This is a genomic window from Nitriliruptor sp. (assembly GCF_040882075.1).
Lineage (GTDB): Bacteria > Actinomycetota > Nitriliruptoria > Nitriliruptorales > Nitriliruptoraceae > Nitriliruptor.
Genome location: NZ_JBBEBZ010000233.1, coordinates 1 through 50,482, shown reverse-complemented (window position 1 = coordinate 50,482; position 50,482 = coordinate 1). Strand labels below are relative to the sequence as shown.

Here is a 50,482-nt window from a genome sequence, read left to right as displayed (position 1 = left end):
GCGTCGACGAAGGCGCGCGCGATCGGGTACTCGCGCATGTAGCCGTAGCCGCCGTGGAGCTGGACGCACTCGTCGACGACCTCGTTGAGCACGTCGGAGGCCCAGTACTTGGCCATCGCCGCTTCCTCGACGGGCAGCGCGCCCTCGTTGTGCAGCTCGGTGCAGCGGTCGACGAACTCCCGGGTGATGAGGGCCTTGGTCTTCATCTCGGCGAGCTTGAAGCGTGTGTTCTGGAACGAGCCGATCGGCCGCCCGAACGCCTCGCGCTCCTTGCAGTACGCGAGGGTCATCTCGAGCGCCGCCATCGCGCCAGCCGACCCGGCGACCGCGATGCCGAGGCGCTCCTGGGGCAGGGCCTGCATGAGGTAGAGGAAGCCCTTGCCGACCTCGCCGAGGACGTTGTCGGCCGGCACCCGGACGTCGTTGAAGAACAGCTCGGCGGTGTCCTGGGCCGCCATCCCGATCTTCTCGAGCTTGCGGCCGCGCTCGAAGCCCTCCATCCCCCGCTCGACGAGCAGCAGCGAGATCCCGCCGTGCTTGGCAGCCGGGTCGGTCTTGGCGACCACGATCACGAGGTCGGCGGTGATGCCGTTGGTGATGAAGGTCTTGGCGCCGTTGATGAGGTAGCTGCCGTCGCTCTGCTCGATCGCCGTGGTCTTGACCGCGGCCAGGTCCGACCCGGTACCCGGCTCGGTCATCGCGATCGCGGTGATCGTCTCGCCCGAGCACATCGGCGGCAGGAAGCGCTGCTTCTGCTCGTCGGTGGCGTACTTGAGGAAGTAGGGCACGACCACATCGTTGTGGAGCGGGAACCCGACACCCGAGGCCCCGATGTTGCACAGCTCCTCGGTGATGACGACGTTGTAACGGAAGTCGGCCACACCACCGCCGCCGTACTCGGCGGGCACGTCGGTGCACAGCAGGCCCTGCGCCCCGGCCTTCTTCCACAGCTCGCGCGGGACGATGCCGTCGCGCTCCCACTGGTCGTGGAACGGCACGACCTCGGTCTGGAGGAAGCTCCGCACCATCTGGCGGAACTGGTGGTGCTCCTCGGTGAAGATGCGGCGCTCCACAGCGGTCTCCCGGACTCGTCGGACGAACGGAACGTTCCGCGCCGGAACGTTCCGGTCCGAACCGTACCGAACGTCGGCTCCCTCAGAGCACGCCGGAGGCGTCGACCACGTAGACGCCGTACGCGGCGACGATGAGCCCGAGCACCACCCGGATCCACATTCGCACGAGCCTGCTGCGCGGCACCACCTCGGCGGTGTCGTGGCCGGGGAAGGCGCCCGTGCGGTGGTAGCGCCACAGCGCCGCCAGCGTGCCCACAGCGAGCGCGGCGCCGATGGCCCCGATGGAGCCGAACAGCAGGAACCCGAAGGAGGTGTCGGACACGGGGTGATCCGTCCGTGAGGTTGACGGGGGGCGGCCGCGCCGGAGGGTACGCGCGCCGGCTCGCCCCCGGACGCCACGCGCGACGACGATCAAGGCAGGTTGGTCTGACCAGTTGACCTGATGCGCCCGTTCGCCTACCGTGACGGACGCCCGGCGCGGGGAGCGTCGGATCCGGATGGAGCCCCCGTGTCCACCACCGATGCCACCACGGACGTGTCGACCGGTCCACGGCGGGAGCCCGGCCGCCCTCCGCTCACGCTGGGGCGGGCACTCCGTACCTTCGTCACCCGCCCCCAACCGTGGCTCCTGGCCGCCGCTGCGGCCACCGCACTGTCCTGGCGGCTGTTGCTGGGCGGGTTCGGGTGGTCGGACCTGTTGGTCGTGGCGGGCTACCTCGCCGCGTTCCCGTTCGTGGAGTGGGTCGCCCACACCTCGCTGCTGCACTGGCGGCCGCGCCAGGTCGGTGGTCGGACCATCGACCCCCTCGTGGCGCGCAAGCACCGCGAGCACCACGCCGACCCGGAGGACCTCGACCTGATCCTGCTCCCCCTGCCCGCGCTGCTGTCCGCGGCAGGCGCGGTGGCGCTGGTGGCCTGGCTGATCCCGTCTGATCGCCTCGGCCTCACCTTCGCCAGCATCGTGACCGCGGTGGGCCTCGCCTACGAGTGGATCCATTACCTCGTCCACACCGAGTACCGGCCCCGGTCCGCGCCGTACCGTGCTATCTGGCGCCACCACCGGCTGCACCACTACAAGAACGAGAACTACTGGTTCACCGTCACCACCGCGTCGACCGCCGACCGGGTGCTCGGTACCCAGCCAGCCCCGAACGAGGTCTCGACCTCCCCCACCGTCCGTGACCTGCTCGGATCGGGTCGCTGACCGCGCAACCACCCTGGCCCGGTCGACGTCCCACCCGTCCCGACCGGGAGACCACGATGCGCACCGCCACCACCATCCGGCTCGCCGTCCTCGCCGTGCTCGCGCTGGCCGTCGGCGCCTGCGGTACGGACGCCGACCCGGAGCCCACGATCGATCCGATCGCCGGCCCCGACGACGGCGCCGAGGAGATCGGCGAGGACGACGGGGTCAGCGAGCTCCCGACCGGGGAGGGGGCAGCGACCGACCTCGACGCGCTGACCGCCGCGGCGGTCGCCGACCTCGCCGCGACGGAGGGGATCGCGGAGAGCGACGTCGAGGTGGTCACCGCGGAGCGGGTGACCTGGAGCGACGGCGCCCTCGGCTGCCCCGAGCCGGGGATGATGTACACGCAGGCGTTGGTCCCGGGCTACCGCATCGTGCTGGCCACCGCCGGCGGCGAGGTCGCCTACCACGGCGCCGAGGGACAGCCCCCCGCACGGTGCGACGATCCCCAGCCGCCGAGCGACTCGGGCGACTGACCGGCACCGTCCCGGCAGCTCCGGCTCCGCCTCCGGCGGGGCGTCAGTTGAGGGACGGGTCCTCGGGGTAGGTCGCGAGGAGACGGAGCTGTCCGGGCTGCCGTCGCAGCACCTCGTGCCAGAGCCCACCCGGTTCGGCGGTGAAGACGTCGCCGGGCTCGGCGTCCACGACGATCCACGCCTCCTGGAGCAGCTCTCCCTCGAGCTGACCGGGCGCCCACCCGGCGTACCCGGCGAAGACCCGCACCGTCTCGAGCTCGAGCTGCTCGAGGACCGGGTCGGCCGACAGGTCCACGAGCCGGACGTGCTCGTCGAGCATCCCACCGTCGGCGGCACCGACCCTGGCACCGGTGCGGCCGAGGGCGACGACCGCCTCCGGCTCGACCGGACCGCCGTCGAAGACGACGGGCGGGTCGCAGGCGAGGTCGCTCCACCCCACCGCTGCCTCGCCCACCGGCAGGATCGACGCGCGGTTGAGCACGACCCCGAGCGCCCCGTCCTCGTCGTGGTCGAGCACGAGGATGACCGTGCGGCGGAAGGTCGGCTCGTCGAGCTGCGGCGAGGCGATCAGCAACCGGCCGGTGCAGTCATCGATCACCATCGGACCCTCCCGGCTTCGGTCGTGCTCGACGGTACCGAAGCCGTCCGGGCTTCCGCTACGGGATCCGGAGCCGCTCCTCGGGTGGCGGGCGCTGCCGGGTGGCGGGCGCTGCCGGGTGGCGGCGACGTTGGCCATCGGTCGACCGGTCGGCATCGCTGACGGCTGGCTACTGGTCCGACCACCAGTTCACCAGCTACCTGGCTTCGGTCGGCTAGCATCGGGGCGGTACCCACCCGTTGGAGCGCACCGTGGCCCTCACCCCCGTCGCCCGTCGCTCGGTCCCGGACGCGGTCTTCGACCAGCTCGCTACCGACATCCTCGGGGGCGAGCTCGCCCCGGGCAGCGAGCTGCCGGCGGAGCGGCGGCTGGCCGAGGTGCTCGGGGTGTCGCGGCCCGCGGTCCGCGAGGCGCTGCAGCGGCTCGCCCAGGCCGGGTTGATCGACGTCCGTCAGGGCGACAGCACCACGGTGCGCGACTTCCGGCGCAGCGCCGGGCCCGAGCTCCTGCCTCGCCTGCTCGTGCGGGACGGGGCGCCGGACCTCGGTGTGGTCCGCGCCATCCTCGAGACCCGGTTCACGCTCGCCCCCGACGTGGCTCGTCGCTGCGCGATCCGGCGCGACGCAGCGGTCCTCGGCCGGCTCGAGGAGCTCGTCGGGCAGCTCGAGGACGCCACGACCGGCGAACGCCAGCTCACCGTCCACACCCTGTGGTCCACGATCGTCGATGGCGGGGGCAACGTCGTCGAGCGGCTGCTGTTCAACGCGCTCGAAGCCGCCTACCTGCCCGCCATCGACGTGCTCGCCAGCGTGATGAGCGCCGAGATCGACGACGTCGACGGGTACCGGGCCCTGGTCGAGGCGATCGCGGACCGGGATGCGGCCCGCGCCGGCGCCCTGGCCCGCCGGATCACCGGCGCCGGAACGCAGGCAGCTCTGACCGCTCTGGACGAGCTCGCGATCGACGCCGGCGACTGACGCGCTCGGGCAGCTCACACGATCCGGTCAGTTGATCGGCAGCACCTCGTCGATCGCCGCGGTCAACGCGTCGGCGAGCAGGTCGACCTCGACCTCGGTGATCGTCAACGGTGGCGCCAACCGGACGGTCGTGGCGTGGGTGTCCTTGGCGAGCACGCCTCGGGCGAGGAGCGCCTCCGAGACCGCACGCGCGACCGGAGCGGTGAGCTCCACACCTGCCCACAGTCCGACGCACCGGACCTCGGCGACCTGGGCCGTCGGGAGCTCGCTCAGCCGTTCGGCGAGCCGCGCCCCGAGCTCGCGCGCCCGAGCCTGGTACCGCCCGGTCTCGAGCAACGCGACGACGGCGCTGCCGACGGCGCACGCCAGCGGGTTGCCCCCGAAGGTGGACCCGTGCGAGCCGGGGGTGAAGACGTCCATCAGCTCGCGCGAGGCGGTGATGCAGGAGACCGGCACCACACCGCCACCGAGCGCCTTTCCGAGCACGTAGACGTCGGGGACGACCCCCTCGCGGTCGCAGGCGAAGGTCGTTCCGGTGCGGCCGAGGCCGGACTGGATCTCGTCGGCGATCATCAGCACCCCCCGCTCGGTGGTGATGCGACGCACCTCACGCAGGTACCCGTCGGGTGGGATGATGATGCCCGCCTCGCCCTGGACCGGCTCGAGCAGCACGGCGACGGTGTGCTCGTCGATCGCCGCATCGAGCGCAGCCGCGTCGCCGAACGGCACGCTGACGAAGCCGGGGGTGAACGGCCCGAACCCCTCGCGGGCGTCCGGGTCGGTCGAGAAGCCGACGATGGTGGTGGTGCGCCCGTGGAAGTTGTCGTCCATGACCACGATCGTGGCCCGTCCTTCGGGGACGCCGCGCGTCTGGTAGCCCCACCGCCGGGCGAGCTTGATCGCCGTCTCCACGGCCTCCGCACCGGTGTTCATCGGCAGGATCGCGTCCATGCCCGTCAGCCTGGCGACGTCGGCGGTGAACCCGGCGAACCGGTCGTGGTGGAAGGCTCGGCTCGTGAGCGTCACCCGGTCGAGCTGCTCGTGAGCAGCGGCGATGAGCTCAGGGTGGCGGTGACCGAAGTTGAGCGCGGAGTACCCGGCGAGACAGTCGAGGTAGCGGCGACCGTCCACGTCGGTGACCCACGACCCCTCGGCCTCGGCGATGACGATCGGCAGCGGGTGGTAGTTGTGTGCGCTGTGGGCGTCGAGCGCCGGATCGACGAGCGTCGCGGCGGCGGGCGTCGCGGCGGCGGGCGTCGCGGCGGCGGGCGTGGCGGCGGCGGGCGTGGCGGCGGCGGGCTCGGTGCCGGCCTGGGCCGCATCGTTGGTCGGTCGCTGGAGCTCGACGGTCACGGGAACCTCCTCGGTCGGCGCGCGCTCGACCGCGTGACGCGGTCGGCGGATCCCCCGGACCGTACGCTGCCGAGCACGCCACGAACAGCGTGCTCCGTTGCGTGTGGGAGGTGGGACGTTGCGTCTCGACGAGCTCGACCGGCGGATCGTTGCGTCCCTGACCGACGATGCTCGCAGGAGCTACCGCACCATCGGGTCGGAGGTCGGCCTGTCGGCTCCCGCGGTGAAGCGCCGCGTAGATCGGCTGGTGGATGCCGGCGTCATCGAGCGGTTCACGACCGTGCTGGACCCACGAGCGCTCGGTTGGACCGTCGAGGTCTTCGTCGAGATGTTCTGCGAGGGCCGGACCCCGCCTGCGGTCATCCGCACCACCCTCGCCCGCTACCCGGAGGTCGTCGGCGCCTACACCATCACCGGTGACCCGGACGCGATGGTCCACGTCCGCGCCAGCGATACCCGGCACCTCGAGGCGACCCTCGAGCGCATCCGCAGCGAGCCGTTCGTGATCCGCACCCGGTCGGTGATGGTCCTCTCCCGGCTCCTGGAACGCCAGGTCCCGCTCGACGTCTCGCTCGGTTGACGTCACGGTCGCTCGCCGGCTCAGACGCTGGCGGCGCCGACCTGGTCGGGCAGGATGCGGTCGAGCAGGTCGGACGGGACGAGGCCGGCGGGTCCGAAGCGTCGCAGGGTCTCGACGAAGGCCGGGTCGGTCGCGCACAGATCGTGCAGGATCTCGCGCGCCTCGGGCTCGCGACCGGCCAGGCCGAGGACGACCGCGCGCCACAGGCGCAGGTCCGGTTCGTCCTCGTAGGTGGCCAGACGGTTGAGGTCGAGCAGCTCGGCCGCCTCGGTCGCCTGCCCGTCGAGGGCCATCTCGAACGCCTCGACCACCCGGTGGTAGCGGATCGAGCGATCCACGAGGTCGCCGAGCCGGGTCAGCGGATCGGGATCGGCATCGACGCGGAGGTTGTAGAGCTGATCCCGCCAGGGCCGGCCGGTGCGCTCGTGACGGACCACGAGCACCGCCGCGGACCGATGCCCGCGGATGTCGCCGCCGGCATCCTCGCCGGCTCGGAGGGCGGCGAGCAGCCGGTAGGTCATCGGTCCGGCCGTCGCCTCGTAGCGTTCGACCATGGCGTGCCACACGTCCGGCCCCGCCACCATGTTGGCGAGCGCCGCACAGCAGTCACCGACGAGGTGACCTGCCGAGTCGACGCAGTCCTCGCCGGTGTAGACCGCGATCTCACCGGCCAGGTCGACCATCGCGACCTGCCGGCGATCTGGGTGCTCATCGATGGTACGGAGCGCCGCCAGCGCTTCGGTCGCGGTGAGCCCGTTACGCAGCAGGTCGAGGCCGAGCTCGCCGTACATCGGCTCGCCCATGGACTGCGTCGCGATCACCCCGTAACCGGGCAGGGCCCAGGGCACGGACGCGCCGACGGCCAGGGCCTGGGTCTGGGTCGCGACACCCATGAGACCGGTCTCGGGGTCGCGGGCGACGATCGAGAAGGTCACGGCGTCCCGCGCGTCCCGCCACCGCCGGCACCACCCTGCAGATCGGCGTCGATGTCGGCCGCGTCGCGACCCCACGCGTCATCCTCGTCCTCGTCGTCGGGGTCCTGCCAGGCCTCCTGCTCGTCCCAGTCGAACGGGCCCTCAGCGAGCCGGGTCGCGTGAGCCCGCGCGGCATCCTCCTCGGCGAACTCGGCCACGGGCCTGCCGGCGTCGTTCCCGTCGTGGACCCGCCAGATCGTGGCGCCACCGTCGACGTGCTTCGGCCGGACCACCCACCGCTCGTTCACCGCATCTCCTCGTCCCGCGGGCCGGAACCGGCCCGCCGTGGGACCGTGCCACCCGGAGCGGGCCGGTGCTCGGTCGGTTGCCGTCGGACGGCCACCCGCGCCGTACCCCCGCGTCGTCGCGTGAACGGGCGGGGGACCGTGCGATCACCGGCCCGGCGTCACATCGGGGTCGGAGCCCCGCCAGCACCAGCGCCGCCGCTGCCGCCGGAGGCGCCGCGGTGCAGGTTCGCGAACTTGGTGAGGTGGTCGAGGAAGGCGAGCTTGATCACGCCCGTCGCACCGTTGCGGTGCTTGGAGATGATGAGCTCGGCGATGCCCTTGTCGGGGCTCTGCTCGTCGTAGACCTCGTCGCGGTAGATGAACGCCACGATGTCGGCATCCTGCTCGATGCTGTTGTGGACAACTATCCCGTCGGCGACGAAGTTGTGCGGGCCGGGCACGGTCGCGTCGAAGACCTCCTCGACACCATCGGACTCGATGGCGACGACGCGGTCCCAGAGCACATCGGACTCGGCGAGTTCGGCCAAGTGGGGGTCGTCGATCAGATCCGCCGTCCGAGCGAGCCGTTCGCGTGCCACGGGCCGCTCGAGGATGGCGACGGGCGCGACGAGCATCGGTTCCAGCATCCGCGCGAACTCGCCCCTGTCGTATCCGTACCCACTGGCGGCCGACAGGACCCCCGACCACACGCCAACTGGCAGTGTGTCGCTCCATACGCGTCCGGGCGCGACGTCCTCGAGAGCCCTCCGCGCGGCATCGGCAGCGTCACCCCGGCGCCCCTGAACCGGCACTGTCGACAAGAAGCGCCGTTGCTGATCACGTCCCTCGATCCACAGCTGGTACGAACAGCCGTAACCGTCCTTCGTGACCGTCCGGATCCGGCACGCGATCCCGAGCCGCAGGAGGGCCGTCCTGACATCATCGACGAGGCGTCGGCTCGACGAGCCGTAGTAGACCGAGATCCGCGGCCTCGGGGCCGAGGTCACCGATACGTGACCGTCGGTTGCCCACAGGTGGCCGAAGAAGGTCGCGAGCTGGTCGTTGGGGAGGCGGAGGACCGCGTCCGGCAGGAACTTCTCACCACTACGGAGACCGAACAGCCCGAGCTCGTCGAGCCACGCGCAGATCCGGTTCCGCTTCCCGTGGGTCAGGTGGTACGGCGCCGGGAGGTAGACGTGCCACCAGCTCTCCTGCGCGACCCGACGCGGGGTGATCCCCCAGAACGCCGCCGCTGCTTCCACCGCTTCGAGGTTGGCCGGATCGTTGCTGGTGTAGTGCAGCGGTTGGCGCCGTACGAAGCAGCCGTCGCCGATCAGGTGCGCCAGCATGACGATCTGCTCGTCGACGAGCCGTTGGACGTCCGGCTGCGGCAGTCGGCGTGGGACGGCGATGCGATCGTCGAGCGCGAGCTCGTCGAGCCTGGTCCACCCGCTCAGGCGGTAGAACGGGTGGTTCGCACTCGCTCGGATCGTGCGCCCTGAGGCGAGCGTGAGCCGGAACACCGGCTTCTGACCGCTCGAGAAGGCGTGGGTCATCGTGCTGCGCACCAGCCGGTAGTCATCACCGAGGGCGTAGACGGGCACGTCACGTTCGCCGGTCGCAGCCAGCTCGCCGATGGAGACGGTGCCGCCGGTGTCCGCACGCATGACGCGGGTGTCCCCGGTGACGCAGCCCGACTCACGCAGGTCGGACATCAGCGGACGCTTGTCGGTGCGGGACTCCGGTTGTCGTGACAGCTGCGACAGCGCGATCACGGGGACGTTGAGCTCCTTGGCCAGCATCTTCATGCCACGGGAGATCTCGGCGACCTCGTTCTGGCGGTTGTCGGAGCGCCCCGAGGAGGTCATCAGCTGGAGGTAGTCGACGATCACCAGGTCGAGACCGTGCTTCTGCTTGAGCCGCCGGCACTTGGCACGGATCTCCATGAGGGTGAGGTCCGGGGTGTCGTCGATGAACAGCGGCGCGTCGGACAGCTTGCCGAGCGCGTCCCCGAGCTTGCGCCAGTCGAGGTCGTCGAGCCGACCGGTCTTGAGCTTGTTGGAGTCGATCCGCGCCTCGGCGGACAGCATGCGGTTGACCACCTCGAGCTTGCTCATCTCCAGGGTGAAGATGATCGCCGGTTTCTTGAGGTCCACCGTCACGTACTGCGCGAGGTTCAGGCTGAGCGAGCTGTTGTGGACCACGAGGTCGTCGGCGACGAAGTTGTGCAGGCCGGGGACGGTGAGGTCGTAGACGCGTTCCTCCCCGGCGGGCTCGATCGACACGATCTCGTCCCACAGCACGTCGGAGGTCGCGACGTCCCGGAGGTGGTCGCTGTCGAGCGCATCCGCCAGCTCGGACACGAGGCGGCGCGACGGTCGACGCTTGCGGACGTGCCAGTTGTGGTTGCGCGGCCGGCCCGTTGCTGCAGATACGTCGGCCCAGGACCGGTCGCCCTTCGCCGCCTGGATGACCTCCCACACCTCCACCGGGAGAAGATCGGTGTTGGTGTGGGTGACCCCGCGGCGGTCGGCGTACGCGAGCACCTTCGCGCACTGCTCCTCCTTGGAGAAGATCCCGATCTCGCTGATGAACTTGCGCACGTTGGCGGCGTCACGGATCTCGAGTTCGAACGCCCGGTTCGTACCGTCGAGGTACTTGACCTGGCGCTCCCGGATGCGGCTGAGGATCCCGAACCGGAGGAGCAGGTGTTGCACGTCTCGGATCAGCCGCTCGGACACCGAGCAGTAGCTGATACCGAAGTAGCTGTGTCCCTCGGCGACCCACGCGCTGCCGTCGGTGGCGAACAACCGCGACAGGAACATCGCGACCTGCTCGCGCGGTAGCGTGAACACCACGTCGGGCACGAACTTGTCGTGGCTGCCGGTGCCGTCGAGGCCGAGTTCGACGATGCGTTCCTGCAGGTAGTTGCGGGGAGATGAGGCGGTGTAGCCCAGCTCCTCCGCGGTCGACCGGATGCGGCGATGGAGCGGTGTGTCCCGCTGTGGACCGTTGAGCGCCTTGCTCACGGTGGTCGCGCTCACGCCGACGAGCGTCGCGATGTGCTCGCGCGTCACACGCTGGTGCGCGAGGCGGAAAGCGATCGTCCACGCCCGGGTCCCGTGCTTCTCGACGACCCGCGCCTCGGTACCGAAGGCGGCGGCGCACGATGCGGCCTCGCTCGCGACAGCGAGCGATGCCGTCGTGAGCTCCGGCGACGCCTTGCGCAGGCAGCCGTCCCCCAGCAGGTAGCCGAGCAGCTTGACCTCCGCATCAGGACGGTGCTGATCACCGAAGTACGGCAGCTCGCGCGGGACCGCGATCAGGTCTCCCAGCGCGAGGTCGCGCAGTTCGCGCCACCCGTGCCAGGTGAGGAACGGATGGTTTGCGGTGGCGCGGATGCTCCGCCCGCTCCGGGTGCGGAGGCGGAGGACAGGCTGGACACCGTTGTCGTGGAAGCTCTCGACATCGACGGCGACGAGCTTGCCCGTCTCATCGAGCGCGGCGACCTGGACCGGTTCCCCCTCAAGCCCACGCGCGACGAGCTCCTCGACCTCGAGCCACTCGCCCGTCTTCGGATAGTTGACTCTGCAACTACCTAGGCACTTCCCCATCGCCGGACGTGCGGCCAGGATGATGAGGTTCTGGGGTTGGAGGCCGCTCGTCAGGCGGTCGAGGTCGTCGAAGCCGGTGGCCAGGCCCGTGACCTCCGAGCCCTGCTCGGCGAGCTTCTCGATGGCGGCGAACGAGTCGTTGAGCAGGTCGCGCAGCTGCGAGTACTCGCTGCGCGCACCGATCTGGCTGACCTCGTAGATGACGCTCTCGGCCCGGTCGACGACCGATTCGGCCTCGTCGGCTGCCTCGTACCCCATGCGGGTGACAGCCGTCCCGGCGTCGATGAGGCGGCGGAGCAACGCCTTCTGCTGCACGATCCTGGCGTAGTACGCCGCGTTCGCCGCGGTCGGCGTCGCGACGGTCAGGTCGTGCAGGGCGGCGGGCCCGCCGACCTCGTCGAGCCGGTCGTTGCGGGCCAGCCAGTCGGTCAGCGTGACCGTGTCGATCGGCTCGCCGGCGTCGAGCAGCGCCCGGATCCCCTCGAACACCACACGGTGGGCGCCGCGGTAGAAGTCGTCGGGGGTGAGGACCTCGGTGGCTTCACCCGCCGCGCTCCGGGAGAGCAGCGACGCGCCGAGCACCGACACCTCGGCTTCCAACGAGTGCGGCGGGACCCGGTCGTAGCCGCGTCCCGCCGTCCCGTTGCCGCTTCGTCGACCGGTGGTGCCGTCGGACGGCGCGAAGCCGTCGTCCAGCGGGGCCTCCGGTGGTGGAGGTGGCAGCGCCCCGGTCACATCGCTCTCCCCAGGCCCCGACCCGGACCGTCACCGGCGCGGTGACGGTCCGAGAGGAGCCGTGTGCATCGTGTCGCTCAGAGCTCGTCGGCGGTGTCGGTCTCGACGGGCTCGTCCGGCTGCACCTCGTCGGCATCGACCGGCTGGTCGACGTCGGTGAGGACCTCGGTGGCCGGACCCTGGGCGGCCGCCGCAGCGTCCCCCTCCGGGTCCTGCGAACCGTCGGTGTCGAACTGCTCCGCGGCTTCGAGCGCGCCGGCGGCCAACGCGTCGGAGGACTCCGAGGTGCCCTCGGCCTCCTCGCCCGGCAGCGGTGCGTGCTCGGGCTCGGGCTGGTCGAGGGTGACCTTGCCCTCCTCGTCCACGACCTCGACCATCACCGTCGCGGTGACCTGCGGGTGGACGCGGACGGGGATCTCGTACTCCCCGATGACCTTGATGGTGCCTTTGAGGTCGATGCGCTTGCGCTCGATGTCGTGGCCCCGCTCCTTGAGGATGCGCTGCACGTCACCGGCGCTCACCGAGCCGTAGAGGTTGCCGCGCTCGTCGACGCGGACGGGGATACGCAGGGTGCGGGACTCGAGGGTCTCCCGGGCCGCTTCCGCGGTCCCGAACGTCTTCGATTCCGCGACCTTGCGGGAACGGGTCAGGGCCTCGGCTTCCTTCATCGCGCCCTTGGTCGCCAGGATGGCGAGCCCACGGGGGATCAGGAAGTTGCGGCCGTAGCCGTCGGCGACGTCAACGACGTCGCCTGCGAGCCCGAGGTTGTCGACCTCACCCTTCAGGATGACCTTCATCGATCAGCTCCTCAGCGGTTCGCGTACGGGATCAGCGCCATCTCGCGGGCGTTCTTGATCGCCGCCGCGAGCTGCTTCTGGTGCTTGGCGCAGACCGAAGAGGTCCGACGAGCCTTGATCTTGGCCCGCTCGTTCAGGAAGGGCTTGAGCAGGCTCAGGTCCTTGTAGTCCACGTACTCGATGCCCTGCGTGCAGACCGGACAGGGCTTCGGCTTGCGGGGCTTCTTGTCCTTGCTGTCCTTGCGTGGGTTCGCCACGGCGTGCTCCTAGCGCGGCTCGGGGTCGGAGGCGAGGTGGGGCCTCCGACCGAGGATGGTCGTGATCAGAAGGGGACGTCGTCGTCCGAGGGGGGCGGCGGCGCGAAGTCGTTGTTCGTGCCACCACCCGAGGAACCGCCGCTCGTGCGGCTGACGCTGGCACGAGCCCAGCGCAGCGACGGGGCGATCTCGTCGGCCTCGATCTCGGTCACCCACACCGTCTGGTTGTCCTTGTTCTCGTAGCTGCGCACCCGCAGCCGACCGATCACCAGGACACGATCCCCCTTGTGGAGGGACTCCGCCGCGTTCTCGGCGAGCTCGCGCCAGCAGTTGACGTTGAGGAAGGTCGTCTCCTCCTGCTGCTGGCCGTCCTTGCCGGTCCAGCGACGGTTGGAGGCGACCCGCAGGGAGGCGACAGCTGCGCCGCCCTGCGTGAAGCGGAGGTCGGGGTCATCGGTGAGGTTGCCGATGAACGTGACGAAGTTGGATTCGAAGGCCACTTCAGGCTCCTGACGGGCGTCTCGAGCTCCCGGCTCTCCGGGGCTCGGCTCGGGATCGAACTCGGTCGCTGCTCCGGGTTCGGCTCGGGCGACCGGTCGCGTGACGGGCACGCAGCCGGTGTGGGAGGACGCGGGGGTCAGGCGACCTTGCGGATCCGGGTGGCCGGCCGCACGGTCTTGAAGCGGACGAAGTCGTCCGAGATCGTGAGCTGACGCTCGAGCTCGGTCACGGCTTCTTCCGTGCCTTCGAAGTCGAGGACGCCGTAGTAACCGAAGTCGCGCTTGTTGATCTCGTACGCGAACTTCCGGCGGCCCCAGAAGGCCTCGTCGAGCACCGTGCCGCCCTGGGCGGCGAGGATGCTCTTGGCCCGATCGAAGGCTGCCGTGGCAGCTTCCTCGTCGAGCAGGTCGGTGACGATCACCATCATCTCGTAGCGGCGCATGTGGCACCTCCTGTGGTCGCGCCGCCCGCACCAGGTCGGTGCGGTCGGTGCCGTTCCTGGAGCGAGCTCCGGGAGCGGCGGGCCCCCTCCGGTCATCGACGACGCGCACGCGCGCCATCAGACCTTCGGGGGAGGGGTGCGGCCTGCTGGTTCGGGGTCCGGTTCGGACACCGCGATCCGGGCGTGTTGCCCGATCCGTGGAGCACGCACAGGTGCGAGCGCCACGCGCAGGACCGCGGGACCGTACCGGACGTCCGGACCTCCCACAATCGGAGGCGAACTCGTGCCCCGCGTGGCGCGCCCACCTCGAGCACGTCCCGCGGCGACGACCTCGTCGCCGGTCGCGTCCTTCCCACGAGCCCCAACCTAGAGCTACCCCGTGACACACCGGCGATGAGGTGCGCTCCGCCTGTGGACGGTCAGTCGAAGCGCTCGGTCAGGTCCTCGACGAGGCGCCGCGCGCCGGCGACCGGCGCGTCGCCGGTCCGCTCGATGAGGGCTCCGGCTCCGAGGAGGATCACCCCACCGACCGTCAGCCAGACCCAGGTCGGTACGGCGGCGACCACCGCGAGCGTCTCGATGCCGACGACCGCGACGGTCAACACGACGCCGACCACGAGCGGGCCACCGTGCCGACCGATCCCTCCGCCGACCACGGCGATCAGCGCGAGGACCCCGGCCGCGGCGGTGTGCCAGCCGCTCCCGCCGGCCAGGCGCTCCAGCAGGGCCGGGACGGCGACCAGCAGGAGCGGAGGCACGTCGGCGGTCCAGGACGACAGCCGCCCAGCCCGGCGCGGTCCGACCGCCGCTGCCCAGAGGTGCAGCGCCGGTGCTGCCAACCACGCGTCGACCGCGTCGACCTCAGCGATGGCCAGCAGCTGCCAAACACCCGCGATGGTCACGACCCCGCCGACGTGCGCCACGAGGTGGCGGCGTGCGACGAGCCCACCCGCGACGACCGTGAGGCCCACCGCGAGGGTCCCCCACGCCAGCGCGGTCGGTGTCACGGCCAGCAGCACGATTGCCGGGACCAGGGCCACGACCGCGATGACCGCCCCGGCGACCCGCAGCTCGTCGCGGAACGTGGCCGCCGCCGCAGCGGCGATCGCGGCGGCGAGCAGCACCGCCCCGGTCCAGGGTCGAGAGTCCGTCGCCGCGAACGCCACACCCGCCGCGGCTCGCACGAGGACGGGACCGGCCACGATCAGCAGATGCAGCCGGCGGCGCCGGATCGCCTCGAGCGCCACGACCGCACCGACGACGCTGGTGGCGAGCGCTGCCTCGACAGCACCGTCGAGGTCGAAGGCCCCGTGGGGCCAGAACACGACCGACGCCACGGCGAGGACCCGGAGCAGGTCGGCCGGGAGCGGCAGGGTCGGCAGCAGCGCGGGGAGCGAGGCGAGCAGGAGCCCGAAGACCAGGAGGGCCGTCGCGGACCCGTGCGCCTCGCTCGTGGCGGCGGCGGTGACCAGGAGCGCTGCGAGAGCGGCGGGCAGCAGCACGATCGCAGCTGGCGCTTCGCCGACGGCAGCGTGCCGCTCGGTGCGCACGATCAGGACCACGGCGACCGCTGTGGCCAGCACGGCGACCACCGTCCCCACCACCGCGTCGGAGCGGGCCATGTCGAGCGACGCGACCGCCCAACCACCCAGGATCGCGGTGGCGCCGAGCGCCAGGGCGGTGGCGCTCGCGACCAGACCACGCAGGCCACCGACCCGCACGGTCGTGGTCAGCGCGACGGTGACGAGCAGCACCGCCACCCCGATCCCGGACCACGGGAGGGCGAGCGTGCACGCGGCAGCGAGGAACGTGGCGCTGGCGACGAACGCTGCGTCACGCGCAGCCTCGCGGCCGGTCGACGAGGTGCCGACCGGCGGAGCTTCGAACGGGGACGACGGGGACGTGGCTGCGGGGGTGGGGTCGGCGGAGACCGCGGCGTCGGTGGCCACGCGGCGTGCGACGACGACCGCCCACCCGAGCGCCGTCAGGCCTGCCACGGTCGCCAGCACCAGGTCCGGCCGGGCGCCGGACACGGCACCGAAGCCGACGAGCTCGAGCAGATCGCGCGTCGCGGTGGCGACCGTCCCGAGGGTCGCCGGCAGCGCGAGCGCCACGAGGAGCTCGGTCACGGCGGCCACCCGCGCGGTGAGCACGGCGAGATACCGGTCACCCCGCGTCGCGATCGCCACCGCCTCCACGGTGAGGAACAGCAGCGGCCAGGGCAACAGCTGCGCCAGCCTCGGGGCGTCGCCGGGCAGCAGCAAGGTGACTGCAGCGAGGGCCACGAGGACCGGGACGCTCCCAGCCAGGAAGGCGGACCGGCGACGAGCCGCAGCGACGGCGAGTGCGAGCACGGCCACGGCGCCGGTGACCGCTGCCTCGCTCCAGGTACCCGGCAACCAGCCCGTCGTCGCCCCGGCCAGCAGCGGCGTCCCGCGATCGAGGGCCACCGCCGCCGAGACCGCGCCCAGGAGCAGCTGTCCGAGGACGGCGGTGAGGGCCAGGACGGGCGCCGCGACGATCAGCACCTGAGCGGGGCCGGCCGTCGGGCGCTCGACGGCTCCATCCTCGGCGGGTCGGTCCTCGGCGACCTCGTCGTCCGCACCTCGGCGACGTCGCTGGCGGACGAGGTCACGACCGGCGAGCGCGACGACGGCAGCGACCGCCGTGACGAGGGGCGCGGGGACGCTGCCCGCCAGGCCGAGTCCGGTCGCGAGCACCGGCACACCCGCGAGCGCCGCCCACGCCAACGCGCGCGACCGACCGACGTGCGCCGCGATCGGCAGGGTGACCAGCATCACGGCGCCGACCGACACCAACGTCGCAGCACGGCCGGCGTCGAGCTGGAGAGCGAGGCCGAGCGCGTCGACCGGGAGGAGCAGGGCACCGAGGTGGAACACGACCGCGCCGACGGCCGGCAGCGTCCGTCGGAGCCGGGCGCCTCCGACGATGGCGGCGGCCGTCCCGGTGCCGACGGCCGCGACCCGCGCGGTCAGTCCGAGCTGTTCCCAACTGACGGCCAGGAAGGTGGCGGCGGCGAGCAGCAGCAGCGCTCCGGTCGCCGCCACGAGCGTCGCGGCGGTGCTGCGAGCCTCACCGTCCCCCCGCACGGCCCGGGTCGGCGGTGGGGGCGGGCCGTCGGGGCCACCTCCTCGGACCGGCCACGGGCCAGCATCGACGTGAGCCGGGCGTCCGCGCTCCCACACCGGGCGAGCGTCCTCGACCGGTGGCCCGGTCGGCGGAGGAGGCTGGGTACCGGCCGAGCGGTCGTCCACCGACGCGCCGGTCGGCGGCGGAGGCGAGAGATCGGCCCGCGGCTCGTCCTGCGGCGGGGCATCCGGCCGCTGGACCTCCAGCCGCTGGGCCTCCGGCGGCGGCCCAGCGTGCGTCTGGGGCCCCGGCCTGGGGGCATCCGGCTGCCGCGGAGCATCGGGCAGGGAGGGGGTCGGCGGGGGGCTCGGGACCACGGCGGGCTCCAGGGGTTCGGCGTCGTCGCCACCGTCCCCCGTCGCGTCGGTGCGCTCCACCCGGGTCACCCCTACCCGCCGCTGGGGAGCACCCGAGAGGCAACTCCCTGGGCCCCACCCCAGGTTCTTGCACCGGTCACCCCCGACGCTCACCGCTGCTGCAACTTCCTGGGCCCCAGCCCAGGGAGTTGCGGGGTGGTCGCCCCGGCGCGTCACTCGATGCCGTGCTCGAGGGCGTAGCGGACCAGCTCCTGGCGACGCTCGAGGTGGAGCTTGTCGAGGATGTTGCGGACGTGGTTCTCGACCGTCTTGGCGGCGATGTGCAGCTGCGCCCCGACCTCCTTGTAGGGGTAGCCGCGAGCGACGAGCGACAGCACCTCACGTTCGCGGTCGGTCAGCGGGTCGGTGCCGGTCGCCTGCTTGGCCATGCGACGGAACTCGCCGAGCACCAGCATCGCGAGGTGCGGGCTGAAGACCGGCTCGCCTGCCGCGGCTCGTCTCAGGGCTTCCCGGAGCTCGTCGCCGGGCGTGGACTTGGTCAGGTAGCCGCACGCCCCGGCAGCGACCGCGTCGAGGAGGTCGCGCTCCTGCTCGGAGACGGTGAGGATGACGATCCGGGTCGCCTCACCGCAGGCCTTCGCGACCGCGATCCCCCCGCCGTTCGGCATCTGCAGGTCGCAGACGACCAGATCGGGGGTCGTGCGCTCGATGACCGCGATGGCCTCGTTCGCGTCGGACGCCTCACCGACGACCTCGAACCCGCTGCCGAGGTCGGCCCGGATCCCGTCCCGCCAGATGGGGTGATCGTCGGCGAGGACGACGCGGGCCGGTGGCCGCCGCGCGGCGGCCTTCTGCGGCGGAGCGTCGGTCACAGCAGCCTCCTCGGGTGCGAACGGCAGGGTAGGTCCGGGACGGTCGCCTCAGCGTTCAGGCCGGCAGGCTGAGACGGACCTCGCAGCCGTGGCCCGGGCGGCTGATCCACGCGACCTCGCCGCCGAGCTCCTCGATCCGGGCCCGGATCGACCGGGATCGTCCGACACCCTCCGGCGTGGCGGTCAGGTCGAACCCGTCGCCGTCGTCGAGGATCGACACCGCCACGCCGCCGTCCGTCGGTTCGACCGAGACCACCACCCGCGTGGCGTCGGCGTGCTTGCCCGCGTTGGTGAGCGCCTCGCCGGCCGCGCCCGCCAACGCCTCGACCTTCGCCGCGTCGAGGTCGGGCAGGTCGTCGGGGACGAGCACGTCGACCCGGGCGTCGAACGCCGTCTCGAAGCGGGCGGCCGCCTCGCGCAGCGCATCACCGAGGGCCCCCGCGCCGATCACCCGATCGCCGCCCGCAGCGAACAGGTACGCCCGTAGGTCGCGCTCCTGGTCCCGCGCGAGGCGCGCGAGGGCCGGGTCGTCGGCCCGTCGCTCGACGAGCGCCAGGGTCTGGAGCACGCCGTCGTGGAGCCGTCGGGCGAGCGACTCGCGGGCCTGCGCCTCGCCGAGGGAGCGCTCCGCCGTGACGGCTCGCGCTTCGGCGTCCCGGAGGAGCTGGACGGCGTACCCGGCGACCCCACCCGCGAAGGCGTACAGGACGGTGGTGGTCACCAGCGACAGGGTCTGGGCCGGGGTCAGTCCGGCGACGAACGCGGCGCTGCCGACCACCGGCTCGACCGCCAACGTCGAGGACACCGCGCGACCGAGCCCGAGCAGCACCCCGGTCCCGATCCCGATCCAGGGCCCGAAGGCGACCCCCGCCGACAGGATCGCCGCGGTCGGCCACCCGACACCGAGCGGTTGTTCGGGCTGGAACACGTGCGGCGCCCGGTACACCCAGCCGTCGGCGAGCTGCAGGCCGAGCGCCACCACCACCTCGGTGCCGACCAGCGGCGCGGCCATCACCCGACGTGGGTCCCCCCGTAGCCGCAGCGTGGCCACGACCGTGACCACCAGCGCGGCGGCGACCAGCGCCACCGCCACCGCGGGCCGGTCGAGGGCGCGGCGAGCCAGGGCGAGCACCGTCGCCATCCAGATCCAGGCGGCCCACCGGAAGACGGCCAGGCCGCGGAGCAGCCCGTGTTCCACGCACCGACCCTACGCGCCCCACCACCTCGCTGACCCGCGACCCGGCGATGTCGCCGGAGTCGCTCACGGTCACCCCAGCCGCTCACGGGTGACGCGCTGAGGTCACCGTGACCAGCTGAGGTGACATCGCCGAGGAGGCGAGATGGCCCGGGGCCGAAGCGGGCGAGGTGACGGTCAGACGAAGCGGGCGAGGTAGCGGCGCTTCTTGCCGACCTGGAGGACGACCGTCGTCGGGGAGGCGAGGTCATCCGGGGTCAGCCGGCGTTCGTGGTCCTCGACCCGGTCGCCGCTGATGCGTACGCCGCCGCCCTGGACGAGCCGCCGAGCTTCACCGTTCGACGACGCGGCTCCCACCGACGTCAGGACCTCGAGCAGCCCCACGCCGCCGTCCTCGGTGAGCCGACCCGCGGCGAGCTCGACCGTCGGCGCGCCCTCGAAGGCCTCGGCGAGCGTCGCATCGTCGAGACCACGCAGCGGCCCGCCACCGAACAGCGCTGCGGTGGCGGCCTCGGCCTGCGCGACACCCTCGTCGCCGTGGATGATCCGGGTCGCCTCGCGAGCCAGCACCTCGTGCGCGGCGCGGGCGGCCGGGTCGCGTTCGTGCTCGGCCTCGAGCTCGGCGATCTGGTCGAGCGGGAGGTAGGTGAACAGCCGCAGGAACCGCGGGACGTCGGCGTCGGCGGCGTTGCGCCACCATTGGTAGTAGGCGTACGGCGAGGTGAGCTCGGCGTCCAACCACACCGCGTTGCCCGCCGACTTGCCGAACTTCTGGCCGTCGGCGGTCAGCAGCAGCGGCCAGACGATGCCGTGCACGTCGGCGCCGTGGAGCCGCCGCGTCAGGTCCGTGCCGGCGGTGATGTTGCCCCACTGATCGGAACCGCCGCCCTGCAGCTCGCAGCCGTAGGTGGCGTAGAGGTGGGCGAAGTCGTAGGCCTGGAGCAGCTGGTAGCTGAACTCGGCGAAGGTCAGGCCGCGCTCGCTGGCTTCGAGGCGGCGGCGGACCGACTCGCGTCCGAGCATCTGGTTGACCGACATCTGGGTGCCGGCCTCGCGCAGGACGTCGAGGAAGGTCTTCGGCCCGAACCAGTCGTGGTTGTCGACCAGCAGGCCCTTGGCCGGGTCGTCGCCACCGGCTTCGTTGAGGTCGAGCACGACGCCGAGCTGGCGGCGGATACCGGCGAGGTTGGCCTCGAGGGTCGCCTCGTCGTAGAGCTCGCGTTCCTTGTCACGACCCGAGGGGTCACCGATGCGGCCGGTCGCGCCGCCGGCGAGCGCGATGGGCCGGTGGCCGAGCCGCTGCAGCCAGCTCATCGCCATCATCCCGACGAGGTTGCCCGCGTGCAGCGACGGCGCGGTCGGGTCGAAGCCGACGTAGAAGGTGACGGGGCCCTCGTCGAACCGTCGGCGGAGGGCATCCTCGTCGGTCACGTCCTGCACGAACCCGCGCGCACGGAGGACCTCGATCGGGTGGTGGTCGGCGGTCACGATCGCCAGCCCTCCGGCGCGTCCTCGAGATCGGTGGGGGGCACGAGCGCGGGGACCTGAGCGGCCGGCATCCAGTCGGGCATACCGTCGGCCCACACGAAGGTGTCCGGGGTCACGGAGCCGTCCAGGACCCGTTCGCGCATGGTGGCGAGGTCGATGGGGCCGAGCTGCTGGCGACCGGCGAGGTGGTACCAGCGGGCGGGTTCCGAGGTCACACGTGCGCTCCTGAGCGGGTCGCTGCCGGGGACGGCGCGGCGAAGGTAGCGGCGGGACGGGGGGGGGGGGGGGGGGGGGGGGGGGCCCGGCCGCGAGGGCCGGGGCGTCGCGCGTTCAGGTGCGTGACTCAGGCGAGCCGGCGCTTCAGGCCGAGGCCCAGCGCACCGGCACCTGCGAGCGCGAGACCCGCGAGACCCGCGAGCAGCGGCGTCGACGGACCCTCCTCCGTGCCGACGCCAGCGACGTCGAACTGGAAGACCGTGGTCGACTCGGCCCCGGAGGCGACGCCGTACGGAGCCGCACCTTCGCGACCACGCTGGATCACCGCGCGGACCTGCTCGTAGTCCTGCGACGCGCCCTGGCGGCCGGCCGAGACCCCAGCGATGAGCTGGTTCTCGAAGCCTTCCGACAGTGCGCCGGTGCCGTCAGCGAGTCGCTGCCCACCGTCGGCGGCCGCTTCCAGGCCCTCGGCGATCTGACCAGAACCGTCGGCCGCGTCACCGAGGCCGTCAGCCAGCTGCGCCGCACCGTCGTCGAGCTGCACGAGCCCGGACGCGAGTTCACCAGCACCGCTGGAGGCCGTACCGGCACCCGCCGCGAGCTGGCCGCCACCGTCCTCGAGCTGAGCCAGCCCGCTGTTGAGTGCACGGAAGCCCGGCATCGCCTCCTCCTCGAGACCATCGGCGAGACCATCGGCGAACCCGGCCGCGAACTGCGACGACAGGGAGTCGAAGCTCGGACCGACCTGTGCGGCGAACCCCTGCGCGAACGCCGGAGCGAACACCGCGGAGAAGGCCGTGAAGGCCCCGTTGAGGTTCGGGGTGAAGCCCTCGGTGAAGCCCGGGCCGAACGCCGCAGCGAACTGGGCGAACGCCCCGTCGAGGGTCGGCGAGAAGCCAGCCGCGAAGCCCGGACCGAACGCGCCAGCGAACTGCGCGAACGCCCCGTCGATCGTCGGACCAGCCTGCGCAACGAACCCGGCGGCGACGGCTCCCGCCGTCCCGGCGTCGAGGTTGACCGGCGGCCCCTGCAGCGCCTGTGCCAGGGATGCCTGGAGCGCTGCCAACAGCTGGGGTGCGAGGTCATCCTGCAGCGACTCGGTGAGCGCCGCGGAGAGCCCCGGGCCGATGCCGGCCGTCAGCTGCGGTTCGAGCTGTTCCTGCAGTGCGGTGGTCAGCGCGGCGGAGAGGCCAGGACCGATACCCGCGATGAGCTGCGGGCTGAGCTGACCGATGAGGGCCTGCTCGAGGTTCTCCTGCAGCCCCGCTTCGAGGTTGCCGGCCAGGGTCGGGAGCACCGTGTTGGCGAGCGTGTCACCGAGCGCGGCGTCGATGCCGCTCTCGACGGTCGACGGCAGGCCGGCGATGCCAGCCTCCAGGCGCTGACCACCGTCGCGGGCGTCGCTGAGACCGTCCGAGAGGCGGTTGGCGCCGAGGGCGAGCTCGCCGAGACCGGTGGACAGAGCGCCGCCGCCTGTGCGGGCAGCCGTCAGGCCGTCCGACAGCTGGCGCGCACCCGGGGCTGCGGTGTTGGCGAGGCCGTCGTTCAGCGCGTTGGCGCCGTCCGCGAGCTGACCGAGCCCGGCGAGCAGTTCGCTCGCACCAGCACCGAGCAGTTGGAGGTTGGAGTTGATGATCAGCGCGCCGTTGGCGAGATCACCGAGCGAACCGGCCGCGCCCTTGTACGCCTCCGCCGTCGCGTTCAGCGACCCGAAGGAGCGGTCGTCGACGGGGAGGACCTGCAGCGAGGTCATCGGGATGACGGTGTCGACCGAGTCGGCGGTCCAGCTGACGACCTGCTCCTCGGAACCGAGCGGCGCGAACAGCAGCAGCGAGTAGTTCACCACGGTGCTTCCGCGGCCGTCACCGGCGGTGACGGCGCCCGGCGCTTCGATGTTGACGAAGCTCGGCGGCAACGTGAGCGACATCGAGCCGACCATCGGGACGGCGACGTCCATGGTCTCGACGGTCTTGTTGTTCTCGGCGTCGAAGGAGACGATGTCGCGCGGCTCGGCCGTGAGGTTGCGGACCGTGTACTCGACCTCGACGCGGCCGTTCTCGCCGGCCAGGTCGGACGGGTCGACCTCCTCGCCGTCGAGGCGGTGGACCACCGAGATCGAGACCGGCAGCTCGGCGGTGTTGTCCGCGACGGTGCGGGCGCGGGCGCCGTCCTCGCCACCGGCGTCGAGCTGGTGGACGACCTGGTCACCCTCGACGTCGGGCTTGCCGAACCCGTCGAGGCTGCGCAGCCCGGAGGTGGACTGGTCGGGCAGCGTCACCGTGACGGGACCGTCGCCGGTGACCGCCAGCTGGGTGAAGACCCGGGAGGTGCCAGCCTCACCCGTCGGCGACGTCTCCGTCAGGATCGACTGACGCTGGATGATGGTCTCGGCCCGCCCGGACTGGGCGGCGGCGGGAAGACTGGTGGCGACCGCGAGCCCGCCGAGGGCGAGCAGCGTCGCGGTGTGACGGATGGTCCTGCGCATCAGACAGCCTCTCCGGCAGCGACCTGTCGGTCTTCGGTACGGGTGACGCCGTTGCCGGCGAGTTCGGCGACGATCGCGACGATGGCGCCGACGCCGGCGGCGAGCAGCACCGCGACGAGCGCGACGGGAGCGTCGGACAGGAACGCCGTGGGCGCCTCAGCGAAGGTCGGGCTGTAGAAGCCCACGAACGCCGCGTAGCCGATCAGGCTCGCCCACAGCGGCAGCAAGCCCTGCGTGAGCGCGGCCACCAGCGTGAGGATGGCGACGGCCAGCACGACCACGATCGCGTTCGCAGCGGCGACGTCCGGGAGGAACCCGGCGTTCACCGCCATGGCGGCGAAGCCGACGACCGCGCCGAGCGCGAAGCTGCCGACCCGGCTCGCGACGGCCGGGCCCGCGACGAGCGCGACCCCGACGGCCAGGAAGACGGGCCAGAGGGCGGTGATCCCGATGCCGTCTCCCACGATCGCGAGCAGACCCGCGATCACGGCGACAACGGCACCACCGATGACGGTGCGCAACACGGCGTTCCCTCCTCGGGCCGCCACATCGCGGCCCAGCTGTCGACGTCGACCCGCGGCGCGGGACGACGGAACCGGGACGAGGTGCCACCTACGTCCCGAGTGTCCCGAGTGTCCCGAGTGTCCCGAGTGTCCCGAGTGTCCCGAGTGTCCCGAGTGTCCCGATGGTCCCCGGTCGACCGGGCGATCCGCCATCCCCCAGGTGGGCCATATCGCAACTAGTCACCCGGTTGACCCGCCGCCCCGACGGCCGGGCGCGACCGGGTCGAGCCCGCCGTCGCTACGTTCGCCTCGAGCGACGATCGGGAGGTCCGCGGTGGATGCCGAGGTGCGGTGCAGGTGCGTGGTGCTCAACACCCTCTCCGGGGACGTGGCGGCCGACTACGCCCACAAGCATCTCGATCGGACCCGGACCGACGGGCTCGGTCGAACGATCCACCGCTGCGGCGACACGGGGGTCGACTGGACCGAGGAACGCAGCGCGTCCGGGTACGGCGACGACGTGGTGGTGCTGCGCCGCAACCTGCGCTGACGAGCCGGCGCCGGGGCCACCATCGTCCGATCAGGGACCGGAACGGGTCACCAGAGCGCCATCCGGCCGGAACAACCGCGAGGAGGCAGCAGTGGGCTTCATCGACCCGAAGAAGGGCGGCGAGGAGGACGAGGCGCTGCCGGGCGCCAGCGGACTGCACCTCGACCTCGACCTCAAGCGGTGCCCGTCCTGTCGTCGCGAGCTGACGCCCTGGCAGGAACGGTGCCCGGACTGCGGCGAGCTGGGCGTGCGCAGCGACCAGATCGCAGCCGACACCTTCGCGCTCCCCGGCCTCGCTCCGGAGCCGGACGAGGGCGACGAGCCGGACGAGGGCGACGAGCCCGACGAGGCGTTCACCGCCGACGAGCCCGACGACGGTCACGGCCCCGCAGGTTCCTGACCCGGGGTCAGTCGAGCGCCAGGCGGATGCGGCGGAAGCCGCGCCCCTTGGACTCCACCTTCGCGATCCGCACCTCGCCGACCTCGGCGGTCGACCGGACGTGGGTGCCACCGTCCGCCTGGCGGTCGAGACCCACGATGTCGATGATCCGCACCACCTCGAGGTCGTCGGGCAGCAGCGACACCTTGGTCCGGATCAGCGACGGGTCGAGGTCGGCCTCGGCGCGTGGGAGGAAGGCGATCTCGACCGGCCGGGCCGCGGCGAGCTCCTCGCGGAGGCGCGCCTCGAGCGGGTCGCGTTCCTCGGGGTCCCAGTCCGGCAGCTCGAAGTCGAGCCGCCCGACGCCCGGCTCCATGTTCCCGCCGGTCACCGGCGACGCGAACCGATCCCACACCACGCCGCAGAGGGCGTGCATGGCGGTGTGGGTCCGCATCAGGGCGAGCCGGCGATCGACGTCGAGCCGACCGTGCACACGTGTGCCGACGGTCGGGAGAGCGCCCTCGAGCTCGTGCCACACCCCGCGCACGTCCTGTCCCACCCCGACGACGTCGACCCGGTCCCCGGCGTCGGCGGCCGCGAGCGGATCGTCCCCGAGCAGCAGCACCCCGCGGTCCGCCGGTTGTCCGCCCCCTCCGGGGTAGAAGACCGTCCGGTCGAGCAGGACCCGGTTGGTCTCGCGGTCCACGTCGACGACGGTCGCGTCCACCTCGAACGCGTAGGCATCGGTCGAGTACACCTGTTCGGTCACGGCAGCTCCTCGGTGCGGGGGTGTCGTAGCCTCGCACTGATGCGCTGCCCCCGCTGCCTGGACGAGTACGAACCGAGCGTCGCCACCTGTGCGAGCTGCGGTGAGACGCTGCTGCCCCCTGGCGTGGCACCGCCCCGACGGGCCGATGCGCTGCTCGGCCGATTCCACCCCGTCGTGGCCGAACGCCTGCGCAGGACGCTGGAGCACCGCGGGGTCCTCCACCGGGTCGTGACCCGCGACGACGACGTCGAGATCCACGTCGACCGCGACCAGCAGGCCGATCTGCGTGCCGAGCTCGCGCTCACCTGGGCACAGGTCGTGCACGCCCTCCCCGCCGACGACGTCGTCACGGTCCTCGGTCTCGGCGGTGCGTCGCCGGGGTGGTACGACGCACCGCAGGGCGGCTGGGTCGACCGCGCGGGTCGGTTCGTCGTCGAGGCCGAGGGAGACGGCACCGACGGCCCACGGATGGCGGGACCCGCGGTCGCTGCCGCTGGAGCCGTCGTGCTGCTGCTGGCCTGGTACGCGGGTGCCAGCGCGGGGGTCATCGTCGCCGGCGGAGCCCTCCTGCTGGTGGGGCTGCTCATCCCGCGGTGAGCTGCCGGATATCGGTCGAGAACGGCTGCCTCAGCCGACGGCGGTGTCCCGCGTGACGAGCTGGAAGGACTCGACGAGGTGGTGCCAGTGGCAGGCCGTGCACACCTCGACGGTGTAGACGGTGAGGTCGCCGTACCGCTCGTGCTGGCGAGCGAGGGACTCACGCGGCACGGCTCGACCTCCGCGGTTGGCCGGCGCCTTGCGGTCGAAGACGTAGGTCACGAGCCGCAGGTCGTCCTCGCCACAGAGGGGGCAGGGCTCCCGGGCCGGTGCGCCGACGTGGGTCGCCGCTCGAACGAGGTCCGGGTGGGCATCGCAGGCATCACCGACCGAGCGCACACCGGATCGCACCTCGGCGAGCACCGCTCGCCGTTGCATCCGGTAGTCGATACGACCTCGGCGCACCGTCCCTCCTGCTCGTCCGTCCCAGGGCCGCGTGGGGGCGACCGATCCGACTGAGGGTACGGACCGAGCGAGGGAAGCGTGGTTCAGCCGCGGATCTGGGTGACCACGCCGTCACGCTGGCGGAGCTCGTAGGTGGTCCCGCCGTCGAACTCGTTGTTCTCGAGCCAGGTCGTCAGACGGGTGCGCTGCTGCCCACCCGCCGCCGACGGGGCGGTGATGTACGCCGCGGTCGAGGTCGTCAGCTCCTCGGTCCCGTCACCGGTCTCGACCGTGAGCGTGACCGAGCCGTCGTCGGCGACCTCGGCGTCGGTGATGGTCGCGGTCAGGTCACCGGCCACCGGGCTCTCGTCCTGCGTCGAGTCGGGGGTGGTCGCAGAGATGTCCGCGTCGTCGCCGGCGGTGCCGCAGCCAGCGATGGTCAGGATCAGCGCCGCGGTGGCCGCGGCGAGCTTGGGACGGTTCACGTGGGACTCCATCGGATCGGTTCGCAAGGACTCCCTCTCCACCCGCAGGGTCACCCGTCCCCGCGGGACCCCCGACCAACGACCCGTTCGAACGACCACCGCAGGCCACGTCCCAGCCGAGGTGCGGCCGCTCGGTAGCGTCCGGGTCCCCGTCCCGGAGCCTGGCCCGTGTCGGTCCCACGCCGCGGGGTCCCGTGGCGGCGCGGCGTCACCTGGTTCCAGCTGCGCAACGACGGCCGCCAGGACCAGGACGCGCTCTGGTCCGCACCGGCGACCTCCCCCGGTGCGCTGCCCCCCGAGGACGCGTGGTCGCTGCTGCTCGATCCCGCCACGTGGTCCGACGACGGCACCTCCTCGCTGGCGGACTTGGCGGTCACCGATGGCGGCGATCGGGTGGCCTACGGCCGCTCCGACGCCGGTTCGGACTGGGTGAGCTGGCGGGTGCTCGATCTCGTCGAGGGAGGTGACGCGGCCGAACACGACGAGGTGGTGCCCTGGTCGAAGTTCACCGGCGCCGCCTGGCTCCCGGGTGGCGAGGCCTTCCTCTACGGCGCCTACGACCGCCCCCCGGCCGGCGAGGAGGTGACGGCGCGCACCACCGACCAACGGCTGCAGCAGCACACGGTGGGGACCGACCCGACCGACGACCCCGTCGTGCACGCCCGCCCCGACCAGCCCGAGTGGGGGTTCCAACCGCACGTCGCGCACGGTGACCGCTGGCTCGTCCTCACGGTCTGGCGCGGCACCGACCCGACCAACCGCATCCACGTCGCCGCGCTCGACGACGATGACGGCGAGGCGACGGTCGGCGAGGTGGTGCCGCTGCTCGACGAGGGTGATGCCCGCTACGACGTCGTCGGCGTCCTGACCGATCCGGACGGCCACGACGAGCTGGTGGTGGTGACCGACCTCGACGCACCGATGGGTCGCGTGCTCGCCATCGACGTCACCGACGGGCAGCGTCGACGTGAGCTGGTGGCTGAGTCCGACGAACGCCTCGAGTGGGCACGGATCGTCGGTGGCGACGGACCGCACGATCCGGCCTGGTTGATCGTGGCGTCGCTGCGCCACGCCACCTCACGGCTCGCGGTGCACGACGCCCGCACCGGCGCTTGGTCGCACGACGTCGAGCTGCCGAAGGCCACCACGGTCAGCGCCGTCACGGGGGATCGCTCCGACACCGCCATCCACCTCGGCGTGACGACGTTCGCCGCCTCGGACGCGCTCTGGCACCACGACCTCGTCGCGCGTGCCACCACGCTGGTCACCCCGTCCGCCGTCCCGGAGCCGGAGGTCGCGATCGTCACCGAGCAGGTGCTGGTGCACCACGGGGGCGGCACCGACGACCGCGACGCTGGCCACGAGGTGGCCGTCCCCGTCTTCCTCGTCCACCGTGAGGACGTCACCCCGACCGGTGCCGTCCCGACCGTGCTGTGGGGCTACGGCGGGTTCGACATCCCGGTGACGCCCGCGTTCCGCCCCGCCTGGCGCGCCTGGATCGACGCCGGCGGGCTGCTGGCCGTCGCCTGCCTGCGCGGTGGGGGTGAGTACGGGCGCGCGTGGCACGACGCGGGTCGAGGGGCGAACCGTCCCGCGGTGCAGGCCGACGCGCTGGCGGTCGCGGCCTGGCTCACCGGCGACGACCGGGACGGCCACCTGCGCGCCACGACGACCGCCGGTGAGCCGGTCGATGCGGTGTGGTCGGCGCCGCGGCACCTCGGCGTGGAGGGACGGTCCAACGGCGGACTGCTCGTCGGGACCTGCATCACGGCCGAGCCCGACCGGTTCGCCAGCGCCGTGCCCGAGGTGGGGGTGCTCGACCTGCTGCGCTTCCACCGCTTCACCATCGGGTGGGCGTGGACCAGCGACTACGGCTCGCCCGACGATCCGGACCAGTTCCCGGTGCTGCACGCCCTGTCGCCCTACCACCGGGCGCTCGCGTCGCTGCCGGTGGCCTACCCCGCGACGCTGATCACCACCGGCGACACCGACGACCGGGTCGTGCCGGCGCACTCCTACAAGTTCGCAGCGGCGCTCCAGGCGGCGCAGGCCGGTGACGCACCGGTGCTGTTGCGGGTCGACGTGTCCGCGGGCCACGGGGCCGGCAAGCCCGTCGCGATGCTGCTCGACGAGCGGGCGGACGTGCTCGCGTGGCACGCCGCCCACCTCGGCCTCGGCGTCTCCGAACCACCTGCCCTGGACGCGCCCGGGACGGCCCCGACGTGACCGGGCCGTCCGCGTCTCGTTGGCTGGCCCGATGCGCCGCGCACCGCGCGGCCGGCCGGCCCCGCCCCTCGGGTGTGGACGTGACAGGCTGACCACCCAACGAGGAGCACCACGTGGCCGACGAGACCCGGGACCCGACGACCGTGACCCCGGCGCGAGCCCGCGCCAACGCGGCGGCCGCCGCGCAGGGCGAGGGCCGGAACAAGACGGAGCTGATCCGGGTCGGTGACCGCGGTGGCGGTGACGGCAGCCGGACCTCACCGCGGATGCGGTTCGACGTCCTGCAGATCGCCGCCTGGGTCGTGGGCCTCGTGCTCATCGTCGCGGGCCTGGTCGCCCTGGCACGGACCGGCTTCGAGGACCTCGGCCTGTTCGAGCCCGTCGTCCAGATCGGGACCGAAGCCGCCACCCCGCTCTACGCCGCGATCTGGTTGCTCCTCGGGCTGGTCATCGTGGCCGCGGGGACGGGCGTGGTCGCCGAGCGTCGGCTGCGCATCCTCGGCGCGCTGTTCGCGATCGTCGGCCTCGTCCTGCTCATCGAGCCGGACGGCTTCAGCGAGTACCTCGGCGCCGGGTCCGACAGCGGGACGGTGCCGCTCGCGTTCGGCGTGCTCCTCGTCGCCGCCAGCTTCGTCCCGCCGCTGTCGATCAAGCGCCCCGGCATCCGCGAGGACTGACGGGGATCGGCAACGCGAGAGCCGCCGGTCGCGACCGGCGGCTCTCGTGTCGTTGAACGGGTCGTCCCCGGCGGGTGTTACGTGGTCATCCAGTCGGGCTTGCCGCCCTTGGTGGCCCAGAAGATGTCGGAGATCTCGTCGATCTTGGCGAGCAGGTCCGCGCCAGCCGACGGGTCCATCGTCTTCTTGGCGTCGCCAGCGGCCTTGATCGCGAGCCAGAACTTCTCGTGGAGGTCGGGGTACTCCTCGAGGTGGTTCGGCTTGAAGTAGTCGGTCCACAGCACCGAGAGGTGGTGCTTGACCAGCTCGGCCCGCTCCTCCTTGATGATCACGCAGCGGGCCCGGAAGGTCTCGTCGTCCGAGTCCTGGTACTTCGTCGCGATCTCGTGGACCGATTCGGCCTCGATGCGGGCCTGCGCGGGGTTGTAGACCCCGCACATCAGGTCGCAGTGGGCGTCGACGGTCGTGACGGGCCGCAGCGGGTCCAGTGCCCGCAGGGCGGTCGAGATACGCATCGTGTTGCTCCTCGCGTTGGCGGAAGGTCACTTCGAGCGTAGTCACGCCCACCGCGACGCCACCCCGCCCGTCCGACGAGGGTCCGTGGACGGCGGGTCGAACGGCCAGGGGGCGTAAGGTTCGGTCCGCGACGGGTCCGCACGAGGTGGACGCTGCGCCCGGCGGAGGTGGCGAGGTGGCACGAGGTCGGTGGCTCGCCGGGTTGGGCCTGGCGGCCGCGGTCTACGGCGTCACGCTGGCGGTGAACCGCTCCGTCGTCGAGGTGCGGGGCGCCTCGATGGAACCGACGCTCTGGCGGGGGGACCGGCTGCTGACGGTCCCGGCTCGTCCCGCGTGGGTGCGGCCCGGCAGGGTCGTGGTCGTCGCCGACCCCGACGACCCGGACCACCTCGTGATCAAGCGGATCGCCAGCAGCGAGCGGGGCCGGGTCGTCGTGCTCGGGGACAACCCGGGCGCGTCGACCGACTCGCGGAGCTGGGGACCGGTGCCGATCGCCGCGGTGCGCCGCATCGTCCTGCGACGCTGGCCGGACCTGCGGACCCGCCTGCACCGGTGAGCGCACGGACCAACGGTTCGACCGCCGACGCTCAGGGTCGACGCGCGACGACCAGCAGCTCCGGGTCGTCGATACCCACCTCGCCACCGGCACGGCGGCCGTACGCGCCGGGCTCGACCCCACGGACACCGACCACCTCGAGCCCCGCGTCGCCGCAGAGCCGGACCGCGTCCCGGACGGTGTAGCTCGCCGTCCACAGGTCGAACCGCTGCCGGGCGTGGTCGGGGCCGTGCACCTCGCTGACCTGGTGGTGGACGAGGTGGACCGGGTCGAACGCGTCCCCGGGCGCGAGGTGGCGCGCCGCGAACAGCGCCGAGAAGAGCGTGACGGCGACCGCGCCTCCCGGGCGCACGGCCGCCGCCAGCCCGGCGAGCACGGCCGGGTCGGTGGCGGGCGAGGTGCCGAGCCCGCCCTGGCACAGCGACCACGCGACGTCGAAGGTGCCGATCTCGGCACCGAGGTCGGCGGTCAGCGTGCGCGCGTCCCCGACGCGCACGTCCACACCGACCCCGTCGGCGACGGCGGCGTCGCGCGCAGCATCGACCAGCCCGGGTGACACATCGATCCCGACCCCCTCGACCCCCGGGTCCGCGGCGAGCGCCCGCAGGTGCCGGGCGTCGCCGCAGCCGACGTCGAGCACGCGGGCTCCTCGGCGCAGCTCCAGGATGGAGATCAGCGCCGCCGCCTCCTCGGCGGTCCCGGCAGCGAAGGCGTTGCGGCGGTAGTCACCGCCCTGGAAATCACCGATCTCCACGTAGAAGGCACGATCACCGGCGCCGGGGACCGCGGGCACCGCGACGGGCTGGTCGTCGTGTGACCGCCACGACGATGGGAGCGCGTCCCCCGGCGGACGGCTCACTCGCCGCCCACACCGTCGCCGTCGGTGGCGGCTTCCTCGCGCTCGGCCCACCAGCGGTCGAGCTCGGCGAGTGCGGCGTCCTCGCCCATCGGCCCCTCGTCGATGCGCAGCTCCAGCAGGTGCTTCCACGCCTGACCGACCGCGGGGCCGGGCGCGATCCCGAGGTGCTCCATGATGCGGTTGCCGTCGATCGGCGGCCGCATCGAACCGAGCTCCTCCTGCTCGCGCAGGTCCGCGATGCGCTCCTCGAGCAGGTCCACGTTGCGCTGGATGCGAGCGGCCTTGCGGGCGTTGGCGGTCGTCACGTCCGCGCGCGTCAGGGCGTTCAGGCGATCGAGCAGGTGGCCCGCATCGCGCACGTAGCGACGCACGGCCGCGTCGGTCCAGCCGGTCGCGAAGGTGTGGAAGCGCAGGTGCAGACGCACCAGCTCGCTGACGTCCTTGACCGTGTCCTTGTCGAACCGCAGCTCGCGCAGCCGGTGCCGGGTCATCCGGGCACCGACGACGTCGTGGTGGTGGAAGGTCACGGTGCGGTCGCCGTGGATCTCGCGCGTGTCGGGCTTGCCGACGTCGTGGAGGAGCGCGGCCAGACGCAGGACCGGATCGGGACCGTCCTCCGACAGCCGGTGCTCGAGATCCATCGCCTGCTCGAGGACCACCAGCGTGTGTGCCCACACGTCCTTGTGCCGGTGCTGGGGGTCCTGGCAGGCGCGCAGCTCGTCGAGCTCGGGCAGCACGTGCGCCGACAGGCCGGTCGCCACCAGCAGTTCGAGCCCACGGCGGGGTGCCACGCCGCAGACGAGCTTGACCAGCTCGTCGCGGATCCGCTCGGCGGACACGGTGGCGAGCTCACCGGCCATGGCGGTCGCCGCTGCCTGCGCCGCGGGGTCCACCTCGGCGGCGAGGACCGACGCGAACCGGGCGAGCCGCACCATGCGCAGCGGGTCGTCACCGAAGGAGGTGCGGGGGTCGATCGGGGTCCGCAGCGTCCGGGCGTGCAGATCACGCAAGCCGCCGAACGGGTCGACGAACCGGAAGTCGGGGACCTGCACGGCCATCGCGTTGACGGTCAGGTCGCGGCGTGCGAGGTCGTCCTCGATGGTGTCGCCGTAGACCACCTCGGGGTGACGCGACCCGGGCGAGTAGGAGTCCGCGCGGAAGGTGGTGATCTCGATCCGCCTCGGCGGCTGGTCGGACCCGGCGTCCTCACGCTGGCAGCTGACGGTGCCGAACTCCGCACCAGTGAGCCACACCGCGCTCGCCCACGGCCGCACGATCCGTTCGGTCTCCTCCGGCGGCGCCGAGGTGGCGAAGTCGAGGTCCACCTCGCCGAGCTGGGTGACGTCACCGGCGGCGAGCAGGGTGTCGCGGACGGTGCCACCGACCAGGTGCAGCTCGTGACCCGCAGCCGCGAAGCGTTCGCCGAGCTCACGCGCCTCGGGGTACACGTCGACGAGGTCGCCGAGCGCAGCGGCCTGGTCGGGGGTCAGGGCGTCGGCGATCGGACGTCCGGTGCGAGGGGGCGAGGGGGCGAGGTGGCGAGGTGGAGCTGGCGGCCGAGGCTAGCGAGGCCAACCGCCCCGCCCGTCAGGTGGAGTCCGCGTTGCCGTGCGGGGGCGGCGCATCGTCCTGCCGGTCCGCCCAGGAGCGGCGCACGCGACCCTTCGAGCTGTCGGTCTCCTCGGCCTCGCGCTGGTCGATGAGCACCCGCGCCGCGTGGTCGTAGGTGAGGTAGTTCCACGCCCAGCTGAGCAGCACCGACACGCGGTTGCGGAAGCCGACGAGCCACAGCAGGTGCATCAGCAACCAGGCGATCCACGCGATGAAGCCGTGGAACTTGATGCCGAGCGGCAGCTCGACGATGGCGTCCGTGCGGCCGATCGTGGCCATCTTGCCCTTGTCGCGGTAGCGGAACGGGCCCGGATCGGGCTCGCCCGCGAGCTGCCCCGCGATCAGCTTGGCGACGTACTTGCCCTGCTGGATGGCGACGGGCGCCACCTGTGGCAGCGGATCGCCGCCTCCGATGCCGCCGACGAGGTCGCCGATGACGAACACGCGGCCGTCGTCCCGGGCGATCCGCAGGTGGCTGTCGACGGGGACCCGACCGGCCTTGCCGGGTTCGACACCGAGCTCGGCGCCGAGCGGGACACCGGCGATCCCGGTCGCCCAGATCAGCGTCCTGGCGGGCAGCACCTCGCCGTCGGTGAGCACGACCTGGTCGGGAGAGGCCTCGTCGGCACCGGTCCCGAGCCGGACGTCGACACCGCGGGCTTCGAGGCTCTTGACCGCTTCCCGGTGCGAGCGGTCCGAGAAGCCGGGCAGCAACCGGTCGGTCACCTCGAGCAGCACGATCCTGACGTGCGACCGGTCGAGCGTCGGGTGATCCTCGCGCAGGACCTGATCCACCAGCTCGGCGAGCGCTCCCACGAGTTCGACCCCGGTCGGTCCACCGCCGGCGACCACGAAGGTCAAGGTGCCGTCGTCGAGGTGGGCCGGGTCGGAGGACGCGGCCTCGAACCGGCGCAGGAGGTGGTTGCGCAGCTGCGTGGCCTCGGCGAGGGACTTGAGCCCGAAGGCGTGCTCGGCCACCCCCGGGATACCGAGGTCGTTGGTGATCCCGCCGGCAGCGACGATGACGTGGTCGTAGGGCAACCGGGCGCCGTCGGAGAGGACGACCGCCTCGTCGTCGACCGCGACGACCTCGCCGAGGCGGATCTGGGTGCTCGGGCGACCGTCGGGGCCACGACGGCGCACCCCACGGATGGACCGGAGCGTCATGCCGATGTCGTGCGGCTGGAGGCCCGCGGTGGCGACCTGGTAGAGCAGCGGCTGGAAGGTGTGGGGGTTGCGCTTGTCGACGAGGGTGACCTCGAGGTCGTGGTCGTCGGCGGCACGGGCGAGCTCACGGACGGCGTTCAGGCCGCCGAACCCGCCGCCGATCACCACGACCCGGTGCGGCTCGGACGACCGCGGCTCCGGGGCGTTGCCGAGGTCCGCGGGCTGCCCAGCTCGCGGACGATCGGAGCGCGCGACGCCGGACGAGTCACCGCTGTGTGCGTCGCCGGGCCGGGCCGGGGCGTCGTCGGGGCGGGTCGACTGGGCGCTCAAGGGGTCTCCTCGGGAGGGGAAGCGTGGCGAAGCGGTGCGGGCGGAGGTGCGCGGTCGGTAGCGTCCGGACCGCTGGGGTCCGACGATCGTGAGCCCGGTGATCGGGGCGCACCGAGCCCCGCTGGACGAGGACCGCCTGTTGACCGCACCGGACGAACCGACGCCGCCCAGCGTGCCCGGTCCGCCGCCACCCACCCCGCCCGCGTGGGCGGTGACCGGTGACCGCGGCACGGTTGTCCCGCCGCGACCCGCCACCTCGTCCCCTGCACCACCACCACCACCACCACCGCCGCCATCGCCGGACGACCCCGCCTCCGCGCCATCCGCGCCCCCGCCGCCCGCGCCCCCGGGTCCTGCGGCGGAGCCGCCCGGTGGGCCGTCGGGCCACCGGTCCGCCCCGCTGCCCGAGCTCGACGCTCGCGACCGACCGCTCGACCCTCGGGTGGTGACGGTGTGGCGTGTCAGCGGAGCCATCGGGCTGCTCGTCCCGGCCGCGGTGCTGAGCGCCATCGGCGTGGTGCTCCTCGGCCGGGTGGGTGTGGCTGTCGCCGTGCTCATCGTTCCTCTCAGCGTGGCGTTCGTGCTCTGGTACCCGCGAGCCCGGTACGACCGGTGGCGCTGGCGGTTGACCGACCTGGCGGTGGAGCTCGACCGCGGGGTCGTCGTGCGGCAGGCGGAAGCGCTGCCGTACTTCCGCATCCAGCAGATCGACGTGAACCAGGGCCCGGTCGACCGGCTCCTCGGGCTCGCGTCGCTCCAGGTCACCTCGGCGTCGGCATCGGGCAGCGTCACGTTGCCGGGTATCGCCGCCGACCAGGCGCCGGGCGTGCGGCGGGTCCTGCTGGCGCGGGCCGCCGCCGCGGTCGGTGGTCGCGTCGATGGGGTCCAGGATGCCGTCTGAGCCTCCGTGGCCCGAGCCCGACGGTCCGGCACGCGCCTGGCCCCCGGTGTCGGATGCCGGGTTCTCGGCCCCACGATCGCTCCACCCGGCGTCGATCGTGCTCGGCGTCCCGCTCCGTCAGCTGATCCAGGGCCTGGTGTTCCCCGCCCTGATCGGTGCGGGCGCCGGACCAGGCCCGCGGTTCGCGGTCGTCGTGGTGGCCGTCATCCTCCTCGTCGGCGGCATCGGGCGTCTGCTCGCCTGGCAGCGGTTCCGGTTCAGCTTCGACGGCGAGGTGCTGCGCGTCGACGAGGGGGTGCTGTCACGCAACCACCGAGCCCTCGACGTCGCGCGGATCCAGCAGGTCGAGGTCGATCGGTCCCTCGTCGCCCGCGTCCTCGGCCTCGCCACGTTGCGCGTCGAGACCGCGGGTGGCAGCGGCGAGGCAGAGGTCGAGCTGCGGGTCATCCCGGAACGCGACGCCGTCACCCTCCGGGAGGCGCTCCGCGCCGGCAAGGACGCGGTGACCGGTGCCGCAGCCGCCACGCCGGGTGGCGCGGTCAGCGGCGTGGGAACGGCGGACACGACCGAACCGCGCGACGGACGCGAGGTCGTCAGCATGACGCTCGGCCGCATCGTGTTGGCGGCCGTCTCCGGCAGCCGGCTGCTGGTGTTGCCGGCCGTCCTCGCGGCGTCGCTGCAGTTCCTCGGGGACGCGTCCGAGCTCGGCGGTGGGTCGCTCGACCCCGAGACTCTGGGGCGGCGCATCCTCGCCCTCGGCATCGTCGGCATCATCGTGCTGCTGATCCCCGCCTCGGTGGTGTCGGCCACGGCCGTCGGCGTGCTCCGGGACTGGGACTGGACCATGCGGCGCGTGGGCGACGACCTCCACGTCTCGCGTGGCCTGCTGTCGACCCGCGACTCGGTCATCCCGTTGGCCCGTGTGCAACTGGTCGAGGTGCAGCGCAACTGGGTACGCCGCGGGTTCGGGTACGCCGCGATCCGCGTGCACTCCGCCGGAGGAGGCGACGACGACCGCGTGACCATCCCCCTCGTGCGTGACACCGAGGTGGACGGGCTCATCTCGCAGCTTCTACCCGGTGTCGCCGGGGTCCCGATGCTGCGTTCGCACCCGACCGGCGCCCGCCGTCGAGCGGTCTTCCGGTGGGTCCGCGCCTCGCTGGTCCCGACGATCGCGCTGCTGGCGTTCCCCGGGCTGGTCGGTGAGCTGCGGGCGCTCGGCATCGTGCTGCCGCTGATCGCCGCCGGGCTCGGCCTCGTCGAGTACGGCCAGCTCGCGCACGGCCGCACCGACCGGGTGCTCGCCGGCCGCAGCGGTGCGCTGTCGGTGACGACCGGACTGGCGCCGCTGGTGAAGGTCCAGGGCGTGACGCGCAGGGCGAGCCCGTTCCAGCGCCGCCTCGGCCTGGCGACGCTGACCGCGCACGTGGCCGGTCCGGGTGGCGACCTGACGGTGCTCGACCTCGGTGAGGACGCCGGCCGTCAGCTCCACGCCGAGTTGGTCGTGGCGGCCGCGGACCCCTACCTCCCCGACATCGTGTCGCGGCAGCGACGCACGGTCACGCCAGGGCAGCTGTGGTGAGCAGCTGACGCGACGGTGGCGCGCTCAGGTGACACGATGCGGGTCGATGGACACCGTCGTGGTGAACGGGGTCAGGCGGTCGCGAGCCCGGCGGCACGCAAGGAGACCCGGAAGTCGTGCGGGTTGGTCGCGGCCGCGAGGGCGTCCTTGAGCGTCACCTCGCCGGTCGAGTACAGGTGCAGCAGGTGCTGGTCGAAGGTCTGCATCCCGTAGTAGCCGCCCTCGGCGATCGCGTCCTCGATGAGGGGCAGCTGGTGCGGGTCGGTGATGAACTCGAAGATGCGGGTCGTCATCACCATCGTCTCGACGACCGCGACGCGACCGTCGCCGGTCGCCCGCGGGACGAGGCGCTGACAGACGATGCCCTTGAGGGAGTTCGCGAGCGAGATGCGGGCCTGGTTCTGCTGTTCCTTCGGGAACATGTCGACGATGCGGTTGACGGTCTCGCGCGCGTCGGTGGTGTGCAGGGTCGACAGCACGAAGTGGCCGGTCTCGGCGGCCTGGAGGGCCGCACCGACGGTCTCGAGGTCGCGCATCTCGCCGATGAAGATCACGTCCGGGTCCTGGCGGGAGACCGCCTTCAGACCGGAGGCGAAGTCGGCGGTGTCCACGCCGACCTCGCGTTGATCGATGATCGCGTTGTCGTCGCGGTGGGTCACCTCGATCGGGTCCTCGAGGGTGACGATGTGGCAGCGGCGGGTGGCGTTGATGTGGCTGATCATGGCCGCCGTCGTGGTGGTCTTGCCGGAACCCGTCGGGCCGGTGACGAGCACCAACCCTCGGTGCTCCTCGGCCAGGGCCCGCACGGCCGGCGGCATGCCGAGCGCAGCGAAGTCCTGGGTGCCCGGCAGCACGCGTCGGCAGACGAGCCCCGCGGAGCCGCGCTGGCGGAACGCGTTGACGCGGAAGCGGCCGACCCCGGGGATGGAGTAGGCGAAGTCAGCCTCCTGGCGCTCCTCGAACTCCTTGATGGAGCGGTCGGCCATCATCTCGTGCGCGAACCGTTCGGTGTCGGTCGGTGACACCGACGGCAGCGACGAGACAGGCTTCAGGTCACCGTCGATGCGGACGTAGGCGGGACCGCCGGCCTTCAGGTGCAGGTCGGACCCCCCGACGTCCACGAGGTGCTGGAGGTAGTGGTCGACGGATTCCACGGCTGCTCCGGTGACGATGGCAGGTACGGGGCGGACGCGCGCTGCGGTGTCGAAGCTACGCGTCCGGGCGCTCAGGTGACGGTCGACCGAACACCCATCCACCGGACCCATCGACCACCGACGGGTGCTGCTTGAGCGGTTCAGACCTCGATCAGCAGCGTGACCGGCCCGTCGTTGACCAACGACACCGCCATGTGGGTGCGGAACACGCCCGTGGCGACCTGCGCCCCGAGCTCACGCAACCGGTCGACGACGGCGTCGACGAGCGGCTCGGCGTGCTCGGGACGGGCCGCGGCGACGAACGACGGTCGGCGCCCCTTGCGTGTGTCCCCGTAGAGGGTGAACTGGCTCACGACGAGCACACCACCGGCGACATCGGCGCAGCTGCGGTTCATCGCCCCCGACTCGTCCTCGAAGATGCGTAGGTGCCACACCTTCTCGGCCAGCTTCGAGGCCGCGGCGACGTCGTCGCCCGCGGTCACGCCGACCAGGAGCACCACTCCCCGGCCGATCCGACCGGTCTCGACCGGGTCACCCCCGGCCACCGGGATCGAGCTGACCGCGCCCGACGACACCCGCTGGACCACGCCACGCACGTCCCCGCTCCTCGTCGTTCGCCCGGAGGTGTGCGAGCCTACGAGCCGGGGCGCGCGCCCGTCGCGCGAGCAGGTGCCGTGGGTACGCTCGTTGCATGCCCAGGTACCCGACGCGACGCGCGACCTCCGCGGGTGGGGTCGTGTGCGACGACCGCGACGACGGTCGACGTTGGGTCCTGCTCATCGCTCGCCGCAACGCCGCCGGCCGGCCCCAGTGGACGCTGCCGAAGGGCGGCATCGAGGACGGCGAGACCGAGCAGGAGGCGGCCCTCCGCGAGGTGCGTGAGGAGACCGGCCACGGTGCCGAGGTCGGCCCGTTGCTCGGCACCATCGACTACTGGTTCGTGTGGCGGCCGGACGAGGTCCGGTACCACAAGTTCGTCCACTACTTCCTGATGTGGTGGGACGGCCAGCCGGCGGGACCACGCGACGACGAGGCCGAGCACGTCGAGTGGGTCCCGATCGACGTGGCGGTGGTCCGGCTCGCGCACCGCAACGAGCGCAAGCTCGTGGAGAAGGCCAGCAAGGCCAGCCGCGAGGGGACCGTCGAGCTCCCGGTCGTCTCTCCGGTGGACGTGCGGTCGGAGCGGTGAGCTCGTCCCCGTCGACCCCGTGGCGGGGTCCGCGGTGGCGCTCCGCGGTCCTCGCCATCGCGCTCGTCCTCCCCCTGGTCGCGATGCCTGCACCGGATGCCGCGGCGCAGCAGGAGCCGGGCCAGGTCAGCCTCACGGTGTCCGGCTTCACCGGTGTGATCGGCCCCGGCTCGCTGCGTCCACCCACGTCGCCGTCCGAGGACGCACCGCCCATCGAGGGGCCCGACGCTCCCGAGGAGCTCGTCGTCCGTGCCCTCATCGAGCACACCGGTGGCGACCCGCTCGACCAGCTCCAGCTGATCGTCGAGGTCCACCCCGCCGTCGGTTCGCGCGGTGGGCTGCGATCGGCGCTCGACGGCGACGAGGGCCCGAGCAGCCTGCCATCGGTCCACCCGGTCGAGATCCGGCCCGACGATCGCCTCGAGGCGGGTGAGCTGACCGGCGTCGAGGTCCGCATCCCGCCGACGGACGTGGACTGGGCGGCCGACGGTGGGGTGCACCCCGTGCGGATCGCGGTCCAACGCGGGACCGAGGTGCTCGCCGAGACGCTGACCGCCGCGATCTGGCTCAGCGAGCTACCGCAGCAGCCGCTGCTCACCACGGCGCTGTGGCCGCTCGACACCCCGCCGTGGCGAGGTCCAGGACCGGCGTACCCGGCCGACGTCGACGCCTCGCTCCGCCCTGGCGGGCGGCTCGATGCGGTGCTCCGCTCGCTCGAGCGCTTCCCGACCGCCGGTGCGACCGTCGCGCCATCGGCCCACCTGCTCGAGGACCTACGGGACCGCGCCGACGGGTTCGTCCGCACCGAGCGGCTGGACGGAGGTGCGCTCGAATCCCGCGACGTCGAACCCGAGGCTGCGGCGTCCCGACGGGCCAACGACGTGCTGCAGCGCATCCGCGCGGTCGTCGCGGACCTGCCGTTCGCACCGATCGCGCGGCCGTACGCGGACGCGGACCTGACCGCCCTGACCGGTGACCAGGCGGTGCGCGACCTGGCCGGGGAGCTGGCGACCACCGGACGCCGGCGGCTCCAACAGCTCGTGGAGCGCGCACCGGACCAGAGCAGCTTCCTGCTGCCAGCGAGCACGTCGCCCGAGGTGCTCGACCTCATCCCCGCCGAGGTCGCGCTCGTCCCCTACGCCGCGGTGGAGGGGCCCGACACCGCGGCGAACCCGACGCTGCCGCAGCCGGTACGCGAGGTGAGGTCGGCGTCGGGCCGTCCGCTCCGGCTCCTCGTCGGTGACCCGTACGTCACCGCGCTGCTCGACCGGCCGGTCCGCGACGGGTCGATCCTCACCGCCCAGCGGGTGCTCGCCGAGACCGCGATGGTGTTCTTCGAGTCGCCCGGCAGCCAGGACCGGGCGCTGTCGATCCACCCACCGGAAGGCTGGGCGCCGACGGCGGAGCTCGCCGGCCAGCTGCTCAGCGGCCTGGCCGACGCGACGTGGCTGGACCTGCGCGACGCCACGTCGGTCGCCACGCTGGTCGGTCAGGTCGACCGGGCCACGCTCGCCGCACCGACCGCGCCGACCCTGAGCGCAGCGCAGGCCGAACGCCTGTCCTCGGCCATCGGTGACCTCGCGGCAGCGGCCGCAGCCCGCGGCCAGGAGCCGCAGCTCGGCGGCCGCGAACCCGCCGAGCTCCGCGATCAGCTGCTGCGCTCGACCTCACGGTGGTTCCCCGCCGGTTCCGGTGAGGCGGACGCGTTGGTCGTCGACGTGAACACCGCCATCGACCGCACCCTGTCGGAGGTGGACATCGCCAGCGGATCGCAGGTGACGCTGACCTCGGACACCGGGACCATCCCCGTGACCCTCCAGCGCGGCGAGGGCGGTCCGCTCGCCGTGCAGGTGGAGGTCACCTCGCAGGGCCGCCTGGCCTGGCCGGAGGGCCGCCGGTCGGAGACGCTGGTGCTCGAGGAGGGCACGACCCAGACGGTGACGTTCGAGACCCGCGCCCTGTCGACCGGCACGTTCTCGGTCAGCGTGCGGGTCACCGATCCCTCCGGGCGCATCGAGCTCGATCGGACCACGCTGTCGGTGCGATCGACGGCCATCTCCGGGTTCGCGCTCACCTCGATCGCGCTGCTCGTGGTGGTGCTGCTGCTGGCCGGGTTGCTTCGCCGGCGACCGCGGAGACGACAGCTCGAGCTGGTGAAGTGAGTCGACGTGCGGTGGTGAGCCGCCAGCGGCCCGGGAGGTGCGACACTCCCGCGCCGGCGGCTCCGCACGGGACGGTCGGCCCGGCGAGGTCGGCCCGGCGAGGTCGGCCCGGTGGGGCCACCGGGCCGGCCCCGGGGGCGGCCCCGTGGGTCGGAAGGTCGAGGTCGTGAACGCAGCTCGGGCACGGGGTTCCCGGTCAGCGAGCCAGGTCGGCGGCGCTCTCGTCCAGACCCTGGTCGTGCTGGTCGTGCTCGCCGTCGCCGGCTACGAGCTGATCGCCATCGGCGTGACCTCCTTCGCCGTCGACGATGCATCGCGTCAGGTCGCACGAGCTGCTCGGGACGCCTACCGTTCCTCGGACGGCTCGCTCGACGCGACGTCGGAGGCTGCCGCCACGGCCGCTGAGACCCACCGCTCGCAGGTGACGGACATCTCGATCGACGGGGAGGATCTGACGGTGACGCTGACCCGCCGCGCCACGACGCTGCTGGTCCACCAGCTCGCAGCCACCGAGGAGCTCGGCGTCCGTGAGGCGACGGGGCGCGCTGCCCTCGACACCCGCTGACGTGGCCGAGATCCCCCGATCGGATGGTGCGAACGCTCCCGCGGGTGCGCGGCGACCGCCTGCCATCCCGGACGACGAGCAGCCGACGCCGGTCCCCGGCAGCGACGAGGCGTCGACCATCCTCGGCGTGACCGGCCCGCTCCCCGGCCCGCCGGACCCTCCCCCCGCGGGTGACTCCTGCGGGGAGATGCCCTGGCCCGGGCGCGCCAGGCTCGGTGAGCGCTACCAGCTCGAGGAACGCATCGCCTCGGGTGGCGCCGCGGTCGTCTGGCGGGCGTTCGACGAGACGCTGGCCCGCACGGTGGCCATCAAGCTGCTGCACCCCCACCACGCCAACGACGAGGTGGTCGTCGAACGGTTCGAGCGCGAATCGGTGGCGGCGGCGCAGATCAACCACCCCAACGCCGTACGCATCTACGACACCGGACGCGAGGACCAGCTGGTCTACCTCGTCATGGAGCACGTCGATGGGCCGTCGCTCCGCCAGGTCCTGCGGGACCGCGGTCAGCTCGAGCCCACGGTGGTCGCCGCCATCGGTGAGCAGGTGGCCGCCGCGCTCGGTGAAGCGCACGCCCGCGGTCTCGTCCACCGCGACGTGAAGCCGGCCAACATCCTCATCGACGCCGACGGCACCGTGAAGGTGACGGACTTCGGGATCGCCAAGGCGCTCGACAGCGATGCCACGCTGACCACGCCCGGCACCGTGGTCGGCACCGCCGCGTACGTCGCCCCGGAGCAGCTCGAGGAGGGCCGGGTCGACGCCCGGGCCGACGTGTACGCGCTCGGGGTCGTCCTCTACGAGTGCCTGACGGGTCGCCCGGCCTTCGCCGGCGACACCCCCACCGCCACGGCGGCCATGCGGTTGACCCACGAGCTGCTGCCACCCCGCCAGGTGCGCGCCGACGTCCCACGCCTGCTCGACGATGCGATCGTCCGGGCCACGCGCAACGACCGGACCGCCCGCTTCAGCGACGGCACCGTCATGGCGGCCGCGCTGGCGCCGCAGGTGCCCGTCAAGCCCTCCGAGCTGACCGCGCGGCTGGTCGCCGAGGTGCGCGAGTCGTCCGAGCTCGACGCCCTGCCACGTGAGCCGGAGCAGCGCCCGCTGTCGGGCCCCATCCCGACCACGCGCAGCGAGTACGCCCGGCGGCTGGTCGGTGCGTTCGTCGGTGGTCTGGTGCTCACCTTGATCGCCGTCGTGGCGACCCAGAACCTGCGCAGTCAGGAGGCGCCCGCCACGCCGACCGGGACCCCCATCGAAGTAGCGGAGGTCCAGCTGTGGGACCCGGTCGGGCGCAACGACGACAACCCCGATCAGGTCGCTGCGGCGGCGGATGGCGACCCGACCACCTCGTGGCGGACCATCGACCGGGACGGCGACTTCCGCGGTGACGGGCGCGACGGGATCGGCTTGACCTTCGATCTCGGCGAGTCCACCGAGGTCCGCGACGTGGTCCTGAACGCGAACCGTGGCGGGATCGACGTGTCCATCTTCCGCAGCCAGGAGTACGTCGACCCCGGCTTCGGCAACCTCCAACCGTGGGGCCCCCCGTTGGCCTCGGCGACCGATATCCGTGCGAACCAGACCTTCCAGCTGTCGCCCACCAGCGGTCGGTACTGGCTGGTGTGGATCACCGGGCTGTCCACCTCCGGGTCCGAGAACTTCAACGCCGAGGTGGCCGAGGTCACCTTCCTCGGGCCCTGATGCGGTGCCGGGCGTGGGAGCAGGCGAGGTGAGCGGGGACACCGCTCGCACCGACGAGGAGTTGCTCGCCCGCTACGTCGACGCCTCGCTGCCGCGTGGACCGCGGGAGGACGCGTTCACGGCGCTCGTCGACCGCTTCCAACGGCGGGTGTTCGCCGTGTGCCTGCGGACGCTCAACGGCGACGTCGCCGACGCCGAGGACGCCACCCAGGAGGTCTTCGTCCGCCTGGCCCGGTCGGCGGCGACCTTCCGCGGCGACGCCAAGCTGTCGACGTGGCTCTACGCGGTGGCGCGCAACGTCGCCACCGACCGGGTCCGCCACGAAGCTCGCCGGCCGGCCACGCCCGTCGCCGACGTGGCCGACGTCGCCGGTTTCGACGCGGCCACCGAGGACCACCACGCCGCCGCCGAGACCGCAGGTGACGTGGCTACCGCCCTCGCCCAGCTCGACGACACCTCGCGGACCCTGCTGCTGCTGGTCGCGGTCGAGGGGCTGTCCTACGCCGAGGCCGCGGCCGCCAGCGACCTCGCCGTCGGCACGGTCAAGTCCCGCGTCAGCCGCGCACGCGTCCGGCTCGGTGAGCTGCTCGCCGACGTGGACGCGGACGGTCCACGCCCGTCCGGTCCCACCGCGGACACCGACCACGGCGGCCTCGATGCGGGGCGCGGCCCCTCGCCGCGTGGTCCGCCGCTCGCCGGCACCTGACCCCGGCGGACGGGGACGGACAGGTGCGGACGCAACCGTCGACCGGTCCAGGACGTCCCACCCCCACGGCCCCCCCCCGCCCCCCCGCCCCCCCCGCGGCCCCCCCGCCCCCCCCCCCCCCCCCCCGCCCCCACCCCCCCCCCCCCCCCCCCCGGCCCCCCCGCCCCGCAGCACCACCCCACCAGATCTCGGAGCCACTGTGTCGTCGTCGGAGCGCCTCGCCGCCTACCTGGCGGAGGAGCTGTCAGCGGACGAGCGTCGCGCCCTCGAGGCCGACCTCGCCGCTGACCCCCGGCTGCGCGCCGAGCTGGACGCGATGCGACGCGCGGACGCCGCTCTGTCCGCACTGACGCCGAGCGCGCTGCCGGACGGAGCACGGCAACGGCTCCTGACGACGCTCGGTGCGACCTTCGACGACGAACTCGGCGGTGCCGGTGCGACCGGTCCGGTGCCGGGAGACGAGCTGGCCGAACGTCGTCGTCGGTCCCCACGACGCACCTGGCTGACCGCAGCCGGCGGGGTCGCCGCCGCCGTGATCGCCGCCGCGATCGTGGTCCCGAACCTCACCTTCAGCGGCGACGACTCCGGTGAGGCGGCGATGGACAGCGGCGCCGACACGATGATGGCCGAGAGCGACGACAGCGCCGCCGGCACCGCGTCCGCGCTGCTCGCCGGACCCGTCCTCACCGGGGGTGACCGCGAGCTCGACCCGGGGACGGCCGACGAGCTGCTGGCGTCCCCCGAGCTCGAGAGCGTCGCGTCGCGCGGGCTGACGCCGGAGGACGCCGCGATGCTCGGCATCGACTGGGCGCTCGCGCTCGGCGGCGGGCTCGGCGCGGGAGGGGACGCATCGCCGTTCGCGACCCCGGAGGACGACGAAGCCTCGGACGAGGACGCTCAGCTCGAGGAGGCGCCCGCGGAGGAGGCCTTCTCGGACACCGCGCGAGCAGGCGCCGAGCTTCGGGTCGGCCCCGAGGTGGACGACGCTGGTCGCGCCGACGTCGCCCGCTGCCTCGACACCCTGCTCGCGACCGGCGACCTCGCCATCCCGGTGACGGCCGAGCTGGTGACCTTCGACGGCGAACCGGCGATCGCCTTCGGCCTGGTCGGCCTCGACGCCGACGGCGAGGTGGCGCGCCGCGAGGTGTGGGTCCTGGCGCGCGACAGCTGCGACGTGCGCTACTTCGGCCAGCGTTGAGCGGCGCGGCCCGCCCGTGCGCCCTTCGGGGGCGGGCGGCGGTCTCGGAGACCGGACCGAGTGATCAGCGGCGGCGGACCACGATCCAGCCGCCGTACATCGCGGCGGGCCACGCCAGCAGCAGCATCCCGATCTCGGGGCGACCCGCTGCGACCAGACCCACCGCTGCGGTCGCGCCGGCGAAGGCCATGGCAAGCGCCCGGATGAGCGGCGTCGACACCTCCTCGGCACCCCAGAACACGGCACGGGCCACGCCCCACCCGATGGCCCCGGAGCTGAGCAGGAACAGGGTCCCCTGCTGCAGGATCGGGCCGAGCAGCAGCCCCCCGACCGCGGCGGCGAACACCCCGACGGCCACGGCGCGAGCGATGATCGTCGCGGACGGTCCCTCCGCGGACCGGCTGGAGCTGGCCGCGCCATCGGTACCGCTGGATGCCATCCCCGGGAGCCGGCGGGTCCGCTGACCAGCCGCCTGCGCCGCGGCCTCGCTGGCGGCGCCACGCGATCCGGCGCACCCGGGGCACTGGTAGCCGACGGGTGCCTCGACCCAGCAGTCCGGGCAGATCGCGGTCTCGCACGCCGAGCAGCGCAGACGCGTCTCGGTGTCGGGGTGACGGGAGCAGGGGAAGGCATCCATCCTCCGAGGGTAGGTGCCCGGTCAGGCCCACGTGCCGGCTCGACCCTCGGACCGGCCGCCGGGGGACCGACGGGAATGTCCGTGGAGGTGGTCTCGTTACCCTGCCCGCGGCTCGACCGCGCCCCCCGCCCGACACTCCCGAGGAACCCGCCGTGGACGTCACCGACCGTGTGCACGACGTCGTCATCATCGGCTCCGGCCCCGCCGGATTGACCGCCGCCGTCTACGCCGCCCGCGGCAACCTCGAACCGTTGCTGATCGAGGGCGTCTTCGAGGGGGGGCCGACCGGCGGGCAGCTGACGCTGACCACCGACGTCGAGAACTTCCCCGGCTTCCCCGACGGCATCACCGGGACCGAACTGATCATGGGCATGCGCGCCCAGGCCGAACGCTTCGGGACCAGCTTCATCACCGAGGACGTGACCTCCGTGGACCTGTCGGGGGCGCTCAAGACCCTCACCACCGCGTCCGGGACCACCATCACGGCCCGGTCGATCATCATCGCGACCGGTGCCAAGCCCCGCCGGCTCGAGGTCCCCGGCGAGGCCGAGCTGTGGGGCTCGGGTGTCTCCGCGTGTGCCACCTGCGACGGCTTCTTCTTCAAGGAGAAGCACGTGGTGATCATCGGCGGGGGTGACTCGGCGATGGAGGAGGCGATGTTCCTGACCAAGTTCGCCTCGAAGGTGTCGGTCATCCACCGCCGCGAGTCGCTCCGCGCGTCCAAGATCATGCAGGAACGGGCGTTCAAGAACGAGCGGATCGAGTTCATCTGGAACGCCGAGGTGACCGAGATCCACGGCGCCGACGGGCAGGTCGCCTCGTTGACGCTGCGCGACACCACCAGCGGCGACACCCGGGACTTCGCCTGCCAGGGCCTGTTCCTGGCCATCGGCCACATCCCCAACACCTCCCTGTTCGAGGGCGTGCTCGACACCGACGACGAGGGCTACCTGCTGGTCGAGCAGCCCTCCACACGGACCAACGTCCCCGGCGTGTTCGCCAGCGGCGACGTGATGGACCACGAGTACCGTCAGGCCATCACGGCCGCCGGCACCGGGTGCCGCGCCGCGATCGACGCCGAACGGTGGCTGGCCGAGAACACCGCCGTCGCGCCCGACGACCCGCGCTGAGCAGCCGTCGCGGGGCGCCCGTCGCTGAGCGACCACGGGACGGAGCCAGACCCGGCCCGCACGGCCACCTGCCGCCGCCGCTGGACCGGAATACGGTCCACCACCCTCGCGTTCACCCCGCGACGAACCTCCCATCCTGACCCCCGTCCCGACCCACCTGAACGAGGAGCACCGCATGGGCGCAACGCCCGTCACCGACGCCGACTGGACCAACGAGGTCCTCGAATCCGACAAGCCGGTCCTGGTCGACTTCTGGGCCGAGTGGTGTGGCCCGTGCCGGATGGTCGGTCCCATCGTGGACGAGATCGCCGACGAGAACGGCGACAAGATCAAGGTCCTCAAGCTCAACGTGGACGAGAACCCGAACACCGCCCGCGAGTACGGCGTGATGTCGATCCCGACGCTGCTGGTCTTCAAGGGCGGCCAGCCCGAGAAGCGCATCGTGGGTGCCAAGGCCAAGTCCGCCCTGATGGGTGACCTCGCCGACTACGTCGCCTGAACGAGCCGGCACCCCGCACCACCGCGAGCCCCGGCCACGCGCCGGGGCTCTCGCGTGCCGCCTGCCCCGCTGATCCCACCAGCCCCGGAGGACCGCCGTGGAGGCCACCACCGTCTACGAGCTGATCGGTTACCTCGCGTCGGCGCTGATCGTGATCAGCCTGCTGATGAGCTCGATCCTGCGGTTGCGGATCATCGGGCTGTTCGGCGCGATCTCGTTCACCACCTACGGGCTGCTCATCAACGCGTACCCGATCGCGATCGCCAACGGCGCGATCATCTTCATCCACATCTTCCATCTGACGCGCATGCTGCGTGAGCGCGCCAGCGAGGAGTACTTCGAGGTCTTCGAGGTGCCCGCGACCTCACCGATCCTGCGACGGTTCGTGGACTTCCACCTCGACGACGTCCACCGGTTCCAGCCGGACTTCCCCGGGGTGCGGGGCGATGAGCTCGCGCTGCTGATCCTCCGCGACGCCATCCCCGCCGGTGCCGTGCTGGCCGAGGTGGACGCCGACGGCGCGCACGTGATCCTCGACTACGTGGTCCCCGCGCATCGCGACCTGCGCCCCGGACGGTTCCTGTGGATCGAGTCGGACGCCTTCACCTCGCGCGGGGTGAACCGGGTCACCACCACGGCGCCGACCGAGGAGCACGCGCGCTACCTCAGCAGCGTCGGTTTCCAGCAGGAGGCCGACGGCGTGTGGGCCCGCGAGGAGACCCCCGCCCCGACGTGAGCCGGTGACGGGGGCCTGGTTCGCTCGGCGATCGTTCGCGTCCTCGGTTCGAGGCGCGGCCAGTTCGATCCGCCTCAGCCCTCGGTGTCGTCGGTGTCGTCGGTGTCGTCGGTGTCGTCGGCGGCGTCACCCTCGGTGCCGTCGGTGGTCGCTTCCTCGGACGGGTCGTCGGGGTCGGCCGGCGCCGGCGTCTGTTCGAGGTCGAGCGTGCCCTCGGCCTGGAGCCGGTCGGGGTCGATCACGATGGAGTCGATGATGGCGTCCACGTCGACGTCGGAGTCGGCGAGGACCTCGACGGCGATCGAGATGGCGTTGCCGTCGACCGTCGCGAAGATGCCGGTGGCCGTGGCCTCGCCGCCGGGAGCGGTCAGCTCCACGCGCGACGCTTCCTCGGCTCCCTCGATCTCGATGGGTTCAGGTTCGGAGCTGACCTCGGCCTGCCCGGCCTCGACCAGGGTGTCGATGCCGGCGAGCAGCTCGTCGACGCTCTGGCCGTCGAACTCGACGTTGACCGTCACGGCGCCGTTCTGGTCGTCGAGCGAGCCGACGTAGGCCGAACCGGTGGGGGTCGGCTGGGCCTGGAACGCGTCATCGTCGACCGGGGCATCCATGGTGATGCCGGGGACGACCTCGCCGTCGGTGAGGGTCTCGAAGCCAGCAGCTTCCGGCTGTTCGAGGTCCTCGCCTTCGGTGACCTCGTCCTCGGTGGCGTCGTCTTCGACCGTGCCATCGTCGGCGGGAGCTTCGATCTCCTCCTCGCCGTCGTCACCGCCGTCGTCACCGCCGTCGTCACCGCAGGCGGCGAGCCCGAGGGACAGGGCAGCGACCACGGCCACGCCGGCGCGAGCCCGCCCGACGGGTCGGGAGCGGGTGGTGCGGGTGCGTCGGAGCGACGCGATCATCAGGACCTCGGTGGTTCGGGAGCGGGCACGGGAGCACCCGGGGGTCCACTCCACGGTACGGAGCCTCAGACGGGCCGCGACCACGGCGGCCCCGGCCGGACGTCGGACGGTGGTTCAGGCCCTCACGGACCCGGGTTCGAAGCCGGTGAGGGCCTCTCCCGGGTCCGGGCCTCCCGCCGGTGCGCCGTCACGGCCGTGACAGCCGTCTCTGCCGTCGCTGCCGTCGCTGCCGTC

50 protein-coding genes are annotated in these 50,482 nt (G+C 72.7%); 21 read left to right on the top strand and 29 right to left on the bottom strand.

The window, feature by feature from the left end; genetic code table 11:
* The coding region (locus WEB03_RS17050) for an acyl-CoA dehydrogenase family protein (RefSeq protein WP_368072121.1) at positions 1 to 1,073 on the bottom strand (1,073 nt) is incomplete at its 3' end.
* An 82-nt stretch (positions 1,074 to 1,155) separates the two neighbouring features.
* Entirely contained in the window at positions 1,156 to 1,395 is a 240-nt protein-coding gene (locus WEB03_RS17045; protein ID WP_368072120.1) for a hypothetical protein, read from the bottom strand.
* Between the two features lie 186 nt (positions 1,396 to 1,581).
* On the opposite strand from WEB03_RS17045, the gene WEB03_RS17040 reads away from it, so the two are divergent.
* Positions 1,582 to 2,277: a sterol desaturase family protein gene (locus tag WEB03_RS17040; RefSeq protein WP_368072119.1), complete on the top strand. Its 696-nt coding sequence runs from the start codon at positions 1,582 to 1,584 to the stop codon at positions 2,275 to 2,277.
* Positions 2,278 to 2,333: 56 nt separating this feature from the next.
* A complete protein-coding gene (locus WEB03_RS17035) occupies positions 2,334 to 2,795 on the top strand; it encodes a hypothetical protein (RefSeq protein ID WP_368072118.1) in 462 nt (153 codons plus the stop codon).
* Between the two features lie 43 nt (positions 2,796 to 2,838).
* Here WEB03_RS17035 and WEB03_RS17030 read toward each other — a convergent pair whose 3' ends face one another.
* Positions 2,839 to 3,396 carry a YqgE/AlgH family protein gene (locus WEB03_RS17030; protein ID WP_368072117.1) on the bottom strand — a complete coding sequence of 186 codons (558 nt, stop codon included), beginning with the start codon at positions 3,394 to 3,396 and terminating at the stop codon, positions 2,839 to 2,841.
* Positions 3,397 to 3,644: 248 nt separating this feature from the next.
* Here WEB03_RS17030 and WEB03_RS17025 point away from each other — a divergent pair, with 248 nt between their 5' ends.
* Positions 3,645 to 4,370: a FadR/GntR family transcriptional regulator gene (locus WEB03_RS17025; RefSeq protein ID WP_368072116.1), complete on the top strand. Its 726-nt coding sequence runs from the start codon at positions 3,645 to 3,647 to the stop codon at positions 4,368 to 4,370.
* A gap of 27 nt (positions 4,371 to 4,397) precedes the next feature.
* Here the strand turns inward: WEB03_RS17025 and rocD are convergent, their stop codons facing one another.
* Positions 4,398 to 5,723: an ornithine--oxo-acid transaminase gene (rocD, locus tag WEB03_RS17020; protein WP_368072115.1), complete on the bottom strand. Its 1,326-nt coding sequence runs from the start codon at positions 5,721 to 5,723 to the stop codon at positions 4,398 to 4,400.
* Positions 5,724 to 5,841: 118 nt separating this feature from the next.
* Here rocD and WEB03_RS17015 point away from each other — a divergent pair, with 118 nt between their 5' ends.
* Positions 5,842 to 6,303, top strand: coding sequence for an Lrp/AsnC family transcriptional regulator (locus WEB03_RS17015; RefSeq protein WP_368072114.1), 462 nt, complete (start codon positions 5,842 to 5,844; stop codon positions 6,301 to 6,303).
* Between the two features lie 20 nt (positions 6,304 to 6,323).
* On the opposite strand, the gene WEB03_RS17010 is transcribed toward WEB03_RS17015, so the two are convergent.
* The 14 genes from WEB03_RS17010 to WEB03_RS16945 all read right to left on the bottom strand — a co-directional run bounded on the left by WEB03_RS17010 (position 6,324) and on the right by WEB03_RS16945 (position 24,097).
* Complete coding sequence (locus WEB03_RS17010) at positions 6,324 to 7,238, bottom strand: DUF1028 domain-containing protein (RefSeq protein WP_368072113.1); 915 nt, start codon at positions 7,236 to 7,238, stop codon at positions 6,324 to 6,326.
* Positions 7,235 to 7,525, bottom strand: a complete 291-nt coding sequence (locus WEB03_RS17005) for a hypothetical protein (RefSeq protein WP_368072112.1) — start codon at positions 7,523 to 7,525, stop codon at positions 7,235 to 7,237. The genes WEB03_RS17010 and WEB03_RS17005 overlap by 4 nt, the downstream gene beginning before the upstream one ends.
* Before the next feature lie 158 nt (positions 7,526 to 7,683).
* Positions 7,684 to 11,853, bottom strand: a complete 4,170-nt coding sequence (locus WEB03_RS17000) for a replicative DNA helicase (protein ID WP_368072111.1) — start codon at positions 11,851 to 11,853, stop codon at positions 7,684 to 7,686.
* Positions 11,854 to 11,930: 77 nt separating this feature from the next.
* Positions 11,931 to 12,650, bottom strand: coding sequence for a 50S ribosomal protein L9 (gene rplI, locus WEB03_RS16995; protein WP_368072110.1), 720 nt, complete (start codon positions 12,648 to 12,650; stop codon positions 11,931 to 11,933).
* An 11-nt stretch (positions 12,651 to 12,661) separates the two neighbouring features.
* Positions 12,662 to 12,907, bottom strand: coding sequence for a 30S ribosomal protein S18 (gene rpsR / locus WEB03_RS16990; protein WP_368072109.1), 246 nt, complete (start codon positions 12,905 to 12,907; stop codon positions 12,662 to 12,664).
* A 65-nt stretch (positions 12,908 to 12,972) separates the two neighbouring features.
* Positions 12,973 to 13,407, bottom strand: coding sequence for a single-stranded DNA-binding protein (locus WEB03_RS16985; RefSeq protein ID WP_368072108.1), 435 nt, complete (start codon positions 13,405 to 13,407; stop codon positions 12,973 to 12,975).
* Positions 13,408 to 13,544: 137 nt separating this feature from the next.
* A complete protein-coding gene (rpsF, locus tag WEB03_RS16980) occupies positions 13,545 to 13,850 on the bottom strand; it encodes a 30S ribosomal protein S6 (protein ID WP_368072107.1) in 306 nt (101 codons plus the stop codon).
* Between the two features lie 419 nt (positions 13,851 to 14,269).
* Positions 14,270 to 16,960 (bottom strand): SCO7613 C-terminal domain-containing membrane protein, encoded by a 2,691-nt coding sequence (locus WEB03_RS16975; RefSeq protein WP_368072106.1) that lies wholly within the window; start codon positions 16,958 to 16,960, stop codon positions 14,270 to 14,272.
* Positions 16,961 to 17,529: 569 nt separating this feature from the next.
* Positions 17,530 to 18,189: a response regulator gene (locus tag WEB03_RS16970; protein ID WP_368072105.1), complete on the bottom strand. Its 660-nt coding sequence runs from the start codon at positions 18,187 to 18,189 to the stop codon at positions 17,530 to 17,532.
* A 55-nt stretch (positions 18,190 to 18,244) separates the two neighbouring features.
* On the bottom strand, positions 18,245 to 19,387 hold the full coding sequence (locus WEB03_RS16965; protein ID WP_368072104.1) for a sensor histidine kinase: 1,143 nt from the start codon (positions 19,385 to 19,387) through the stop codon (positions 18,245 to 18,247).
* Positions 19,388 to 19,561: 174 nt separating this feature from the next.
* Entirely contained in the window at positions 19,562 to 20,872 is a 1,311-nt protein-coding gene (tyrS, locus tag WEB03_RS16960; RefSeq protein WP_368072103.1) for a tyrosine--tRNA ligase, read from the bottom strand.
* Positions 20,869 to 21,087, bottom strand: coding sequence for a DUF4339 domain-containing protein (locus WEB03_RS16955; protein ID WP_368072102.1), 219 nt, complete (start codon positions 21,085 to 21,087; stop codon positions 20,869 to 20,871). The genes tyrS and WEB03_RS16955 overlap by 4 nt, the downstream gene beginning before the upstream one ends.
* Positions 21,088 to 21,215: 128 nt before the next feature.
* A complete protein-coding gene (locus tag WEB03_RS16950; protein ID WP_368072101.1) occupies positions 21,216 to 23,573 on the bottom strand; it encodes a hypothetical protein in 2,358 nt (785 codons plus the stop codon).
* A complete protein-coding gene (locus WEB03_RS16945; protein WP_368072100.1) occupies positions 23,573 to 24,097 on the bottom strand; it encodes a hypothetical protein in 525 nt (174 codons plus the stop codon). The genes WEB03_RS16950 and WEB03_RS16945 overlap by 1 nt, the downstream gene beginning before the upstream one ends.
* Before the next feature lie 340 nt (positions 24,098 to 24,437).
* Here WEB03_RS16945 and WEB03_RS16940 point away from each other — a divergent pair, with 340 nt between their 5' ends.
* Together WEB03_RS16940 and WEB03_RS16935 are read left to right on the top strand one after the other, a co-directional pair.
* Positions 24,438 to 24,626: a hypothetical protein gene (locus WEB03_RS16940; protein WP_368072099.1), complete on the top strand. Its 189-nt coding sequence runs from the start codon at positions 24,438 to 24,440 to the stop codon at positions 24,624 to 24,626.
* Between the two features lie 91 nt (positions 24,627 to 24,717).
* The gene (locus WEB03_RS16935; protein ID WP_368072098.1) at positions 24,718 to 25,026 is read left to right on the top strand and encodes a hypothetical protein; all 309 of its coding nucleotides are present in this window, start codon (positions 24,718 to 24,720) and stop codon (positions 25,024 to 25,026) included.
* A 7-nt stretch (positions 25,027 to 25,033) separates the two neighbouring features.
* Here WEB03_RS16935 and WEB03_RS16930 read toward each other — a convergent pair whose 3' ends face one another.
* On the bottom strand, positions 25,034 to 25,774 hold the full coding sequence (locus tag WEB03_RS16930; protein ID WP_368072097.1) for an alanyl-tRNA editing protein: 741 nt from the start codon (positions 25,772 to 25,774) through the stop codon (positions 25,034 to 25,036).
* 123 nt (positions 25,775 to 25,897) lie between these two features.
* Between WEB03_RS16930 and WEB03_RS16925 the strand changes: the two genes are divergently transcribed.
* Positions 25,898 to 26,371, top strand: coding sequence for a hypothetical protein (locus WEB03_RS16925; RefSeq protein WP_368072096.1), 474 nt, complete (start codon positions 25,898 to 25,900; stop codon positions 26,369 to 26,371).
* 30 nt (positions 26,372 to 26,401) lie between these two features.
* Here the strand turns inward: WEB03_RS16925 and WEB03_RS16920 are convergent, their stop codons facing one another.
* Positions 26,402 to 26,776 (bottom strand): DUF5318 family protein, encoded by a 375-nt coding sequence (locus WEB03_RS16920; RefSeq protein WP_368072095.1) that lies wholly within the window; start codon positions 26,774 to 26,776, stop codon positions 26,402 to 26,404.
* Between the two features lie 83 nt (positions 26,777 to 26,859).
* Positions 26,860 to 27,240 (bottom strand): hypothetical protein, encoded by a 381-nt coding sequence (locus WEB03_RS16915; protein WP_368072094.1) that lies wholly within the window; start codon positions 27,238 to 27,240, stop codon positions 26,860 to 26,862.
* A 168-nt stretch (positions 27,241 to 27,408) separates the two neighbouring features.
* Between WEB03_RS16915 and WEB03_RS16910 the strand changes: the two genes are divergently transcribed.
* Together WEB03_RS16910 and WEB03_RS16905 are read left to right on the top strand one after the other, a co-directional pair.
* The gene (locus tag WEB03_RS16910) at positions 27,409 to 29,466 is read left to right on the top strand and encodes a prolyl oligopeptidase family serine peptidase (RefSeq protein WP_368072093.1); all 2,058 of its coding nucleotides are present in this window, start codon (positions 27,409 to 27,411) and stop codon (positions 29,464 to 29,466) included.
* A gap of 113 nt (positions 29,467 to 29,579) precedes the next feature.
* Positions 29,580 to 30,143: a hypothetical protein gene (locus tag WEB03_RS16905; protein WP_368072092.1), complete on the top strand. Its 564-nt coding sequence runs from the start codon at positions 29,580 to 29,582 to the stop codon at positions 30,141 to 30,143.
* 77 nt (positions 30,144 to 30,220) lie between these two features.
* On the opposite strand, the gene sodN is transcribed toward WEB03_RS16905, so the two are convergent.
* Entirely contained in the window at positions 30,221 to 30,658 is a 438-nt protein-coding gene (gene sodN / locus WEB03_RS16900; protein ID WP_368072091.1) for a superoxide dismutase, Ni, read from the bottom strand.
* A 176-nt stretch (positions 30,659 to 30,834) separates the two neighbouring features.
* Here sodN and sodX point away from each other — a divergent pair, with 176 nt between their 5' ends.
* Entirely contained in the window at positions 30,835 to 31,215 is a 381-nt protein-coding gene (gene sodX / locus WEB03_RS16895) for a nickel-type superoxide dismutase maturation protease (RefSeq protein WP_368072090.1), read from the top strand.
* 31 nt (positions 31,216 to 31,246) lie between these two features.
* Here sodX and WEB03_RS16890 read toward each other — a convergent pair whose 3' ends face one another.
* The 3 genes from WEB03_RS16890 to WEB03_RS16880 form a co-directional block, all read right to left on the bottom strand.
* Positions 31,247 to 32,074 (bottom strand): class I SAM-dependent methyltransferase, encoded by an 828-nt coding sequence (locus tag WEB03_RS16890; RefSeq protein ID WP_368072089.1) that lies wholly within the window; start codon positions 32,072 to 32,074, stop codon positions 31,247 to 31,249.
* Positions 32,071 to 33,522, bottom strand: a complete 1,452-nt coding sequence (locus tag WEB03_RS16885) for a CCA tRNA nucleotidyltransferase (RefSeq protein ID WP_368072088.1) — start codon at positions 33,520 to 33,522, stop codon at positions 32,071 to 32,073. The genes WEB03_RS16890 and WEB03_RS16885 overlap by 4 nt, the downstream gene beginning before the upstream one ends.
* Before the next feature lie 139 nt (positions 33,523 to 33,661).
* A complete protein-coding gene (locus tag WEB03_RS16880; protein WP_368072087.1) occupies positions 33,662 to 35,182 on the bottom strand; it encodes an NAD(P)/FAD-dependent oxidoreductase in 1,521 nt (506 codons plus the stop codon).
* 451 nt (positions 35,183 to 35,633) lie between these two features.
* On the opposite strand from WEB03_RS16880, the gene WEB03_RS16875 reads away from it, so the two are divergent.
* Positions 35,634 to 36,083: a PH domain-containing protein gene (locus WEB03_RS16875; RefSeq protein WP_368072086.1), complete on the top strand. Its 450-nt coding sequence runs from the start codon at positions 35,634 to 35,636 to the stop codon at positions 36,081 to 36,083.
* Positions 36,073 to 37,665: a PH domain-containing protein gene (locus WEB03_RS16870; RefSeq protein ID WP_368072085.1), complete on the top strand. Its 1,593-nt coding sequence runs from the start codon at positions 36,073 to 36,075 to the stop codon at positions 37,663 to 37,665. Before WEB03_RS16875 ends, WEB03_RS16870 begins: the two co-directional genes overlap by 11 nt.
* Before the next feature lie 71 nt (positions 37,666 to 37,736).
* Here the strand turns inward: WEB03_RS16870 and WEB03_RS16865 are convergent, their stop codons facing one another.
* Complete coding sequence (locus WEB03_RS16865; RefSeq protein ID WP_368072084.1) at positions 37,737 to 38,819, bottom strand: type IV pilus twitching motility protein PilT; 1,083 nt, start codon at positions 38,817 to 38,819, stop codon at positions 37,737 to 37,739.
* 140 nt (positions 38,820 to 38,959) lie between these two features.
* On the bottom strand, positions 38,960 to 39,415 hold the full coding sequence (gene dtd / locus WEB03_RS16860) for a D-aminoacyl-tRNA deacylase (RefSeq protein ID WP_368072083.1): 456 nt from the start codon (positions 39,413 to 39,415) through the stop codon (positions 38,960 to 38,962).
* 95 nt (positions 39,416 to 39,510) lie between these two features.
* On the opposite strand from dtd, the gene WEB03_RS16855 reads away from it, so the two are divergent.
* The 6 genes from WEB03_RS16855 to WEB03_RS16830 all read left to right on the top strand — a co-directional run bounded on the left by WEB03_RS16855 (position 39,511) and on the right by WEB03_RS16830 (position 46,344).
* A complete protein-coding gene (locus tag WEB03_RS16855; protein ID WP_368072082.1) occupies positions 39,511 to 40,008 on the top strand; it encodes an NUDIX hydrolase in 498 nt (165 codons plus the stop codon).
* Positions 40,005 to 42,170: a DUF6049 family protein gene (locus WEB03_RS16850; RefSeq protein WP_368072081.1), complete on the top strand. Its 2,166-nt coding sequence runs from the start codon at positions 40,005 to 40,007 to the stop codon at positions 42,168 to 42,170. Before WEB03_RS16855 ends, WEB03_RS16850 begins: the two co-directional genes overlap by 4 nt.
* 166 nt (positions 42,171 to 42,336) lie before the next feature.
* Positions 42,337 to 42,735 carry a hypothetical protein gene (locus WEB03_RS16845; RefSeq protein ID WP_368072080.1) on the top strand — a complete coding sequence of 133 codons (399 nt, stop codon included), beginning with the start codon at positions 42,337 to 42,339 and terminating at the stop codon, positions 42,733 to 42,735.
* Positions 42,698 to 44,440, top strand: a complete 1,743-nt coding sequence (locus WEB03_RS16840; RefSeq protein ID WP_368072079.1) for a protein kinase — start codon at positions 42,698 to 42,700, stop codon at positions 44,438 to 44,440. The genes WEB03_RS16845 and WEB03_RS16840 overlap by 38 nt, the downstream gene beginning before the upstream one ends.
* Positions 44,441 to 44,468: 28 nt before the next feature.
* Positions 44,469 to 45,146, top strand: coding sequence for an RNA polymerase sigma factor (locus tag WEB03_RS16835; RefSeq protein WP_368072078.1), 678 nt, complete (start codon positions 44,469 to 44,471; stop codon positions 45,144 to 45,146).
* Between the two features lie 199 nt (positions 45,147 to 45,345).
* The gene (locus WEB03_RS16830) at positions 45,346 to 46,344 is read left to right on the top strand and encodes an anti-sigma factor (RefSeq protein ID WP_368072077.1); all 999 of its coding nucleotides are present in this window, start codon (positions 45,346 to 45,348) and stop codon (positions 46,342 to 46,344) included.
* Between the two features lie 64 nt (positions 46,345 to 46,408).
* Here the strand turns inward: WEB03_RS16830 and WEB03_RS16825 are convergent, their stop codons facing one another.
* A complete protein-coding gene (locus WEB03_RS16825) occupies positions 46,409 to 46,981 on the bottom strand; it encodes a hypothetical protein (RefSeq protein ID WP_368072076.1) in 573 nt (190 codons plus the stop codon).
* Positions 46,982 to 47,133: 152 nt separating this feature from the next.
* Between WEB03_RS16825 and trxB the strand changes: the two genes are divergently transcribed.
* The 3 genes from trxB (at position 47,134) to WEB03_RS16810 (ending at position 49,346) form a co-directional block, all read left to right on the top strand.
* Positions 47,134 to 48,111, top strand: coding sequence for a thioredoxin-disulfide reductase (trxB, locus tag WEB03_RS16820; protein WP_368072075.1), 978 nt, complete (start codon positions 47,134 to 47,136; stop codon positions 48,109 to 48,111).
* Positions 48,112 to 48,286: 175 nt separating this feature from the next.
* Positions 48,287 to 48,610 (top strand): thioredoxin, encoded by a 324-nt coding sequence (trxA, locus tag WEB03_RS16815; protein WP_368072074.1) that lies wholly within the window; start codon positions 48,287 to 48,289, stop codon positions 48,608 to 48,610.
* A 97-nt stretch (positions 48,611 to 48,707) separates the two neighbouring features.
* Positions 48,708 to 49,346 (top strand): hypothetical protein, encoded by a 639-nt coding sequence (locus WEB03_RS16810; RefSeq protein WP_368072073.1) that lies wholly within the window; start codon positions 48,708 to 48,710, stop codon positions 49,344 to 49,346.
* Between the two features lie 74 nt (positions 49,347 to 49,420).
* Here WEB03_RS16810 and WEB03_RS16805 read toward each other — a convergent pair whose 3' ends face one another.
* Positions 49,421 to 50,248: a hypothetical protein gene (locus tag WEB03_RS16805; protein WP_368072072.1), complete on the bottom strand. Its 828-nt coding sequence runs from the start codon at positions 50,246 to 50,248 to the stop codon at positions 49,421 to 49,423.
* Between the last annotated feature and the right edge of the window lie 234 nt (positions 50,249 to 50,482).

Bases quoted from the DNA above. Each gene is read 5' to 3' on its own strand.
- WEB03_RS17035 (WP_368072118.1), top strand. From the start codon at position 2,334: ATGCGCACCGCCACCACCATCCGGCTCGCCGTCCTCGCCGTGCTCGCG.
- WEB03_RS17030 (WP_368072117.1), bottom strand. From the start codon at position 3,396: ATGGTGATCGATGACTGCACCGGCCGGTTGCTGATCGCCTCGCCGCAG.
- rplI (WP_368072110.1), bottom strand. From the start codon at position 12,650: ATGAAGGTCATCCTGAAGGGTGAGGTCGACAACCTCGGGCTCGCAGGC.
- rpsF (WP_368072107.1), bottom strand. From the start codon at position 13,850: ATGCGCCGCTACGAGATGATGGTGATCGTCACCGACCTGCTCGACGAG.
- WEB03_RS16950 (WP_368072101.1), bottom strand. From the start codon at position 23,573: ATGCGCAGGACCATCCGTCACACCGCGACGCTGCTCGCCCTCGGCGGG.
- sodN (WP_368072091.1), bottom strand. From the start codon at position 30,658: ATGCGTATCTCGACCGCCCTGCGGGCACTGGACCCGCTGCGGCCCGTC.
- WEB03_RS16870 (WP_368072085.1), top strand. From the start codon at position 36,073: ATGCCGTCTGAGCCTCCGTGGCCCGAGCCCGACGGTCCGGCACGCGCC.
- WEB03_RS16855 (WP_368072082.1), top strand. From the start codon at position 39,511: ATGCCCAGGTACCCGACGCGACGCGCGACCTCCGCGGGTGGGGTCGTG.
- WEB03_RS16825 (WP_368072076.1), bottom strand. From the start codon at position 46,981: ATGGATGCCTTCCCCTGCTCCCGTCACCCCGACACCGAGACGCGTCTG.
- trxA (WP_368072074.1), top strand. From the start codon at position 48,287: ATGGGCGCAACGCCCGTCACCGACGCCGACTGGACCAACGAGGTCCTC.
- WEB03_RS16805 (WP_368072072.1), bottom strand. From the start codon at position 50,248: ATGATCGCGTCGCTCCGACGCACCCGCACCACCCGCTCCCGACCCGTC.